This window comes from Hydrogenophaga sedimenti (genome assembly GCF_051857515.1).
Taxonomy (GTDB): Bacteria; Pseudomonadota; Gammaproteobacteria; order Burkholderiales; family Burkholderiaceae_C; genus Hydrogenophaga.
Genome location: NZ_JBPZHA010000008.1, coordinates 1 through 56,561, shown reverse-complemented (window position 1 = coordinate 56,561; position 56,561 = coordinate 1). Strand labels below are relative to the sequence as shown.

The 56,561-nt window shown below is 67.0% G+C and carries 51 protein-coding genes and 1 pseudogene; 19 read left to right on the top strand and 33 right to left on the bottom strand.

All coding sequences use genetic code 11. The annotated features are described in order from the left end of the window. Positions 1-101 precede the first annotated feature (101 nt). Together ACS5NL_RS14115 and ACS5NL_RS14110 are read left to right on the top strand one after the other, a co-directional pair. Entirely contained in the window at positions 102-446 is a 345-nt protein-coding gene (locus ACS5NL_RS14115) for a hypothetical protein (protein ID WP_439354494.1), read from the top strand. A 129-nt stretch (positions 447-575) separates the two neighbouring features. Continuing rightward, positions 576-1,298 carry a glutamine amidotransferase gene (locus tag ACS5NL_RS14110; protein ID WP_439354493.1) on the top strand — a complete coding sequence of 241 codons (723 nt, stop codon included), beginning with the start codon at positions 576-578 and terminating at the stop codon, positions 1,296-1,298. A gap of 99 nt (positions 1,299-1,397) precedes the next feature. Here the strand turns inward: ACS5NL_RS14110 and ACS5NL_RS14105 are convergent, their stop codons facing one another. After that, positions 1,398-3,812, bottom strand: a complete 2,415-nt coding sequence (locus ACS5NL_RS14105) for an ATP-binding protein (protein WP_439354492.1) — start codon at positions 3,810-3,812, stop codon at positions 1,398-1,400. A 168-nt stretch (positions 3,813-3,980) separates the two neighbouring features. On the opposite strand from ACS5NL_RS14105, the gene ACS5NL_RS14100 reads away from it, so the two are divergent. From ACS5NL_RS14100 to ACS5NL_RS14090, 3 genes are all read left to right on the top strand, one after another. Further along, positions 3,981-5,180: a threonine ammonia-lyase gene (locus tag ACS5NL_RS14100; protein ID WP_439354491.1), complete on the top strand. Its 1,200-nt coding sequence runs from the start codon at positions 3,981-3,983 to the stop codon at positions 5,178-5,180. Between the two features lie 4 nt (positions 5,181-5,184). Next, positions 5,185-5,607 (top strand): PaaI family thioesterase, encoded by a 423-nt coding sequence (locus tag ACS5NL_RS14095; protein WP_439354490.1) that lies wholly within the window; start codon positions 5,185-5,187, stop codon positions 5,605-5,607. Between the two features lie 86 nt (positions 5,608-5,693). Continuing rightward, entirely contained in the window at positions 5,694-5,837 is a 144-nt protein-coding gene (locus ACS5NL_RS14090; protein ID WP_411366751.1) for a hypothetical protein, read from the top strand. Between the two features lie 57 nt (positions 5,838-5,894). On the opposite strand, the gene ACS5NL_RS14085 is transcribed toward ACS5NL_RS14090, so the two are convergent. Further along, positions 5,895-6,284, bottom strand: a complete 390-nt coding sequence (locus ACS5NL_RS14085; protein ID WP_439354489.1) for a nuclear transport factor 2 family protein — start codon at positions 6,282-6,284, stop codon at positions 5,895-5,897. A 314-nt stretch (positions 6,285-6,598) separates the two neighbouring features. On the opposite strand from ACS5NL_RS14085, the gene ACS5NL_RS14080 reads away from it, so the two are divergent. Beyond that, entirely contained in the window at positions 6,599-8,476 is a 1,878-nt protein-coding gene (locus ACS5NL_RS14080) for a phosphoenolpyruvate carboxykinase (GTP) (protein ID WP_439354488.1), read from the top strand. Positions 8,477-8,573: 97 nt separating this feature from the next. On the opposite strand, the gene ACS5NL_RS14075 is transcribed toward ACS5NL_RS14080, so the two are convergent. Continuing rightward, positions 8,574-8,735 carry a hypothetical protein gene (locus ACS5NL_RS14075; protein WP_439354487.1) on the bottom strand — a complete coding sequence of 54 codons (162 nt, stop codon included), beginning with the start codon at positions 8,733-8,735 and terminating at the stop codon, positions 8,574-8,576. Positions 8,736-8,759: 24 nt separating this feature from the next. Next, a complete protein-coding gene (locus ACS5NL_RS14070) occupies positions 8,760-9,317 on the bottom strand; it encodes a hypothetical protein (RefSeq protein WP_439354486.1) in 558 nt (185 codons plus the stop codon). A gap of 103 nt (positions 9,318-9,420) precedes the next feature. Between ACS5NL_RS14070 and ACS5NL_RS14065 the strand changes: the two genes are divergently transcribed. From ACS5NL_RS14065 to ACS5NL_RS14055, 3 genes are all read left to right on the top strand, one after another. Then, a complete protein-coding gene (locus tag ACS5NL_RS14065) occupies positions 9,421-10,398 on the top strand; it encodes a LysR family transcriptional regulator (RefSeq protein ID WP_439354485.1) in 978 nt (325 codons plus the stop codon). Next, on the top strand, positions 10,395-11,225 hold the full coding sequence (locus ACS5NL_RS14060) for a metallophosphoesterase (RefSeq protein WP_439354484.1): 831 nt from the start codon (positions 10,395-10,397) through the stop codon (positions 11,223-11,225). Before ACS5NL_RS14065 ends, ACS5NL_RS14060 begins: the two co-directional genes overlap by 4 nt. 71 nt (positions 11,226-11,296) lie before the next feature. After that, on the top strand, positions 11,297-11,719 hold the full coding sequence (locus ACS5NL_RS14055) for a universal stress protein (RefSeq protein ID WP_439354483.1): 423 nt from the start codon (positions 11,297-11,299) through the stop codon (positions 11,717-11,719). 15 nt (positions 11,720-11,734) lie between these two features. Here the strand turns inward: ACS5NL_RS14055 and ACS5NL_RS14050 are convergent, their stop codons facing one another. Then, the gene (locus ACS5NL_RS14050; RefSeq protein ID WP_439354482.1) at positions 11,735-12,373 is read right to left on the bottom strand and encodes a TetR/AcrR family transcriptional regulator; all 639 of its coding nucleotides are present in this window, start codon (positions 12,371-12,373) and stop codon (positions 11,735-11,737) included. A gap of 177 nt (positions 12,374-12,550) precedes the next feature. Here ACS5NL_RS14050 and ACS5NL_RS14045 point away from each other — a divergent pair, with 177 nt between their 5' ends. Continuing rightward, positions 12,551-13,006, top strand: a complete 456-nt coding sequence (locus ACS5NL_RS14045; protein WP_439354481.1) for a fasciclin domain-containing protein — start codon at positions 12,551-12,553, stop codon at positions 13,004-13,006. On the opposite strand, the gene ACS5NL_RS14040 is transcribed toward ACS5NL_RS14045, so the two are convergent. The 5 genes from ACS5NL_RS14040 to ACS5NL_RS14020 are packed head-to-tail and all read right to left on the bottom strand — an operon-like array spanning position 12,990 to position 18,192. Continuing rightward, positions 12,990-13,976 carry a LysR family transcriptional regulator ArgP gene (locus ACS5NL_RS14040; protein WP_439354480.1) on the bottom strand — a complete coding sequence of 329 codons (987 nt, stop codon included), beginning with the start codon at positions 13,974-13,976 and terminating at the stop codon, positions 12,990-12,992. The two genes, ACS5NL_RS14045 and ACS5NL_RS14040, sit on opposite strands and share 17 nt — an antisense overlap. A 22-nt stretch (positions 13,977-13,998) precedes the next feature. Beyond that, positions 13,999-14,943: a M14 family zinc carboxypeptidase gene (locus tag ACS5NL_RS14035; RefSeq protein ID WP_439354479.1), complete on the bottom strand. Its 945-nt coding sequence runs from the start codon at positions 14,941-14,943 to the stop codon at positions 13,999-14,001. 60 nt (positions 14,944-15,003) lie between these two features. Further along, positions 15,004-16,287, bottom strand: a complete 1,284-nt coding sequence (locus ACS5NL_RS14030) for an acyl-CoA dehydrogenase family protein (RefSeq protein ID WP_439354478.1) — start codon at positions 16,285-16,287, stop codon at positions 15,004-15,006. Between the two features lie 40 nt (positions 16,288-16,327). Beyond that, a complete protein-coding gene (locus ACS5NL_RS14025; RefSeq protein WP_439354477.1) occupies positions 16,328-17,143 on the bottom strand; it encodes an alpha/beta fold hydrolase in 816 nt (271 codons plus the stop codon). Further along, positions 17,140-18,192 carry a 2,5-dihydroxypyridine 5,6-dioxygenase NicX family protein gene (locus tag ACS5NL_RS14020; protein ID WP_439354476.1) on the bottom strand — a complete coding sequence of 351 codons (1,053 nt, stop codon included), beginning with the start codon at positions 18,190-18,192 and terminating at the stop codon, positions 17,140-17,142. The genes ACS5NL_RS14025 and ACS5NL_RS14020 overlap by 4 nt, the downstream gene beginning before the upstream one ends. 188 nt (positions 18,193-18,380) lie before the next feature. Here ACS5NL_RS14020 and ACS5NL_RS14015 point away from each other — a divergent pair. The 3 genes and pseudogenes from ACS5NL_RS14015 to ACS5NL_RS14005 all read left to right on the top strand — a co-directional run. Beyond that, positions 18,381-18,899 (top strand): annotated as a pseudogene (locus ACS5NL_RS14015) (flavin reductase family protein); the annotation flags it as partial. Beyond that, on the top strand, positions 18,897-19,382 hold the full coding sequence (locus ACS5NL_RS14010; protein ID WP_500684332.1) for a MarR family winged helix-turn-helix transcriptional regulator: 486 nt from the start codon (positions 18,897-18,899) through the stop codon (positions 19,380-19,382). The pseudogene ACS5NL_RS14015 and the gene ACS5NL_RS14010, both read left to right, overlap by 3 nt. A 45-nt stretch (positions 19,383-19,427) precedes the next feature. Further along, complete coding sequence (locus ACS5NL_RS14005) at positions 19,428-20,327, top strand: DMT family transporter (protein ID WP_439354475.1); 900 nt, start codon at positions 19,428-19,430, stop codon at positions 20,325-20,327. Between the two features lie 34 nt (positions 20,328-20,361). Here the strand turns inward: ACS5NL_RS14005 and ACS5NL_RS14000 are convergent, their stop codons facing one another. The 23 genes from ACS5NL_RS14000 to ACS5NL_RS13890 form a co-directional block, all read right to left on the bottom strand. Further along, positions 20,362-20,589: a hypothetical protein gene (locus tag ACS5NL_RS14000; protein WP_439354474.1), complete on the bottom strand. Its 228-nt coding sequence runs from the start codon at positions 20,587-20,589 to the stop codon at positions 20,362-20,364. After that, entirely contained in the window at positions 20,586-20,813 is a 228-nt protein-coding gene (locus ACS5NL_RS13995; protein WP_439354473.1) for a hypothetical protein, read from the bottom strand. Before ACS5NL_RS13995 ends, ACS5NL_RS14000 begins: the two co-directional genes overlap by 4 nt. A 15-nt stretch (positions 20,814-20,828) precedes the next feature. Then, the gene (locus tag ACS5NL_RS13990; RefSeq protein ID WP_439354472.1) at positions 20,829-20,993 is read right to left on the bottom strand and encodes a hypothetical protein; all 165 of its coding nucleotides are present in this window, start codon (positions 20,991-20,993) and stop codon (positions 20,829-20,831) included. Continuing rightward, the gene (locus ACS5NL_RS13985; RefSeq protein WP_439354471.1) at positions 20,990-21,520 is read right to left on the bottom strand and encodes a hypothetical protein; all 531 of its coding nucleotides are present in this window, start codon (positions 21,518-21,520) and stop codon (positions 20,990-20,992) included. The genes ACS5NL_RS13990 and ACS5NL_RS13985 overlap by 4 nt, the downstream gene beginning before the upstream one ends. Before the next feature lie 105 nt (positions 21,521-21,625). After that, on the bottom strand, positions 21,626-21,931 hold the full coding sequence (locus ACS5NL_RS13980; RefSeq protein ID WP_439354470.1) for a hypothetical protein: 306 nt from the start codon (positions 21,929-21,931) through the stop codon (positions 21,626-21,628). Positions 21,932-22,066: 135 nt separating this feature from the next. Beyond that, a complete protein-coding gene (locus tag ACS5NL_RS13975) occupies positions 22,067-23,863 on the bottom strand; it encodes an NAD(P)/FAD-dependent oxidoreductase (protein ID WP_439354469.1) in 1,797 nt (598 codons plus the stop codon). Between the two features lie 181 nt (positions 23,864-24,044). After that, positions 24,045-25,952, bottom strand: a complete 1,908-nt coding sequence (locus tag ACS5NL_RS13970) for a sigma-54-dependent Fis family transcriptional regulator (protein ID WP_439354468.1) — start codon at positions 25,950-25,952, stop codon at positions 24,045-24,047. A 193-nt stretch (positions 25,953-26,145) separates the two neighbouring features. Further along, on the bottom strand, positions 26,146-27,396 hold the full coding sequence (locus ACS5NL_RS13965; protein WP_500684331.1) for a P-loop NTPase fold protein: 1,251 nt from the start codon (positions 27,394-27,396) through the stop codon (positions 26,146-26,148). 385 nt (positions 27,397-27,781) lie between these two features. Then, the gene (map, locus tag ACS5NL_RS13960) at positions 27,782-28,573 is read right to left on the bottom strand and encodes a type I methionyl aminopeptidase (protein ID WP_439354467.1); all 792 of its coding nucleotides are present in this window, start codon (positions 28,571-28,573) and stop codon (positions 27,782-27,784) included. After that, positions 28,573-28,845: a ParD-like family protein gene (locus tag ACS5NL_RS13955; RefSeq protein ID WP_439354466.1), complete on the bottom strand. Its 273-nt coding sequence runs from the start codon at positions 28,843-28,845 to the stop codon at positions 28,573-28,575. The genes map and ACS5NL_RS13955 overlap by 1 nt, the downstream gene beginning before the upstream one ends. A 115-nt stretch (positions 28,846-28,960) precedes the next feature. Then, positions 28,961-29,272 carry a hypothetical protein gene (locus ACS5NL_RS13950; RefSeq protein ID WP_439354465.1) on the bottom strand — a complete coding sequence of 104 codons (312 nt, stop codon included), beginning with the start codon at positions 29,270-29,272 and terminating at the stop codon, positions 28,961-28,963. A gap of 6 nt (positions 29,273-29,278) precedes the next feature. After that, the gene (locus tag ACS5NL_RS13945; RefSeq protein ID WP_439354464.1) at positions 29,279-29,857 is read right to left on the bottom strand and encodes a lipocalin family protein; all 579 of its coding nucleotides are present in this window, start codon (positions 29,855-29,857) and stop codon (positions 29,279-29,281) included. Between the two features lie 4 nt (positions 29,858-29,861). Continuing rightward, the gene (locus ACS5NL_RS13940) at positions 29,862-30,284 is read right to left on the bottom strand and encodes a VOC family protein (protein ID WP_439354463.1); all 423 of its coding nucleotides are present in this window, start codon (positions 30,282-30,284) and stop codon (positions 29,862-29,864) included. 37 nt (positions 30,285-30,321) lie between these two features. Further along, positions 30,322-30,852, bottom strand: coding sequence for a DUF1697 domain-containing protein (locus ACS5NL_RS13935; RefSeq protein ID WP_439354462.1), 531 nt, complete (start codon positions 30,850-30,852; stop codon positions 30,322-30,324). A 9-nt stretch (positions 30,853-30,861) separates the two neighbouring features. Then, positions 30,862-31,137, bottom strand: a complete 276-nt coding sequence (locus ACS5NL_RS13930) for a hypothetical protein (RefSeq protein ID WP_439354461.1) — start codon at positions 31,135-31,137, stop codon at positions 30,862-30,864. Positions 31,138-31,228: 91 nt separating this feature from the next. Then, positions 31,229-32,674 (bottom strand): FGGY-family carbohydrate kinase, encoded by a 1,446-nt coding sequence (locus tag ACS5NL_RS13925; RefSeq protein WP_439354460.1) that lies wholly within the window; start codon positions 32,672-32,674, stop codon positions 31,229-31,231. A 1-nt stretch (position 32,675) separates the two neighbouring features. Further along, complete coding sequence (rhaM, locus tag ACS5NL_RS13920) at positions 32,676-33,017, bottom strand: L-rhamnose mutarotase (RefSeq protein WP_439354459.1); 342 nt, start codon at positions 33,015-33,017, stop codon at positions 32,676-32,678. Then, positions 33,014-34,009, bottom strand: a complete 996-nt coding sequence (locus ACS5NL_RS13915) for an ABC transporter permease (RefSeq protein WP_439354458.1) — start codon at positions 34,007-34,009, stop codon at positions 33,014-33,016. Before ACS5NL_RS13915 ends, rhaM begins: the two co-directional genes overlap by 4 nt. After that, positions 34,006-35,007 (bottom strand): ABC transporter permease, encoded by a 1,002-nt coding sequence (locus ACS5NL_RS13910; RefSeq protein ID WP_439354457.1) that lies wholly within the window; start codon positions 35,005-35,007, stop codon positions 34,006-34,008. The genes ACS5NL_RS13915 and ACS5NL_RS13910 overlap by 4 nt, the downstream gene beginning before the upstream one ends. Continuing rightward, positions 35,004-36,578, bottom strand: a complete 1,575-nt coding sequence (locus ACS5NL_RS13905) for a sugar ABC transporter ATP-binding protein (protein WP_439354456.1) — start codon at positions 36,576-36,578, stop codon at positions 35,004-35,006. Before ACS5NL_RS13905 ends, ACS5NL_RS13910 begins: the two co-directional genes overlap by 4 nt. Before the next feature lie 33 nt (positions 36,579-36,611). Next, the gene (rhaS, locus tag ACS5NL_RS13900) at positions 36,612-37,601 is read right to left on the bottom strand and encodes a rhamnose ABC transporter substrate-binding protein (protein WP_439354455.1); all 990 of its coding nucleotides are present in this window, start codon (positions 37,599-37,601) and stop codon (positions 36,612-36,614) included. A 131-nt stretch (positions 37,602-37,732) separates the two neighbouring features. Continuing rightward, on the bottom strand, positions 37,733-39,019 hold the full coding sequence (gene rhaI / locus ACS5NL_RS13895) for an L-rhamnose catabolism isomerase (RefSeq protein ID WP_439354454.1): 1,287 nt from the start codon (positions 39,017-39,019) through the stop codon (positions 37,733-37,735). Between the two features lie 26 nt (positions 39,020-39,045). Then, a complete protein-coding gene (locus tag ACS5NL_RS13890) occupies positions 39,046-41,151 on the bottom strand; it encodes a bifunctional rhamnulose-1-phosphate aldolase/short-chain dehydrogenase (RefSeq protein WP_439354453.1) in 2,106 nt (701 codons plus the stop codon). Between the two features lie 157 nt (positions 41,152-41,308). On the opposite strand from ACS5NL_RS13890, the gene ACS5NL_RS13885 reads away from it, so the two are divergent. From ACS5NL_RS13885 to ACS5NL_RS13860, 6 genes are all read left to right on the top strand, one after another. Beyond that, a complete protein-coding gene (locus tag ACS5NL_RS13885; RefSeq protein ID WP_439354452.1) occupies positions 41,309-42,247 on the top strand; it encodes a LysR substrate-binding domain-containing protein in 939 nt (312 codons plus the stop codon). Positions 42,248-42,406: 159 nt separating this feature from the next. Beyond that, positions 42,407-42,556: a hypothetical protein gene (locus tag ACS5NL_RS13880; RefSeq protein ID WP_439354451.1), complete on the top strand. Its 150-nt coding sequence runs from the start codon at positions 42,407-42,409 to the stop codon at positions 42,554-42,556. A gap of 401 nt (positions 42,557-42,957) precedes the next feature. Continuing rightward, positions 42,958-44,430 carry a ShlB/FhaC/HecB family hemolysin secretion/activation protein gene (locus tag ACS5NL_RS13875; protein WP_500684330.1) on the top strand — a complete coding sequence of 491 codons (1,473 nt, stop codon included), beginning with the start codon at positions 42,958-42,960 and terminating at the stop codon, positions 44,428-44,430. A gap of 35 nt (positions 44,431-44,465) precedes the next feature. Further along, positions 44,466-53,600 (top strand): two-partner secretion domain-containing protein, encoded by a 9,135-nt coding sequence (locus ACS5NL_RS13870; protein WP_439354449.1) that lies wholly within the window; start codon positions 44,466-44,468, stop codon positions 53,598-53,600. Next, complete coding sequence (locus tag ACS5NL_RS13865; protein WP_439354448.1) at positions 53,570-54,055, top strand: DUF6911 family protein; 486 nt, start codon at positions 53,570-53,572, stop codon at positions 54,053-54,055. Before ACS5NL_RS13870 ends, ACS5NL_RS13865 begins: the two co-directional genes overlap by 31 nt. 145 nt (positions 54,056-54,200) lie before the next feature. Beyond that, the gene (locus tag ACS5NL_RS13860; RefSeq protein ID WP_439354447.1) at positions 54,201-56,102 is read left to right on the top strand and encodes a DUF637 domain-containing protein; all 1,902 of its coding nucleotides are present in this window, start codon (positions 54,201-54,203) and stop codon (positions 56,100-56,102) included. Positions 56,103-56,561: the final 459 nt, after the last annotated feature.

Genomic DNA, 56,561 nt, shown 5'->3' with positions numbered 1-56,561 from the left:
CGGGATTCCTACTTAAGGGCCGGGGGGGTGCGCCGAAGTGATGGGGGAAGCCGGCAAAGACCTTGCCAGCGCCCCTCTGAGACCCTCTTCGGGAGACTTCCATGTTCTTCAAGCTGCCCTGGTTCAACAAAGCCAAGCGCGAGCATTACCACGACACCCAGGTGCTTGAGATGGACTTTCTCGTCAGCGAGTTCGAAGACGCGATGTCCGACATCCAGGACCCGCTGCGCACGCGCCTGCACGCCGCCCTGATCGCCTGCCGCACGCCGCAGGACCTCTGGTTCCTGCGCGGCAAGATGTTCAACCTGATTTCCAAGCACTACTGCGAATCCGAAGCGAACGTCCGAGTCAGCCGGCTGGACCACAAGCTGCGCTTCTTCGTCGAACACCACCCCGACCACGACCCGGAGGAGCTGCCTTCGGGTCCCATGGCCCTGTTGCACTGACCGGGACCGGCCCGGCCAAAGAAGCCGCCACGCGCCTCCGGGTGCGGGCGGCTTCGCCATTTCCAGGGGCCGGCTGCAGGGAGTGCCCCTGCGTCAGCAGGCGCGACAGCGGCTTTCTAGAATCACGGCATGTCTGCCCTGCCCCTGCTCATCCTCAAGACCGGCTCCACCCACGCGCACATCCGCGAGCGCCTGGGCGACTTCGACGACTGGATCGCGGCCGGCTTGCGCGATGGCGGTGCCACCACCGTGCAGAGCCACGACGTCCGGACCGATGGGCTGCCTGGCGCGCCCGGGCAGTTCGCGGGCGTGGTGCTGACGGGTTCGCACAGCATGGTCAGCGAGCGCGAGCCCTGGAGCGAGGCGCTGGTGCCCTGGCTGCAGGCCGCCGTCGAGGCCGGCACGCCGGTGCTGGGCATCTGCTACGGCCACCAGCTGCTGGCCCACGCACTGGGCGGCGAAGTGACCCATCACCCCGACGGCGTCGAGATCGGCACGGTGACGGTCGAGCGGCATCCCGCATCCGAAAGCGACCCGCTGCTGGGTGGCCTGCCCGAACGCTTTCCCGCCCAGGCGGTGCACTGGCAATCGGTGCGCAGCCTGCCCGCCGATGCGGTGCTGCTCGCGGGCAGCGCCCACGAAGCCCACCACGCTTTCCGTGTCGGCGAACGCGCCTGGGGCGTGCAGTTCCACCCGGAGTTTTCCGACGAAGCCCTGCGCGCCTACCTCGACGGCATGGGCCCCACGCTGGCCAGCGAAGGCCTCGACGCAGCACAGATTGCCACCGCACTCAAGCCAACGCCGGAGGCCGCCTCGGTACTGCCCCGCTTCGCGCAATTGGCTCTCGCCTGAAGTGCCTGCGTCCAGAATGCCGCGGAACTGGCTCCGCCAGGCCGCAGGCATTGCCCCCTTGAGGGGGTGACGCGCCGCAGGCGCGGCGCGGGGGTGGGCCTAATGAACGAAGCCCATCCCGCGGGCTTCGCGGACCTCGGGCTTGATGCGGTGCTCGGCTTCGAGCTGGGCCAGGAATTCCTCCGGCGGCAGGGTCTCGGCCAGGATCTCGACCTGGCGCTTGACCGCCGCGAAATCGCCGGGACACAGCTGCTCCAGCTTCGCCAGCCGCGAGCGGATTGCGTCCGTCATCGCCGCCTCGTCGCCCCCCAGCGCCTCGACCACGAACATGCGTTCGCGCTGCTCCCTGAGCAGGGGCTTGAACCGGATCTTGAAGGTGAAGCGCCGCAGCGCCGCCTGGTCGATCGCGTCCATCAGGTTGGTGGTGCAGACAAAGATGCCGTTGAAGCGCTCCATGCCCTGCAGCATCTCGTTGACCTCGGTCACCTCGTAGGTGCGCTGCGCGCCACGCCGGTCCTGCAGGAAGCTGTCGGCCTCGTCCAGCAGCAGCACCGCCTTCTCGGCCTCGGCCTCGCGGAACATGGCCGCCATCTGCTGCTCGGTCTCGCCCACGAACTTGCTGACCAGGTCGCTGGCGCGGCGGATCATCAGCGGCCGCTCCAGCGACTTGGCGATGTGTTCGGCCAGCGCGGTCTTGCCGGTGCCGGGCGCGCCGTGGAAACACAGGCAGCCGTGGCCGCGCGCCTTGAGCGCGTCGATGATGCGGCCGATGTCGTAGCGCGACTCGACGTTGAGCATGTCCAGGCTGTACTGCGTGACCTCGGGGCGCATGCCGGCGTCGGGCGCGCGGCCCAGCGCCAGATCGGCGTTGCGCAGCTGGCGCTCGATCAGTTCGTCCAGCGACGGCCCGCTGGCGGCGTCGACCTTCCTGCGGCGGCCGGGGGTTCTGGCGGGCGCGGCCGCCAGGTGCGCGAAGCGCACCGCGGTGCGGATCTGCGCCGGCGTCAGGCCCTTGCGCGCCGTCAGCCGCGCGACCAGCGCTTCGGACACCGGCACGCCTTCGAGCGTCTTGCGCACCAGCTGCTCGCGCGCGCCAGGCGGTGGGCTCTTGAGTTCGAGGTGGTAGGCGAAACGGCGGCGGAACGCCGGGTCGATCTGCTCGATGCGGTTGGTGACCCAGACCGTCGGCACCGCGTTGGATTCCAGGATCTGGTTGACCCAGGCCTTGCCGCTGACGCTGTGGCTCTGCGCGGCGGGCACCTGCTCGGCGCGCGCCAGGAACTGCGCCGCCTCGCTGGAGATCGGCGGGAACACATCCTCCACCTCGTCGAACAGCAGCGCCGAATGCGCCGTGCCCTTGAGGAACACCTGGGCGATCTGCAGCGAGCGGTAGCGGTCGCGGCCCGAGAGCGCATTGCCGTCGCGGTCGGCGTACTCGACCTCGAACAGCTCCAGCCCCGCGGCCTGCGCGACCACGCGCGCCAGCTCGGTCTTGCCGGTGCCGGGCGGGCCGTAGAGCAGGATGTTGACACCCGGCTCCTTGCGCGCCACCGCCTCGCGCAGCAGACCGCTGAGCAGGCGCACATCGTCGGCCACGTAGTCGAAGTCCCTGGGCGTGAGCGCCGAGCGCGCGGCCGGGCGGGTGAACACCGCCATCAGCTCGCTCTCGTTGCGGTACTCGCGCATCAGCACCGGCGGCAGCTTCTCGCTGACCTTCATCAGGTCGGCCAGGTCGGTGATGTTGTGTTCGGAGATCAGGTTCTCGACCATGCCGATGCGCTCCAGCCGCGAGCCGGCGCGCAGCGCCTCGCCCACTTCGCTGGCCTTGACACCGGCCACGTCGGCGATCGCCGCATAGGCCTCGGGCGCGTTGTTGACCTTGAACTCGACCAGGATGGAGCGCAGGTCGCGCTGGTAGCGCGCCAGCGTGCCGTACAGCAGCAGGGCGCGTTCGGCGCGGTTGAGCTGCAGCAGGTTGGCCAGCGCGTCGATGTTCTTTTCCACCAGCGTGGACTGCTTCTTGAGCGCCTGGTTGAGCCAGTCGCCGGTCACGGCCAGCACCGACAGCAGGTCCTTGGGCGACTCCTTGGCGTATTCGTCCAGATAGAAGAACAGCGTGCCTTCTTCGTACGGCCCCCGCCAGACGCCGTAGCGCTCCATGAAGGCCGCCGTCGAGAGCTTGTCGTTGCCACTCCAGAGTTCGTTGTCCTTGCAGCGGCGGGCCAGAAATTCACGCAGCCGCGTGAGCACCGTCATTGGCCAGATCAGGTGGCGGCCGGCCAGCGCCAGCAGGGTGTTGAGGTCGCGCCGCACATTGAAGCGCTGGCCCTGACGCGCGGCCAGCGTGAGCACGAAGTGCGAACACATCAGGTCCAGCACCGGCGCCTGCCGCAGCCCGGGCGGCACGAACACCCGAGCGTCGGTCGCCGGGCTGTGCCGCGGCTCCGCACCTGGGCGCGACTCGGCCAGGGCCGGGGTCGCCGGCGCGGCGCGCTGCAACAGGCGTTTGCTCATGTGGATACCTCCAGTCGTGACAACAGGGGACTTGGTACCGCCATGCGGATGTGAGCGGACCATAACCCAGCTTGATGAATCATGGAAGAGCGTGATCCAGCGTGATCCAGCGAGGTATGGGGCCTTTCCCGCTCACTTGTGACAATCGTCCGGCCGCACAATCGCCCGATGCTGGAAAAAAGAGACATCGACGCGGCCGCCGCCCGCCTCAGCGGCCAGGTGCTGGACACCCCCTGCGTGGAATCGCGCACGCTCTCGCAGCTCACCGGCTGCCGGGTGTTCCTCAAGTTCGAGAACCTGCAGTACACCGCTTCGTTCAAGGAGCGCGGCGCCTGCAACAAGCTCTCACAACTCTCCACCGAAGAGCGCTCGCGCGGCGTGGTAGCCATGAGCGCCGGCAACCATGCGCAGGGTGTGGCCTACCACGCGCAGCGCCTGGGCATCCGGGCGGTGATCGTGATGCCGCGCTTCACGCCCGGCGTGAAGGTCGAGCGCACGCGCGGCTTCGGCGCCGAGGTCGTGCTGCACGGCGACACGCTCGAAGAGTCCCGCGCCCACGCCTACGCACTGGCCGAGCAGCAGGGCCTGGTGTTCGTGCACCCCTACGACGACGAAGCCATCGTCGCCGGCCAGGGCACGGTGGCGCTGGAAATGCTGCAGGCGCAGCCCGAGATCGACACGCTGGTGATCGCCATCGGCGGCGGCGGCCTGATCGCCGGCATGGCGACCGCGGCGCGCGCGATCCGGCCGGACATCCGCATCGTCGGCGTGCAGACCGAGCGCTTCCCGGCCATGTACAACGCCGTCAAGGGCACCCACCTGCCGCAGGGCAGCAGCACCATCGCCGAGGGCATCGCGGTCGGCACGCCGGGCGTCATCACCCAGGCGATCATTCGTGACAAGGTCGACGACCTGCTGCTGGTCGACGAGGGCGACATCGAGCAGGCGATCGTGATGCTGCTGGAAATCGAGAAGACCCTGGTCGAGGGCGCGGGCGCTGCCGGCCTGGCCGCGCTGCTCAAGCACCCGGCGCCGTTCGCCGGCCGCAACGTCGGCCTGGTGCTGTGCGGCGGCAACATCGATCCGATGCTGCTGGCCTCGATCATCGAGCGCGGCATGGTGCGCGCCGGCCGGCTGGCGCGCGTGCAGGTCAGCGCGCGCGACGTGCCGGGCAACCTGGCGCGCATCACGGCCGTGGTCGCCGAGGCCGGCGCCAACATCGACGAGGTGCACCACCAGCGCGCCTTCACCCTGCTGGCGGCGCAGAACGTGGCGATCGAGCTGGTGCTGCAGACGCGCGGCCGCGAACACGTGCAACAGGTGATCGACGCCCTGCAGGCCGCCGGCTTCGACGCCCAGCTGATGTAACGCCATGAACGCTCCCGACCTCCTCACCACCGAGCGGCTGCAGGCCTGCCTGTCCGACTGGTTCGCGCCCTGGGTGCAGGCCCTGGGCCTGCGCGTGGAGCGCTTCCAGACCGACGAGGTCGTGCTGCGCTTGCCGCAGAACGACCAGCTGGCCCGCATCGGCGGCATGGTCTGCGGCCAGGCCCTGATGGCCGCGGCCGACACCGCCATGGTGCTGGCCATCGTGACCCGCCTGGGCACGCAGCGTCCCATGACCACGGTGCAGCAGAACAGCAGCTTCCTCAAGCCGTTGTCGAACCAGGACGCGCTGGTCACGGCGCGGGTGGTGCGGGCGGGCAAGAACCTGGTGTTCGGCGAGATCGACATCGCGGGCGCCGACGACGGCAAGAGCGTCTGCCGCGCCAGCACCACCTATGCCCTGCTCTGAGGCCGGGCTTGGGGTCTGCCCCGGTATGCCGGTCCACACGGGCACCGTAGAATGACCATTGATTTATCTCAATCCGGAGACTTTCCATGGCCCACGCCCATCACGACGACCACGCCGACCAGCCCCAGGACGTGGTCGAGTCCATCGTTCCGTACATGCCCGTGGTGCTGCCCGTGGCCGGCGGCGTGCTGATCTTCCTGCTGGCCTTCATCGCCGTGTTCATGGCCTGAGGCCCGGACAGCACTCCCGCGAAAGCCGCCTCCGGGCGGCTTTTTTTCGTCCCTCGTTCAGATGCTGACCACCGTACCCTGGTGGTAAACGGCCTGCCAGCGCTGGCCATCGCGGCGCCAGACCGTCAGGCGGCGGGTCACCCGGCTGGGCTGGCGCAGGCGGTAGGTCAGCAGGTAGACACCCGGCCCGGCTTCCTGCAGGTGGTAATCGTCGGTGACCCAGGTCGCCGGGTCGGGCCGGCCGTGGCGATCGGCCAGCACCTGGCGCGCAAAGGCCCGGCTGTAGGGGCGTCCGGTCGCGCCGACCTCCCAGAACCCGGGATCGACCAGCCGGTCGAAGTCGGCCGGCGTGGCGTCGGGATAGGCCGCGTGGAACAGGTCTTCCAGCGTGCGCAACTCGTCCAGCAGGGGCGCCAGGTGTGGTGCCAGGGTCAGTTGGGGTTCCATGCCGCGACTCTAGCGCCCCGGTCACGGGCCGGAAACCGGAATGTCGGCATCAGGTTATGCAAGTCTTGCATGTAACTTGCCGGTAACTGACCACCCTTCTTTTTTAAAATTGGCAGATTGGCCGACACACGGGCCAGGACCCGGGATCACCCGCCCCCTTCCTGGCTGCCTCGCCGCACGGCAACCGCCTTGCAGCCTCGAGCGCCGACCGCCCTTTTGCCCAAGGGAATTTCAGCCGCCCGCCCATTCCACGTGGCCCGCGGCTGTCGGTGTCTCTTGAGCCCGCCGTTTTCAAAACTACCGGAGCCTTTTCGATGAACTCTCCCGTGATGCAGGGCCTGAACCTCAACACCCCCGCCTACGTCAAACACGCCCGCCTGATCGCCTGGGTGGCCGACATGGTGGCCCTGTGCAAGCCCGACAACGTGTACTGGTGCGACGGCAGCCAGGCCGAATACGACCGCCTGTGCCAGGAACTGGTCGACGCCGGCACCTTCAAGAAACTGAACCCGGCCAAGCGCCCGGGCTCCTTCCTGGCCTGGACCGACCCGTCGGACGTGGCCCGTGTGGAAGACCGCACCTACATCTGCTCGGCCAAGAAGGAAGATGCCGGCCCGACCAACAACTGGATGGCCCCGGCCGAGATGCGCCAGACGCTGAACCCGCTGTTCGACGGCTGCATGAAGGGCCGCACCATGTACGTGGTGCCGTTCTCGATGGGCCCGTTGGGTTCGCACATCGCCCACATCGGCATCGAGCTGACCGACAGCGCCTACGTGGCCGTGAACCAGAAGCTGATGACCCGCATGGGCAAGGCCGTGTACGACGTGCTGGGCGACAGCGGCGACTTCGTGCCCTGCATGCACACCGTGGGCGCGCCCCTGGCCGCCGGCGAAAAGGACACCACCGCCTGGCCCTGCAACCCGACCACCAAGTACATCGTGCATTTCCCCGAAACGCGCGAGATCTGGTCCTACGGCTCGGGCTACGGCGGCAACGCGCTGCTGGGCAAGAAGTGCTTCGCGCTGCGCATCGCCTCCAACATGGGCCGCGAGCAGGGCTGGCTGGCCGAGCACATGCTGATCCTGGGCGTGACCAACCCCGAGGGCAAGAAGTACCACGTCGCCGCCGCTTTCCCCAGCGCCTGCGGCAAGACCAACTTCTCCATGCTGGTGCCGCCCGAAAGCGCGTTCCCCGGCTGGAAGGTCACCACCATCGGTGACGACATCGCCTGGGTCAAGCCCCAGGCCGACGGCAAGATGCTGGCGATCAACCCCGAAGCGGGTTATTTCGGCGTCGCCCCCGGCACCAACATGCACACCAACCCGAACTGCATGCGTTCGCTGCACAAGGACGTGATCTTCACCAACGTCGCACTGACCGACGACGGCGACGTGTGGTGGGAAGGCATGGAGAAAGACGGCGGCGGCGTGCCCGATCACCTGATCGACTGGCAGGGCAACGACTGGACCCCGGCGATTGCCAAGGAAAAGGGCACCAAGGCCGCCCACCCGAACTCGCGCTTCACCGTCGCCGCCACCAACAACCCGGCGCTGGACCCGCAGTGGGACGATCCGGCTGGCGTGGCGATCGACGCCTTCCTGTTCGGCGGCCGCCGCTCGACCACCGTGCCGCTGGTGACCGAAGCCCGCAGCTGGACCGAAGGCGTCTACATGGCCGCCACCATGGGTTCCGAAACCACCGCCGCCGCCTTCGGCGCCCAGGGCGTGGTGCGCCGCGATCCGTTCGCCATGCTGCCGTTCTGCGGCTACAACATGGCCGACTACTTCCAGCACTGGCTCAACGTCGGCCAGAAGGTCGCGGGCGCCGCCGGCGGCCAGACGCCCAAGATGTTCTGCGTCAACTGGTTCCGCAAGGACGCCGACGGCAAGTTCGTCTGGCCGGGCTACGGCGACAACATGCGCGTGCTCAAGTGGATGATCGACCGCATCGAAGGCAAGGCCCAGGGCGAGCAGACCATGTTCGGCACCGCCCCGGCCTACGCTGAGATCAACTGGAACGGCCTGAGCTTCAGCGCCGAGCAGTTCAAGACCGTGACCAGCATCGACAAGGCCGCCTGGGCCGAAGAGCTCAAGCTGCACGATGCCCACTTCGAACAGCTGGCCTACCACCTCCCCAAGGAGCTGGTGGCCACCAAGGCCGATCTGGAGAAGCGCCTGGCCGCCGTCTGACCGAGACCGGCCCACAAAGAAAAAGCCCTCCGGTTCGCCGGAGGGCTTTTTTATTGGGCGGTGCCGGGCAGACTTCTTTGCCCCGACGCTCAACGGGTCACAGGTGGTTCAGGTGCGTGTGGGTGCCGCGACCATCGGCCAGGCGCTCGGGGAACTGGCCCCAGCCGCGGTCGTCGCTTCCGTCGGACACGGTGTGCGACGGGCCGAACAGCTCGCGCCAGATCCGGGCACAGCGGTGAAGATAGGCAATCAGGCTCATGGCGTGCTCCTGGTGGTGGGCGGTTCAGAGGTAGGGCAGGTAGCCCATCTGACGGCGCACTTCGATCTGCGCCCAGCGGCGGAGCGGCGAGGCAAACCCGGTGTCCAGGCCCAGCGGGGCCAGCGCCTGCGAATAGTCGTCGGCGGCAGCGGGTACCTCCTGGGCTTCCACCAGGGCGGCTTCGCGGTCACGGGCCAGCATCAGCTCGGCCTTGAGGCGCGGGTCGGTGCGGGCCAGGTCCCAGAGGCGGGCCTCGGCGCGGGCTTCGGCCATGGACTTGGACCAGCTGTCCAGCGAACGCAGCGTGGCCTGGGCCATGCGGCGGGCGGTGCCAGCGAACAGGGCCGAGCCGGCAAAGATCACGACCCAGAGGGCGACCCAGCCGAGGAACAGGTGGCCATCGGCCCAGGTGCTGATCATCTGATCGGCCAGCACGACGAGGGCGGACACGGCGGCCGCCAGCAGCATGGCGGCCAGGCCGCGAGAGCCGTCGAAACGGCGACGGGCGCGGTAGACGCCGCGTTCGGCGGGGGCGGAACCGATGCCCACCGAAGAGGGAGAGGGAGAGAAGACGGTGCTCATGGCGAACTCCTTTGGAGAAACAGTCTTTTGGACAGACGAATACTAGGGTTAACCCCGATGTCATGCCAATTTATTTTTGTGATGCATTACATTCACGCTGATGATGAATGAGACCAACTTCCGCACGCTGGACTTGAACCTGCTGCGGGTGTTCGACGAGGTCATGACCGAGCGCAACCTCACGCGCGCGGCCCACAACCTGGCCATGACGCAGCCTGCGGTGAGCAACGCGCTCAAGCGCCTGCGCGAGAGCCTGGGCGACGAACTGGTGCGGCGTTCGGGCTACGGCGTCGAGGCCACGCCGGCGGCGCTGGCGCTGTGGCCGACGGTGCGGGACGCGCTGGCCCAGTTGCGCGAATCGCTCTCGCCGGCCGACTTCGAGCCGGCCACGGCCGCCAAGGCCTTCGTGCTGGCCATGGCCGACGCCACCGCCGCCAAGCTGGTGCCCGGCCTGGTCGACCTGCTGGAAAAAGAGGCACCGGGTGTGAACCTGCGCATCGTGCCGCTGACCACGCGCGACCCGCGCGACCTGCTGGAGTCGGGCTCGGCCGACCTGGCGATCGGCCACTTCCCGGGCGTGCTGGCCGAGCTGACCGCCATCCACCTGCAGGAACACAACCCGCGCTTCCAGCACCAGCGGCTCTACGACGGCGAGTACGTGGTCGTGATGCGGCGCCACCATCCCCTGGCCAGGAAGCCGCTCACGCTGGACGCCTACTGCGCCGCACGCCACCTGCTGGTGAGCTTCTCGGGCCGCCCCTTCGGTTTCGTCGACGAGGCCCTGTCGGCCCTGTCGCGCCAGCGCCGCATCGTCATCACGGTCAACCAGTTCTTCACCGCCGGCCGGGTGGTCGCGAGCACCGATCTGCTGACGGTGCTGCCGCGCCACTTTGTCGAAGTCACCGGCATCGAGTCGGCGCTGACGCTGCGCGAACTGCCGCTGCCGGTGCCCGCGGTGCACGTCGACGCGCTGTGGCACCGCCAGTCGGAGCACAGCGGCGCGCACCGCTGGCTGCGGCGGGCGGTGGAACGGGCGGCGCAGCACGGGTTCGGCGATCCGGGCGCGACAATCGCCGCATGAACCTGCAACTGCTCAGCGATCTGCACCTGGAGGCCGACCCGACCTTTGCCGCGGCGCCCGCGCCCGGGGCGGACCTGCTGGTGCTGGCCGGTGACGTCGGTTCGTACCAGACGCGGCGCGACGGCAGCGCGATGGACGAGCCGGACTGGGGCCTGCAGCGCTTTTCGCCGCTGCCGCAATACGGCGGCTGGCCGGTGCCCGTGCTGTTCGTGCCAGGCAACCACGAGTACGACAACCTGGACTGGGACGAGGCGCACGGGGGTCTGCGCCGCGCCTGCGACCGGCTGGGCATCGCCTGGCTCGAACGCGAGACGCTGCGGATCGATGGTGTGCGTTTTGTCGGCACCACGCTCTGGAGCGACTACGACGCGCTCGCGCCCATTCAGGCCACGGAAACCGAGCGCCTGCGCCTGCGCGAGAAGGCCTTCCGCGCCGCCAACTTCTACCTGCACAAGATGGCCGGCCAGCGCCACGGCGCGCTGTTCGATGCGGCCGCGATGCGCGAACTGGCGCTCGAATGCCAGGACTGGCTGCGGGCCGAACTCTCCAGGTCCCAGGCCGGGCCGACGGTCGTGGTCACGCACTTCGCGCCCACGCTGCACAGCGCCGATCCGCGCTACGGACTCACGCCCGGCACCGCCGGTTTCTGCAACGCGCTGGACGATCTGCTGCCGCACGCCGACCTCTGGCTGCACGGCCATCTGCACTGCCCGACCGACCTGCGCGTCGGCCGCTGCCGCATCGTCGCCAACCCGCTGGGCTACGCCCGCAAGGACGAGCAGGCAGGCTTCAGGCCCACGCTGACGGTGCATGTGGAAATCCCATAGGGGAAGCCCCGGACCCCGCGCGTACACTGATGCAATCCGCCCGGACACGGGCACCATGACGGAGAGACACCATGAAGATCCTGCTCGCTGTGGACGGCAGCGCATACACCAAGAAAATGCTCGCCTACCTGACCACCCACCTGGAGGTCTTCAGCGCCAGCAATCAGTTCACCCTCTTCACCGTGCAGATGCCGCTGCCTCCCCGGGCCCGCGCCGCCGTCGGTGCGCAGGTGGTCAACAGCTACTACGCCGAAGAGTCGGAAAAGGTCACCGCCCCGGTGGTCAAGTTCCTCAAGCGCCACGGCATCGACGCCCAGGTGGTGCACAAGACCGGCGCGCCGGGCGAACTGATCGCCAAGCAGGCCAACGCCGGTGACTTCGACCTGGTCATGATGGGCTCACACGGCCACGGCGCCCTGGGCAACCTGGTGATGGGCTCGGTCGCCACGCAGGTGCTGGCGCACTGCAAGGTGCCGGTGCTGCTGGTGCGCTGACACCGCTGCGCCAGCTCAGCGCTGGCGCAGGCCGTCGAAGCAGGTGCTCAGCACCATGTCGACAATCTGGCCGTCGCTGTACAGGCCGGACCCCTTGAGGAAGCCCAGCACCGGGTCACAGGCCCGGGCGTAGAGGGTGTAGAGCACCGCGATCGGCGGCAGCGCCGGGTTGATGCTGCCCTCCTTCTGCCCCGCCTCGATCCATCCCCCCAGCCGCTCGCTCACGTCCATCAGGCCATCCACATAGGCCTTGTTGGTCGTCAGCGATGCCCGCAGGCTGGAGTTCTCGCTCGGCAGCGAAGGCATTTCGCCCGCCAGCTGCACTTCCATGGTCCAGCGCGCGACCTGGCGCAGCAGTTCCAGCGGCGGCGCTTTCGGGTCCAGCGTGTCCAGGAAGGCACGCGCCCGGTTCATCACCTTGACCATCGCCGCCGCCGCCAGGTCTTCCTTGCTCGGGAAGTGCTTGTAGAGGCTGGCCTTGGCGATGCCGACCTCGGCCGCGACCTCGTCCACCGTCATGGCCTCGAAGCCTTTCTCGGCCAGCAGGCGGTTCACCGCCGAGACGATCGCATCCTCGCGCGCCAGATGCATCTGTTCGCGAAAACTGCGCTTGGGGAGGGTGCGGGGGGTAGGGGATGAAACAGCGGTGGACATGGAAGATCTTTGCGTAGCCCTTTCATTGTGCCGCATATGGACGGAAAAGTTGATAACCATACCAATTGGTATACCAAATATACTTATCAGTCACTTTTTGATCTTTTAAGGCTAACATCCGCTCCGACATCGTTGCCGTTGTCCAACCCCTGTGTTCCACCCTCCAAGGAGTTAGCCATGAAGAAGTCCCTGATTGCCGCCGCCATCGCCCTGGCCTCGCTGGGTTCCGCCCACGCCAAGGACATCGTCGACACCGCCGTCGCGGCCGGCTCGTTCAAGACCCTGGCCACCGCGCTGCAGGCCGCCGGACTGGTCGACACGCTCAAGGGCAAGGGCCCGTTCACCGTGTTCGCGCCGACCGACGAAGCCTTCGCCAAGGTGCCCAAGGCCGATCTCGATGCGCTGCTGAAGGACAAGGCCAAGCTGACCGCCGTGCTGACCTACCACGTGGTGCCCGGCAAGGTGATGGCCGCCGACGTCAAGGCCGGCAAGGTCAAGACCGTTCAGGGCAGCGAGATCACCGTCTCGACCGCCGGCGGCGTGAAGGTGGACGCGGCGAACGTGGTGAAGACGGACATCGTCGCCGACAACGGCGTGATCCACGTGATCGACAGCGTCATCCTGCCGAAGTGACGCCCGGCGCCGGGTCTTTGCGCTTCGAACCCCGCTTCGGCGGGGTTTTTTGTGGGCGGCAGGGCAGCAGGTTGCGCGCGGCAGCCTCGCTCAGCGCCGCGGTCAGCGCGTCCAGCACGTCCGAACTGAGGTTCCAGCAGTGCCAGTACAGCGTCACGCCCAGCCGGTGGCGCGGCGCCAGGTTCACCAGCTCGCCGCTCTGCAGCAGGTCGCGCACCCGCAACTCGGGCAGCACGCTCACGCCCCAGCCGGCCTGCACCGCCCGCACCTGGCCTTCGCAGGAGGGCACGAACAGCTGCTTGAGGCCGACCCGCGGCAGGTCGAAGGCCTGCTCGACGAAGGTCTGCTGCAGGTGGTCCTTGCGGTTGAAGGCCACGAACGGCAGCTGGTGGAAGTTGTGCGCGTTCAGGCCCTTGGGGCAGTGGTTGCGCGCGAACTCCTGCTGCGCCACCACCACGTATTCCATGCAGCCCAGCGGCTCCATCTTGCAGCCGCGCAGCGCCTGACCGAGCGAGGTCACGCAGCCCAGCACCTGGCCTTCGCGCAGCCACTCGTGGGTGAACTCCTGGTCGTCGGTGATGATCTCCACCGGCAGCCCCTGGCGCGCCAGCGCGCCCAGCGCCGGCAAGGCCCAGGTGGCGATGCTGTCGGCGTTGATCGCAATCGAGATGCGGTCTTCTTCGCGCCCGCCGCCGGTCGCGCTCGGTGCCAGCTCGCGCAGCTCGTTTTCCAGGTCCGCGCGCAGCAGCCGCATCATCTTGGCGTGCTTGAGCATCAGCTGGCCCGCGGGCGTGGGCTTGAGCGGGCGGCTGCGCACGATCAGCACCGTGCCGACCTGCGCCTCCAGCGCGCGCAGCCGCTGCGACACCGCCGACTGCGTGATCGACAGGCGCTGCGCCGCGCGTTCAAAACCGCCCTCTTCGATGATGGCGGCCAGACACTCCAGGGCGTCGGGATCGAAGGTGCTCATGGGAATCCGCGACGCCGGGCGTTCAGCCGGCCTTCTTCGCCTTGACCGGCACGACCTTGGCGCCGTCCTTGGCCGGCTTGAGGTGCTCGCCCATCCAGCGGTTCAGGTCCAGCCACATCTGGCGCATCTCGGCGTCCAGCGGCGTGCGGATCGCGCTGTTGAGTTCGATCGTGACCACCGGCGTGCCCTTGTGCACGCCGCCGTAGTTGCCCAGGCTGCCGGGGAAGATGCCCAGCTGGTCCAGGTACAGGCGCCCCAGCCGCGCCGGCGGCACGGTCGGCCCGTCGAAGTCGAGCACGCCGTAGGGGGCGTGGATGCTCACCACCAGGTCGGGGTGGAAGCGCTCCATCTCTTCGAGCACGAAGCGCGACTCGGGCTCGGACAGCGGCTTGGGGCCGGGCCAGCGGCGCGGGTCTTTCTTCGTGCGCTGCTCCCAGTAGACCTTGGCGTCGCGCTCCCAGTTGGGCGTCGGGAAGTTGCGGTTGAGGTCCACGCCGTGCGCGTTCACGCGGGTGGCCGGGCGCTTCATCAGGCCATCGGGGTTGACCGCCGGCAGAAAGCGCCAGTGCACGTTGGACGGCATCTCGGTGGCGCGCTGGATCCAGTGCAGCACCACCGACGACGACGAGAGCTCGTCGCCGTGGATGCCGCCCAGCACCAGCACCTTCAGCTGCGCCTCGGGGGCCACCACGTCGCGCGCGAACAGCGTGCGGCCTTCGACCGACTTGCCCGCGGTCGGCACCAGCTGCGCCGCCTGGCACAGGGGCGCCTTGACGTTGGGCAGCCGCGCGACGAATTCGCCGCAGGGCTCGCCCAGGGGGGCCGCGGGCGCGCGCAAGGTGGCCGCGTCGGCGGTCGGGATCAGCGCGGGAGGAGCGTCGGCGGCCTGCGCCGGCAGACCGGCCAGAGAGAGCCCCAGACACAGGGCGCCCCGGCGGGCCACATGGAGAAGTTCGGAAGAACGCATCCCGCGATTCTAGGGATGCGCTGTCTCAGGGGTTTCCCGGTGCCGGCCCCGGTCGCTGGCTCAGTCGTCTTTTTCGCCCGGTTCGTAAAGGGTTTCACGGCCCATGCGGTCCAGGATCAGCTCGGCCGTCCAGGGCAGCATCAGCGCGCCGCAGCGGCTGTCGCGGTAGAGGCGTTCCAGCGGCAGGTGCTTGAGCATGCTCTGGCCGCCGCAGGTGCGGATGCCCAGCCGCGCCAGGTCGTTGGCGCCTTCCATCACGGCGTAGTGCGCGGCGTAGAGGCGCAGCTTCTCGTCCTTGCTCGGGTTGGGCTTGGCCTCGAAGATGGCGCGGGTGAACAGGCTCTTCATGGCTTCGAGCTGCAGCCGCATCTGCGCCACCGTGATCTGCTTGGTCGGGAACTGGCGGCGCTTGATCGGCGGCTCGCCCGGTACCTCGCCGCGCAGGTACTGCACGGTGAAGTCGTAGACCGCGTTGGCCAGGCCCAGGTAGGTGGGCGAGAGGGTGAAGAACATGGCCGGCCAGGTCTGCGCGCCCTTGAAGTAGATGCCGCGCGGCATGAGCTGTTCGTCGTCGCTGACGAACACGTCCTTGAACGCCAGGTTGCGGCTGACCGTGCCGCGCATGCCCAGCGGGTCCCACTCGCCGCTGATGCTGAAACCCTCGGCCGTCGCGGGCACGCTGATGTAGAGCGTGTCGCGCGCGTCGGGGTGGTGGTCGCCCTTGTCTTCGGTGCAGAGCACGCCGTAGTAGTCGGCCGCGCCCGAGAGGCTCGCCCAGATCTTGCGGCCGTTGATGAGCCAGCCGCTCTGGCCATCGCGCACCACCTTCTTCGCCGTGGTGCCAAAGGGCGCGCGGCCGGCCGCCGCTGCCGTGCCTTCGCTGAAGGGCTGAGCGTAGAGCTTGCCTTCGTGGACGATGCGCGCGAAGTGGATCTGGCGCCGCGCCGCGTGCTCGGCGCGCTGCTCGTCGGTCATCGCAATGCCGTCGGCCAGCACGCCGGTCCACATGGTCGAGCAGATGTGCATGTTCCAGGTCAGCGCGGTCGCGCCGCAGAAGCGCCCGATCTCGGCCGCGACCATCATGTAGGTCGGAAAATCGGCGCCCGCGCCGCCGAACTCGACCGGAATGCAAAGCTTGAGGAAGCCCTGCTCGCGCAGGTCGTCGTAGTTGGCGAACGGGAAGCTGGCTTCCTGGTCCCACCGCGCGGCGCGGGCCGCGAACTTGTCGCGACCCAGCGCATGGGCCTTGGCGAGCCACTCGCGCTGCAGCGGCGTGAAGGGCATGTCGCCCACGGCGGGCGTGAAGTCCAGGCCAGTGACCGGGTTGACGGGGCGGGTGCTCATGCGGGTGTCTCCTCTTTGGGGTGTGTTGTGCAAGGCGGGTTCAGTGCAGGTCGGGGCGGTGCTTGGGCGGCCGCTCGCGCAGGAAGTCCAGCAGGATGCGGTCGAACTCGTCGGGCGCTTCGAGGTTCATCAGGTGACCGACGCCGCGCATCTCGACGTACCGAGCGTTGGGAATGAGCTGCGCCATCTGCTTCATCACCGCGGGCGAGGCCACGCGGTCGAACTCGCCGCCGACCAGCAGCGTGGGCACGCCGATCTGCGCCAGCGCGGCCTGGCGGTCGAAGCTGACGATGCAGTCCAGCGCACGCCGGTAGGTGGCGGCCGACACACTCGCCATGCACTGCTCGGCCAGCCGCACGCCCTCGGGCAGCGAACCGGGGCCAACCATCTGCGGCACCAGCTTCGCCGCCATGTCGGCCATGGTCTGGCCGGCGTCGAGCGGCGCGGTGCGCTGGGCGATGAACTGCTGCGCCCAGGTCTCGGCGCTCTTGCCGTCGCTGCGTTTGCCGAAGGCCGCCGAGGTGCCGCAGAGCATGAGTTTGCTGACCTTGTCGGGTCGGCGCGCGATGACTTCTTGCGCCACCATGCCGCCCATGCTGTGCCCGACCAAGACCACGCTCTCGCATTGCAGCGCGTCGATCAGGTTCACACAGCTTTGCGCCAGGCCCTTGAAGGTGTAGGGCTCGATGGGCGCGCTGTGGCCGTAGCCGGGCATGTCCCAGGCGACCGCACGGTAGCCGATCGAGGCCAGGGTCTCGACCTGCGGCGCAAAAGCCAGATGCCCGCCGCCGATGCCGTGCAGCATGAGCACGGTCTCACCCGTGCCCAGGGTCGTGAAGGTAGGGATGCTGTTCAAGAGACCACCTTTCCGGCGTCGACGACGACCGTTCCATCGAGCGCCACCGTGCAGTCGCGCATCGGCCAGTCGAAGTGGCCGCGGGTGTAGCGGCCCGCCGTTTCGTTGGCCCCCGTGCTGTAGAGGAAGTTGCCCGCGAAGGCGCGCAGCTCGGTGCCGTTGAAGTCGCGCTTGTCGTACAGCGCCATGCTGTCCCAGCGCGCGGCGTCGCAGAGGCCGTAGCCGACATGCGAGACGGCATACGCCTCCTTCTCACCCCAGGCCGCGAAGTAGGAGCGCAGCAGCTCGGCGTCGACGCCACCACCGTCGATGTGGGTCACGTAGTCGTTGGCGATGGTCAGCGTGATCGGCCGCTCGATGTAGCGCTTGAAGGTCAGATTCACGTCGCCCTCGGCCAGCACCAGCCGGCCGTTGACGCTGCCGGCCGCCGGGAAGGCCAGCACGATGCCACCGGGCCAGTGCGTCAGCGTGCCGGGGCGCGTGGTGCTGCCCCAGTTGCCGCCGACCACCGCACCCTGCAGCGAGATGCCCAGGTCGGTGCCGGCCGGCGAGGTCACGCGCATCGCCTTCGCGCCGCGCAGGCGCTTCACATGCTCTTTCACGCGCGCCTCGGTCGCGTCGTCGGGCAGCAGCCGCGCCAGCGCCTCCGGGTGCTCGTTGCTCACGTAGACGATGCGCGGCTGCGTCGTGCCGTTGCCCTGCAGGATGGCCGGCAGCTCGGGCGCGTGCATCAGTCCTTCGACCGTGCAGTCGATCACCAGCGTGCTGGCCTGCAGCGCCGCGATCACCGGGCCGAGCTGCTGGATGGCAGGGCTGGCGCCGGTCGAGCGCGTCACCGGCTCGCCCACCGCGCCGAACACCGACGGCAGCGTCAGCTGGTAAGGCCGCGCGCCCAGACGGGCCGCCGCCAGCCGCGCGAGCTCGATCAGTACCGGCCGGCTCTGGGTTTCACCGAGAATGGCTACCGTGTCCCGTGGCTGCAATGCGCAGCGCCGGAGAACCGTTTCAAATGCGTCGATCCACGCGGGCTCGATCCGCTCCTGCAACATGAAAGTACCCCCCGCGCCGCCTGCGGCGTCACCCCCCAGGGGGGCGATGCCAGTGGCCCGGCAGAGCCGGTTCCACGGCATCCTTGACGAAAGCACGTGCGCTGAAATGACGGTTGATAAACCCTGTCCCATGAGGGTGAGACCGGCCTGAAGCGCATTATTGATGAAATTTCATATAAATTGCAGCCATGTCCCCATCCCGTGCCGCCGGCCTCATGGCCCGCCCTCCCGATTTCTCGCCGCGCGACTTCCGCGCGACGCTGGGCATGTTCGCGACCGGGGTCACGATCGTCACCGCGCGCAACGACAGCGGTGAACCTGTCGGGCTGACGGCCAGCTCCTTCAACTCGGTCTCGCTCGATCCGCCGCTGGTGCTGTGGAGCCTGGGCAAGGCGGCCGGCTCGATGGCGGTGTTCACCCAGGGCCGGCACTACGCCATCAACGTGCTGGCCGCCGACCAGCAGGCGCTGGCCGAGCGCTTTGCCGCGCGCGGCGTGGACCGCTGGGCCGGCGTCGAGTTCGACGAAGGCGCCGGCGGCGCACCGCTGCTGCGGGGCTGCGTCGCGACCTTCGAGTGCTTCAACCGCAGCCAGTACACCGAAGGCGACCACGTCATCTTTGTCGGCGAAGTCGAGCGCTGCACGCGCCGGCCCACCGCCTCGCCCCTGCTGTTCCACGGCGGGCGCTTCTATACCGAGCACCCGCTGCAAGCCGACCCCAGCGCGCCGCAGGCGCCCGACAACCGCTTCGTCGGCAGCTACCTGGGCTACCTGCTCGGCCAGGCCAGCCACGCGGTCTACCGCGACTTCGAGAACGCGATTGCCGCGCAGGGCCTGACCCACATCGCCTGGCGCGTGCTCGCGGTGCTGCACGACGCGGCGCTCGCGCCGGCTGCCACCGGACTTCAGGGCGGTCTGCCCATGGGCCAGCTCGCGCGCGACGTGCTCGCCAAGCAACCGACCGTGACCAAGCTGGTGCAGCGCATGGCCGACGACGGACTGGTCACCTTGCTGGCCGACCCGGCGGACCAGCGCCGCACCCTGGTCGCGGCGACCGCCAACGGCCAGCGCATCGCCGCCGCGCTGATCGAACAGGCGCGCGCACAGGAAACCAACCTGCTCTCGCGCTGGTCGGCCGGTGAGGCCGAAGCACTCAAGCGCCACTTGCAGCGTCTGGCATCGGGCCAGTGACCGCATGCGCGCTCTGGCGCGCTTCTCTCGGATACCCTTTCCTTCATGACCCCCGTCCAACGCAAAGACCACCTCGACACCTTCGCCATGACCCTGCTCGTGGCTTGCTGCGCCTTCTGGGGTTTCCAGCAGATCCTGATCAAGTTCGCCGGCCGCGAGATCCCGCCGCTGTGGCAGGCCTCGGTCCGCATGGTGGGCGCCACCGCCCTGCTCTGGCTCTGGTGCCAGGTCCGCGGTGTGAAGCTCTTCACCCGCGACGGATCACTGCCGGGCGGACTGCTGGTCGGTCTGCTGTTCGCGGCCGAGTTCTGCCTGATCTACCTCGGCCTGCAGCACACCAGCGCCTCGCGCCTGACCGTGTTCCTCTACACCAGCCCGTTCTGGGTCGCGCTGCTGCTGCCGCGTTTCGTGCCCACCGAAAAGATGCGCGGCCTGCAGTGGGTCGGGCTGTTCATCGCGTTTGCGGCCGTGGGCGTGGCGTTCAGCGAAGCCTTCCTGCACGGCTCGGCACCGGGCCAGTGGAAAGGCGACGCCATGGGCCTGGCCGCCGGCATGTTCTGGGGCCTGACCACCATCGCCATCCGCACCTCCAAGGTCGCGAGCATCCAGGCCGAGAAATCGCTCTTCTACCAGCTGAGCGTGACCGCCGCGGTCTGCCCGCTGCTGTCGCTGGCGCTGGGTGAAACCTGGGGCTTCGACTACTCCGCGCTGGCCTGGGGCTCGGTGTTTTTGCAGACCGCCGTCGGCGCCTTCGCCAGCTACCTGGCCTGGATGTGGATGCTGCGCCACTACCCCGCGACGCAGATGTCGACCTTCACCTTCCTCACCCCGCTGTTCGCGCTGGTGTTCGGCGTGGTGCTGCTGGGCGAGCCGCTGACCACACAGCTGGTGCTGGCGCTGGTGGGCGTGGCCTGCGGGATCGTGCTGGTGAGCCGGAAGGGGTAAGCGACAGGCCTCAGGCCTGGTCACCGGTCACCGGTCACCGGTCACGGAAATGCGACCACAGGGCAGTGCCGCCAACAACCGCCACCGCCCCGACCACGGTCAGCAACCTGCCAAGGGTCGTGGAACACCCGAAGGCGAACGCATTGGCCACACAGCTGATGTTGTCGCCCTCCGTCATCCAGCGGTAAAGCAACGCGCCGGCAGCGACACTGGCCGTCAGGCCCACAAGGAAGCGCACGATCACGAGCAGCGGTTTTTTCACTTTCGATCTCCTGAGATCAAGCGCTGAAAACATACCACCGTCAGAACGGCGACGGGCAGGTACAGCAAGCCGTCCAGGCAAGTGAGGCAATGGCCCGAGGCCGCCACGAACGGAATCAACCAGAACAACGGCACCATCGGAGCGAAGATCACCACGATCTGATTCGGGAGTTCGTCGGCAGAGAGAGGTCTCACAGGCTTGCCCACGGTGTCACGCAAAGGCATTTAACCAGTTCGTTGTCACGGCTGGATCGCGAACGCAATCACCACCTGTTTGGGCGTCTGCTTGAACTCGTTGACCGCCGCCACTTTCGCCTTGTCCGCAATGTCGGACAGATTGGCGTTGGCCGGGATGCCCTGGAACGTGACATTCACCGAGGTCAGGTTGCCGTTGAAACCGATCACCCATACGCCAGCACCAACACCAGAAACAGCAGAAACCCCTGCACCTCCAGCGGTACGCCCGGCGGCAGGTCGGTGCCCAGCCGTCTGCGCATGGTGAACAGGTCGGCTTCCTCGATGCGACCGGTCACCTGACCGCCCTGCACCCAGTCAAAGCGCGTCTTGAGGCGTCCAAAGCGGCGCACGAGTTCGCCCTTGCAGGGACCGGTGATGCGAACGGTAGGCGAGCGGAACAGATGGCCAGTCACCGTGACGTCGGCCGCCGCGACGCACACGCCATCCTTCATCAGCTCGTAGCGCGTGTCGTTTTCCCAGCCACGGCGCGTGTACTCGAACTCGATGGTGTACGCCGCTCCCGACAGGGTCATGTCGATGCGCGACGACAGGCGCCCGGGCGCCGGGTTCTTCAGCCGCGCGTTGCGCGCCTCGGCCCAGTCGGGGAAACACAGGTCACCGATCGCGGCACCGCCCGGTGACACGAGGTCGTAGGTGAAGCCGGAGAGGGCCGAGCGCTGCTGGGCGATCAGCATGGGAAGCTCTCGCGAGTTCGACGGGTGGAGATGCTCAGCCAAGGAAATAGCAGGAACAGCCTCCACCACAAAAGACAATGCATAGAGCTGGAGGTATCCGGTGCGTCAGCTCTGGACACGTTCGACATCCCTGGCCCAGAACCGGATGGCGGGATCCTGCTCGAAGCTCCGCACCCTCACCCGCGCAGTCTCCAGGCCACGCTCAGAGAGATCGAGTATTTCCATGCCCGAACCTGAGCCGACATATCCCTCGTCCACAGACAGTTGCTCAAACGCCAGAAAGCGGAGCATCACCGTCTCCTCCTCTCGGCAGAGCGTGATGGACAGTTCTCGGGCCTGGAAGTCCACTTGCAGCGACACGACCTTGTAGGTCCACGGACGTTGCAGGATGGGATGGGGTCGTTCGGACATGGTGATGCTCCCTTGCTTGCCCCGCCAGGCGCTTCTCTGTACCAGCGGCGCGTCACTGTAACCCGTGCCCCTCACCCCAAAAACGAGGGCCGGTCGCAACGGCCGGCCCTCATGATTCACCTGCCCCTCAAGGCCTCACCGCAGGTGGTGCACCGCCGCCTGCCCGTAGACCGGCGTGTCCAGCCCCTCATAACGCGCCTTGAGCTGCAGCGAGAGGAACTGCGAGTAGTGGCGGCTCTGGTGCAGGTTGCCGCCGTGGATCCAGAGCTGCTGCTGGTTCGTCGGCTTCCACATGTTGCGCAGCTCGCCTTCCCACGGCCCCGGGTCCTTGGTGGTGCTGGAACCCAGGCCCCAGACCTTGCCGACGCGGTCGGCGACTTCGGGTGACACCAGGTCGGCCAGCCAGCGGTTCATCGAGCCGAAGCCGGTGGCGTAGACGATCAGGTCGGCCGGCAGTTCGGTGCCGTCGGTCAGCGTCACGCTCTTGGGGTTGATGCGTTCGATGTTGTTGTGGCTCTTGAGCTTGATGCTGCCGTTGGCCACCAGCTCGCTCGCGCCCACGTCGATGTAGTAGCCCGAGCCGCGGCGCAGGTACTTCATGAACAGGCCCGAGCCGTCGTCGCCGAAGTCGAGCATGAAGCCAGCCTTCTCCAGCCGGCCGTACAGGTCGGCGTCGCGCTTCTTCATCTCGTCGTACACCGGGATGTGGAAGCTGTGCATGATCTTGTAGGGCACGCTGGCGAACACGAGGTCGGCCTTGTGGTGGTCGATGCCGTTCTTGATCGCCTCTTCGCTGTAGAGCCCGCCCAGCGCCAGCTCCATCAGCGAGTCGGACGGCGCGATGTGCGTGCTGCTGCGCTGGATCATGGTGACGTCGGCGCCGTTTTCCCACAGGGCCGCGCAGATGTCGTGCGCCGAGTTGTTCGACCCCAGCACCACGCATTTCTTGCCCACGTACTGCTCGGGGCCGGGGTGCTTGCTGGAGTGGTGCTGGTCGCCTTCGAAGCTGTCGGCGCCTTCGATCTGCGGCACGTTGGGGTAGCCCGAGACGCCGAGCGCGAACACCAGCTGCTTGGGCCGCAGCACGACTTCCTTGCCCATGCGGTCCACGGTCAGTTCCCACTCGCCCCTGGCTTCGTTGAAGTGCGCCTTCTTCGCGGTGGTCGAGCCCCAGTAGTTGATCTCCATGACCTTGGCGTACATCTCCAGCCAGTCGCCGACCTTGTCCTTGGGCGCGAACACCGGCCAGTCGTCCGGGAAGGGCAGGTACGGCAGGTGGTCGTACCAGACCGGGTCGTGCAGGCACAGCGTCTTGTAGCGGTTGCGCCAGCTGTCGCCGGGGTTGGGGTTCTTCTCGATCACGATGGTCGGCACGCCCAGGCGGCGCAGCCGCGCGGCCAGGATGATGCCGCCCTGCCCGCCGCCGACGATGACGACGTAAGGCTGCTCGGTGTAGCCCAGGCGCGCCTCTTCTTCGTGGCGCCGCTCCAGCCAGCTCTTGCGGCCCTTCTGCGCGCCGTGCTCGGCGCCCTTGATGCGGCGCGTGCCCTTCTTCTCTTCAAAGCCCTTGAGCTCGACCATGGTGGTCAGCAGGGTCCAGGCCTTGTCGCCCTTGAGGCGCAGATGGCCGCGGCCGCGCGAGACCTTGGTCTCGAAGGTGAACCAGGCGTCGGTCACGCCGTCGGCTTCGGTCGCCTCGCCTTCGAGCTGGAAGTTCGACGCCGCCGTGTCGGCCTGCCGCGCGGCGAGCATCTCGGTGATCGCGCCGTGGCCTTCCTGCGTGCGGATGTTCCAGGTGAAGGACACGAGGTCGCGCCAGTAGCAGTCGGCGTCGAAGAGGGGAAGCACGGCATCGGGCTTGCCGGTCGCCAGCGCGGCGCCAAAGGCGTCCAGCCAGCGCTGTGCCCGCCCGGAGGGCGTGTTAGCAGTCATGGGTTGTCTCCTGTGATGCCGGCCTCGGTGCGGGCCGGTGCCTTCTGCATCACAAGACGCGTGCCATGCGGGCGGCGCGCGCAAGTGCTTGATCTGATTGCTGTTGGCCAGTGGCGTCGGGTGTCACACCCCGTGCAGCTGTCACCCTCGCGGAGTGACAGGTGTCACTGCCGCTCGACGGTCACTCCATGCGGTTCGGGGGCACGATGCCAGCACGCTTCATCCTGCGATAGAGGGTCATGCGCGAGAGCCCCATCGCCCGCGCCACCGCGCTCACGTTCCAGTGCGCAGTGCGCAACGCCTGCAGCAGCGCTTCCGGCCCGTCGTCAGTGGTCGAGGCAGCGGTGTCCACGCCGCGCCCTGGCAGACGGCTGGCCTGCAGTTCGGGCAGGTCGTCGAGGTCGATCTCCCCGTCCGCGCAAATGCTCGCCGCGTAGTCGAGCACGTTGCGCAGCTCCCGCAGGTTGCCTGGCCAAGGGTGGCTCATCAGCCGTTGCAGCGCGGCCGGCGTGAGCGAGCGGCCGCCCAGCAGGCGCGTGATCATCGCGCCCAGGTCGCTGCGCTCGCGCAGCGGCGGCAGCTGGATGTGCGCGCCCTTGAGGCGGTAGTACAGGTCGTCGCGGAAGCGCCCCGCCAGCACCAGCTGCTCCAGCGGCGCGTGCGTCGCCGCGATCACGCGGATGTTCACCGGCACCGGCTTCGTCGCACCCACCGGCAGCACCTCGCGCTCGGACAGCACGCGCAGCAGCCGCGCCTGCAGCGCCAGCGGCATGTCGCCGATCTCGTCGAGGAACAGCGTGCCGCCGTCGGCCTCGGCGATCAGGCCGCGCTTGCCCTTGGGCGAGGCGCCCGAGAAGCTGCCCGGCAGGTGGCCGAACAGCTCGCTCTCGATCAGGTGCTCGGGAATCGCCGCGCAGTTCACCGCCACGAAGGGCCGGCTGCGCCGCTCGCTCGCGGTGTGCACCGCCTTCGCGAAATACTCCTTGCCCGAGCCGGTCTCGCCGGTGATCAGCAGGCTGATGGGCGTGTTCACCAGCCGCGCCACGCGCTCCACCTGCCGGTCCAGCGCCGCGTCGCCGGCCGAGAGCGCGGCCAGCGGCGCGGGCACGCGGCGTTCCTCGCGCGGCGCGCTCGCCACCGGCCGCGCCGGCGGCGGCACCGCCGAGAGGAACAGCAGCTGCTTGCCGCCCGCCAGCATCACCGCCCGCTGGTCCGAGGGCTGCGTCATCACGAAGCGGCCGATCTGTCCGAACGGCAATCCGAACAGCTGCTCGAAGCCCATGCCCAGCAGCGGTTCACCCTTCTGCAAAGCCAGTTGCGCCCGCCGGTTGTGGCCCACCACGCGGCCGTTCGCGTCCAGCGCCAGCAGGTAGTCCGGCTGCACGTCGAGGAACTGCGGCGCCTGCGACAGGCGCAGCACCCAGTCGTGCCGGTGGCGGTGCAGGAAGGCCGCGTTCTCGATGTCGTGCGCGTACATCTTCACCAGCTGCAGCGCCAGGTGCTGGCTCTCCTTGGGCTGCTGCGAACTCAGCTGCGAAATGTCCAGCACCGCGCTCAGCTGCCCCGCGCTGTCGTACACCGGCGCGGTGGTGCAGGTCAGCGGAATGTGGGTGGCGTCGAAGTGGTCGTCCAGGTGCACCGTCAGCGCCTGGCCGGTGCTGATGCAGGTGCCCACGCCACAGGTGCCGGCGTGCTGCTCGCTCCAGTCCGCGCCGAGGTACAGGCCCGCCTTGCGCAGGCTGGGCTCGAACACCAGGTCGCCCAGGAAGTCCACCGTCACGCCGCGCGCATCGGTCAGCAGCACCACATAGCCCAGCCCCGCGACCTTGCTGTAGAGCGACTCCAGCCCGTGGCGCGCGATCTGCAGCAGCGCCTCCATCTGGTCCTGGTGCTCGCGCAGCCGCGCCTGCGGCAGGATCACCGCCTCCTGCATGCGCGTCGGGTCCAGCCGGTGCTGCTGCACACAACGCAGCCACGAATCGCGGATCACCTGCTCATGCCGCGCCGCGATCTGCGCCCCCACCCCGTCCGCGGCCACCTGCATCACGGTGGCAATGTGCTGGTGCGGGCTGGTGGTGGCGTGTTGCATGGCGCGTCTCCGGGGTGAAGGCTGGCGGGCGTCAGAAAGCCTTGCACCTTCGGATCAGCGCGGGGTGGTGTCAATGGAGGGTTTACCCGGGGAAGCAACCGGCCTAGTTGATGCGAACACCAAAAATCCAGAAAACAAATTAATCCAAACACCTCCAAACTCATTCGAACCAAATACGAGTGAAGCCTACAACTCACCCTTGCTCTTGCTCCCTTAGAACCTGAAGCCTTACAAATGCCTTCAGAGCTGGATCTTTAAATGTCGTGTAATTATTTAGTCGATCCACGCCTTCAGGTCGCTCAACATCACTCAGAACCTGCCCATAGCGGGCATCCTTCAAATCGCGCAACGGCCCCGATAGAGATGTGCTCGGGACATCTTTTCCAAGATATTGCGAAACACGTTCCTTTAGCATTTCCATAGTCACGTACTCATCATCACACTCCGCCATAGCTCGAAGAATTTGCTTTCTATAGCGAATGTCCCCCGTGCTCTCAACCGCAGAGATATAGGCTTTATTCAGTCTATTCATCTTCGTTTCTACAAGGGCATCTACAGCCTTACCTATATCAAGGAGACTCACTCTACGCGGATTTCTTTCAAATGCAGCTTCTGCAACTTCCAAACATAGGTACTGAAGAATGCTCGGCGAGCCGACACTCGTTCTCACAAGCTTAGCGACAGCATCGGATCCAACTTCTATGGCAAGAGATCTCATCCCTTCTTGAACCACGTAATGAGACTCCATGTCAGTCATCGACTTGAGGTGAATTTCTTGAATTAGGCGATCTATACCCGGATCAGAGGATACAAGCTTACTTGCATCCGATGCAGTTCCAAGCAATACAATTTTGAAGTTTTTGCAATTTGCATTGCCGTAGCTCTTTACGAATTTCGACAAGTCTTCAGCAAACTCCGGCGTCGCTCGGTGCAATTCATCTATTAGCAAAGCTACCCCAGCAGTTTCACAAATTTCAATCACTTTCGAATCAGTCGGAGACGTTACGACAAATTGCTCCTCTAGCTGAATTGTCGATCCAGATGTTGCCGTTTTCTTTGCTGCAACAAGAGCATTCCAGCCTCCATGAGAAACCCCCGCTTGCATAGATTGCTCACTCGCAGTTGAACTACTACTGCCAGCCACTTTCTTTGTCTGCACCGAGTACCCCAACTTCTCAAGGCACCGAGAAAATACCGCCTCCAACCTTTGATCGGCCACACTCTCAATATTTACCAATAACCCTTTGTCATCTTTATCTTTAAGAGCGTATCTAGCCATCGATGTTTTGCCAACACCATACTCTCCATAAACAACAGGAACCATGCCACGCCTGAGCGTCTTGTTGAAAAGATCCTCTGCAGTTCCACGACTGGCATAAATGTTGGTCGGATGAATCGGCAACTGCCCGGGGGTAAACACATCATTTGGGGTTAGCATTTTCAAGATCCTTTCTATTTCCAACCAAGCAACCAATCCCGATCAGTATCACTAGGCGGAAGGCATCCAAACTAGCAGCAACAAAGCGGACGTATCCTAGGTTGCAAATGGGCCTCTAAAATCCAAAAAGAAAAGCATCGTACTGCATGTGCCTCAGTCCAGCATCAACGATAGCCCCGTTTAGAAGTAGCAACAGCTGCGGAATGTCATAAATCGACCAATGACTCAGCAGAGTTCCTGAATCGCGGTCGGAACCACCTTGGGGGATATCGATAGGTTCTACAAGGTTTCGCGATTCGGTTCGCTAACGGCGGCGAGCTGCTGGCTTGGGCTGAGGTCGAGGTTCTAGTCGTGCATCCAGACAAGGGTTGCCACGATGGCCAGCGGCACATCACACCGCCGGATACGCCCCCGTCCCACCCGGCCAAGCCGTCAGCACCTCAAACCCCTGCTCCGTCACCGCCACCATGTGCTCCCACTGCGCCGAGAGCGAGCGGTCCTTGGTCACCACCGTCCAGCCGTCGGCCAGCTGCCGGGTCTCGCGTTTGCCGGCGTTGAGCATGGGTTCGATGGTGAAGACCATGCCGGCCTCCAGCCGCAGGCCCTGGCCGCGCTGGCCGTAGTGCAGCACGTTGGGTTCGTCGTGGTAGATCTGACCGATGCCGTGGCCGCAGTACTCGCGCACCACGCTGAAGTGCTCGCGGTACGCGACGCTCTGGATGGCGTGGCCCACGTCGCCGAGCGTGGCGCCGGGCCGCACCTGCCGGATGCCGGCCAGCAGGGCTTCGTAGGTGGTGTCGACCAGCCGCCGCGCCAGGGTGCTGGGCGTGCCGACGCAGAACATGCGGCTGGTGTCGCCGAACCAGCCGTCCTTGAGCACGGCCACGTCGATGTTGACGATGTCGCCGGCCTTGAGGATCTTGTCGGCCGCGGGGATGCCGTGGCAAACCACGTGGTTGACCGAGGTGAGGATGGTCTTGGGGTAGCCGTGGTAACCGAGGTTGGCGGGGATGGCGCCCTGCACGTGGACGATGTGGTCGTGGGCGAGGCGGTCGAGCGCTTCGGTGCTGACGCCGGGCACGACGTGCGGCTCGATCATGGCCAGCACCTCGGCGGCCAGCTGTGCGGACCGCCGCGCCATGACCAGTTCGTCGGCGCTGCGGATCGGGACGGGGCGCGCCATCAGTGGCGGCCTTTGGCGGTGGCGGCAGCGGCGGTCTTGGGTGGCGTGGCAGGCGTGCCGAGGGTGGCGGCGTTGCTGAGGTCGAGACCGCCGCTGAGTTCGGCCTGGATCAGCAGCTGGCAGATGGCGCGGTAGTCGAGGTCGGGGTGCATCTCGGTCAGCATGCCGACGCGCATCCAGTGCTCGGCCTGCGCGTTGATGGACCGGCTCAGGGCCGTGCCCGCGACCCGCAGGTTCTCATGCATCTGGTCGGAAATTTTGACGATGCCCATGGGTGGACTCCATATGAAACATATACGGATTGTATTTGTTTCATATTTCTCACTGCACGGTGTCGAGGCAGCTGCTCTGCGCGGCTAGAAGCTCAAGGTCCGGTTGATTGCAGGTTCAGGCTTCGGCTTCGCTGACCGTGATCGTGCCTTCCGCATATTCGAAGCTGTACTTCCCGTCTGGGCTGGAAAAGCGCAGCTGTCCCGTTTCGTAGTTCAGCTCATTGACGAAGACCATTGCCCCATCAATGGGCCCGATGCCGATGGCGTGGCCGCATTCGGGATAGGTCGGCTCAGAATCCCTCGCCACTCGCTGCCAACTGCCTAAGGAAAAGACGCCCTTCCCGGAGTGAGAAACAACAAGCAGATACCGGCCCGAAGGATCGACGCCAGCTGCAACAAGACCTCCTACAAATAGATGCGTTTTCATGGCTCGTTAAGGTTGCGCCGTCTTCTCCAGCTTCGACAGGTCAAACCCCTTGGCCTGCAAGCGCCCCAGCAAGGCCTGGTAAGCCGCAGCGTCCACAGCCGGCGTGCGCGATAGGACCCACAGGTATTCGCGGTTCGGCTCGCTCACGGCGACGAGCTGGTAACCCGGGTCGAGGTCGATGACCCAGTAGTTGGCCCAGACCATGGGCAGCCACGACAGCCAGGCAGAGGCGAAGCGCACCTCCAGCCTGGGCGAGTCGGCGGGGCCGTCCTGGCGCGCGCGGCCCACGGCTTCGGTCATCTCGCCATTGGCCTGGCGGCAGCGGTTGACGACGTCGATCTGGCCGTCGTCGCGTTGGCGATAGAGCGCCTGCGTGTCGGCCACGCACTGGCGCTGGAAGCGGTTGGGATACTTCGCGATTTCGTACCAGGTGCCCAGGTAGCGGCCGACGTCAAGGCGCTCGATGGCCTGAAGCGGCTCGGGCGGGGTGGTGCTTTGCGCGGGGGCGGCGAGTGGCGCGAGCAGGGTCAGGGCCACGGCCAGCGGGAACCAGAGACGCGATGGAAGTGGTGTGGGGAAGCGCATGCGGTCAAGCAACCCCAAGGGCTGGTCCTTTGAGTTCGATGACGTTGCCGTCCAGGTCGCAGAAATACAGGGAGAACCCTTCGCCCTCCGCGCCAAAGTTGGTGCTCGCCGGGCCTCTGGGCACGACGCCATGTTCGGCGAGGTGCGCCACGATGCGTTGTTCGTCGAAGGGCTCCACCCGCAGGCAGAGGTGGTCGACGTTCCGTCCCTCCGCCTTCGGCCCCTCCCCGCCGACCCGACCCAGCGGTCCGTCGATGGCCACGAGATCGATCAAGGACGCGCCAGCCCGGACATGCATCAGACCAAGTTCGGGCCGCTCGCGCACGAGGCGGCAACCGAGCACGCGCTCGTAGAACGCCACGCTGGCGGCAAGATCCCGCACGCGGAACACGACGTGATCGATGCGTTCGACGGTGAAGGGAAGCATGGGCGGCGGCGTTGGGTGGGATTGCCGCATTCTGGCGTCAAACCAGTGCGGCCAGCTTGAGCGTCGTGCCCCAGTTGCGTGTGGTGATGCCTTTGCCGGCCTTGCCCAACATCGCCTCGCCCGCTTTGCTTTCCAGCAACCCGCCCGCGCAATGCAGGTAGGCGGCATGCGCCGTGACGGCGAGGCGCTCGCCCGGGTTCAGCAGCGGCTGCAAGGCATCGAGCTCGGCCAGCCGGGCCGGGTCCATCGCGAAGGCCACGAGAAAACGCGAATGCTCCGCCTCGGGCGGAACGATCGGGTTGCCATCCACGATGGCGCGGAACTCGCTGGCGGACTTCACGATCACCGGCGTGGTGACGCCGAAGCGGTCCTGCAAGCCGGCAGCGATGTCGGCGGCCAGCTTCGTCGCGCTGCGGCTGGTCGAAGCGAACACGGCGTTGCCGCTGTTCCGCAAGGTTTTCACGTCTGTGTGTCCCAGCGCTTCGAGCATGGCTCGGAACTCGGCCATCGGCACGCGGTTGCCTTTACCGACGTTGACACCACGGAGAAGGACGACGAAGCGGGACATGGCTACGAGTCAATGGCGATGTTCTGCCAATGCCGAAAGCCGTTGCACAAACTTCTCACCGACCAACTCGTCCACTCGTGCAATGGCCTTCACCGCTTCCACCGAGTCGAATGACCTGCCTTCCAAAACTGCCAAGGCTTGATTGTGCAAGGCATAGGCAAGATGAGCCGCGGCTCGAACAGAGGGCTCTCCGGCGGCGTCACTACCCAGTTGCCCGGCCAGCAGGCGCCGCAACTCGTACACGGCGAATGCCAGGAGAGTGGTTTGGTCGATGTTGGAGGTCATGAGTTTGGGTGAGATACACCCGCGATGTATATGACAGCACGCAGGATACCTGTCCCCTCAAGTCAAGACATTCAAGCACGCTCAGATCACATCAGGCAGCGACCTCCTCCACCACAGCCTCCCACGCGGCCCGCGCCGCCTGCAGCCGCGCCACCTCCACCGCGTCGGGCAGCGGCACCTCCGCGTACCGCGCGCCCTCCCCCGCCGGTTCGTCCCAGCGGGTGCTGAGCCAGGCGCCGCGCGCCGTACCTTCCACCTCGTCCACGCTGCGCAGCAGGCGCATGGGCGCGAGCAGTGCGGCCAGCGCGGTGACGAAGGCGGGGTTGTCGGTCATCGGGCCTTCGAGCACCACGGTGTGGGCGGCCTCGGCGGCCGGCCCCTGCGGCAGCAGTTCGCGCAGGGTCTGCGCGGTCATGAGCGCGCAGTACCAGGCGCCGAGCGCGGGCCGCAGGTGCAGCGGCACCTCGCCGGGGCGGTTGCCGATGCGGCGTTCGCCCTGGCGCAGTTCGGCCACGCGGCCGTGCGCGGCGCCGGGCTGGGCGCTGTCTTCGGGCAGCACCATCCAGCCCGCGTCGATCACGTCGCGCAGCGCGCGCAGCGTGGCGAGCGAGGGGTCGGCGCCGTGGCAGAGGTGGGCGAATTCGCGCCCGCCCATGAAGCGCGCGGTCGGCACGGGTTTGCCTTCGACCGACTGGTTGAAGAGCTGGTCGCGCAGCGGGTCGAGCGTGAGCGCGTCGGTGGGCACGCCGGGCGCCATGATGACCGTCCAGGTGCCGGTGGAGACGACGCTGGCGCCGGGCAGCGCGTGCAGGTGGCGCGCGAGGCAGGCGTTGCTGTCGTGCAGGCCGACGTGCACGCGGCAGTCGGGCGCGAGGCCGAGCGTGGCGGCGAGTTCGGGCCGCAGCGGGCCCAGCGCTTCGTGCGCCAGGCGCAGCGGTGCGAAGCGTTCGGTCAGGCCCTGTCGCACAGCCCAGGGCGCGAAGGCGTTGCGCGCGGGTTGCCAGAGGTGGGTGTGGCAACCCAGGGACGTGGCCTCGTTCGCGGCCACCCCCGTGAGCCACCAGGCCCAGTACTGCGGGTAGGGCAGCCAGTGGCGCACGCGCGCCCAGGCCTCGTGCCGGTTCTGCTGCAGCCAGTAGAGCTGCAGGCCGGCGTTCAGGCCCAGCGGCAGCAGGGGCGAGCCGGTGAGCTCGAAGCCGTCGAGCAGGGCCGTATAGCGCTCGCGCCAGGAGCCGTAGCCGTCCCACTCGTAGTCCATCGGCGGCAGCGCGAGGCCATCGTCGCCAATGGCGCAGAAGGCCGCGCCGTGGGTGGTGATGCCGATGCGGCCGATCTGGCGCCGCTCGGGCAGCGTGGCCATGCCCTCGAGCAGCCAGGCCTGCAGGGCCTCGGTGCCGAGCGCGGTGTAGCCGTCGGCGTCGACCGGCGCATTGGCCTGCACGCGGCGGGCCAGCACGTCGCCCTCGGCGTTGAACAGCACCAGCTTGGCGTTGCTCTTGCCGATGTCGAGGACCAGCGTGTGGGGGTGGCGGTTCATGTCATTCCATGTGGAAGAGACAGGGCAGGTCTTCGGCCACCGGTGAGCCATCCGGATTGCTGCGCATGATGTCCTTCATGTGCTGCCACCAGCGCTGCATCACCGGGTGCTGCGGCAGGCTGGCCATGCTGTGGCCGGCGCGGCGGCGCAGCACGCCGAACAAGACATGGTGTTCGGCGTCGAGGTAGATGCTGTAGTCCTCGATGCCGCTGTCCTTGAGCAGGCTGACCAGCTCCGGCCAGATGGCGTCGTGGCGGCGGCGGTATTCGTCGACGCAGCCGGGGTTGAGGAACATGCGGAAGGCGTGTTTTTCCGTGGCGCTGTCGGGCGAGGCGTTGCTCATGTGAAGCTCCCCCGCACGGCCTGATTTCTCTGGAAGCGCGCCATGAAGCGGCGCAGGTACTGCGGCAGCACCATGGCCACGATCAGCAGGCCGCCGACCACCATGGACACCACGATGCCGGTGACGTTGAGCATGCCCATGGCGAAGGTGAAGCTGCCCAGCAGCACGGCGGCCAGCAGGGTGCCGACGATGCTGCCCTTGCCGCCCAGGATGGAGACGCCCCCGAGGATGACGATGGTCACCGCGTCCAGCTCCCAGCCCATGGCGAGGTTGGGCCGGGTGCTGCCGATGCGGCCGGTGAGCAGCACGGCGGCCAGCGCGGCCATGACGCCGGCGAAGACGAAGAGGCCCATGCGGTAGCGGTCGACCGCGATGCCGGAGAAGCGCGCGGTGACGGCGTTCGCGCCGATGGCGTAGACGCGTCGGCCGTGCACCGTGGCGTGCAGGAACAGGCCGACCAGCAGCGCCGCGATCAGCATCACGGCGAACTCGATCGGCACGATCAGCCAGGGCAGGTCCAGCAGGTCGCCCACATAGCCGTTGCCCCAGGTGACCAGGGTCTCCGGGTAGCCGGTGAGCGCCTGGTCACCCAGCACCACCTGCGCGAGGCCGCGGTAGAGCGAGAGGGTGCCGATGGTGACGACGATGGAAGGCAGCTTCCAGCGCGTGACCAGCCAGCCGTTGAGCGCGCCGCAGGCCGCGCCGGTGGCGAGCGCGGCGAGCACCATGGTCGCGGTGCCGGCGCCGGCCTTCATCGCGAAGCCCATCGCCATCGAGGCCAGCGCCATGGTGGCGGCGATCGAGAGGTCGATCTCGCCCGCGATCACCAGCAGCGCCATCGCCAGCGCGATCAGCGCCTTCTCGGAAAAGTTGTAGGTGCTGTCGGCAAGCGCGTAGGGCGTGAAGAAGCCCTCGATGCCCAGGCCGAAGCCCAGGTAGACCAGCACGATCAGCGCAATGAGGATGCGCTCCCAGGTGTCCAGCGCCTTCATGCGGCCGCTCCTTGACGGGTTTCGAGAATCTGTCGGCCCTGCGTGCGGTCGGCGCGGGCGTTGAGCACGACCGAGACCAGGATCACCGCGCCGGCAATCGCCTGCTGCCAGAACGGCGAGACCTGGATCACCGGCAGCGCGCCATTGATGACGCCGATGAACAGCACGCCCAGCAGCGCGCCAGCGATGGTGCCGACGCCGCCGCCGATGCTGACGCCGCCGATCACACACGCGGCGATGACGGTCAGCTCGTAGCCCGAGGCGAGTTCGGTGAAGGCGATCGAATAGCGGCCGACCCACAGCAGGCCCGCGAGGCCGGCCAGCAGGCCCGAGAGCGTGTAGGCCATGACCAGGCGCTGGCGCACCGGGATGCCGGCGTAGAGCGCGGCGTGCGGGTTGCCGCCGTAGGCGTAGAGCTCGCGCCCTTCGCGGCGCCAGCGCAGCAGCCAGGCGGTCGCCAGGGTCACCACCAGCGCGACCCAGATCAGCGCCGGCAGGCCGAGCCATTCTTCGCGCGGCAGGCCCTTGATGAGCGGGTGGATTTCGTGGTCGGAGATCCAGGCGCCGCCGCTGGCCACGAAGATCGCGCCGCGGTAGGCCGAGAGCGTGCCCAGCGTGACCACGATGGGCGGCAGCGAGAACCGCATGATCAGCCAGCCGTTGACCGCACCCAGCAGCGCGCCGATGGCGCAGGCCATGAGCAGCATCAGCACCAGCGGCATGCCCGGCCAGGCGCGCGCGGCCAGCGCGCACAGCATGCCGGTGAGCGCGAGGTTGGACGCCACCGAGAGATCGACGCCGCGCGTGAGCAGCACCAGCATCTGGCCCATCACGAGGATCACGAGGATGGCCGAGTCGTTGCCGATGTCCAGCGCGTTGCGCGCGCTCAGGAACACCGGCGCGCGCCAGCCGACGGCCAGCACGATGAGGGTGATGATGACCGCGAGCAGCCACTCGCGGCGGCGGGCGTGCCAGTGGGTAGAAAGTGCGGCGCTCATGCGGCCAGCTCCTGCGGTTCGTTGTGGACAGGTGAGGCGGAGGCGATGCCCGACGCGGCGGACACGATGGTTTCGGCGTCGGCCTCGCCCTGTTCAAAGGTCGCGACCATGCGGCCGCGCCGCATGACCACGGTGCGGTGCGCGAGGTGCATCACCTCGGGCAGCTCGCTGGACACGAGGATCACGGCCAGGCCCTGCGCGACCATCTCGGCGATCAGCTGGTAGACCGCCTGCTTGGCGCCGACGTCGATGCCCTTGGTGGGTTCGTCGAGGATGACGATGCGCGGGTTCAGGCCCAGCCACTTGGCGATCACCACCTTCTGCTGGTTGCCGCCCGACAGGCCCGAGAGCGGCGTGTCGTGGCCGGCGGTCTTGATGCGCAGGCGGCCGATCATGCTGTCGGTCAGCGCGGCCTCTCGCGCCGCCGAGAGCCAGGGCCCGCGCGAGAGCGGCTCGGCCTTGGTCACCGGGCCGGCGAGGCCCGCGAGCGAGATGTTGTGGCGCACCGAGAAGTCGAGGATGCCGCCCTGGCGCTGGCGCTCCTCGGGCACGTAGGCCAGGCCGGCCGCAATCGCGTCGGCCGGCTCGCGCACCTTGAGCGCCTTGCCGCCGACACGGATCTCGCCGCGCGCCTGCGGGTTCAGGCCCATGAGCGCGAGCATGGCCTCGCTGCGGCCCGCGCCGACCAGGCCGTAGAAGCCCAGGATCTCGCCGGCGCGCAATGAAAAATTCAGGCTGTCGAATTCGGTCGGGTGCGAGAGGCCTTGCACCTCCAGCACCAGCTCGCCCGCCTGGCGCGGGATGTGGGGGTAGATCTTGCTGATCTCGCGGCCGGCCATGAGGCGGACCAGCTCGTTTTCCTGTGCGTCGGCGATGCGGCCGTGGCCGACCGAGGCGCCGTCGCGCAGCACCACGTAGCGGTCGGCGACGGCGAAGATTTCGTCGAACTTGTGGGTGATGAACAGCACCGCGACGCCCTGCTTCTTGAGGCCGCGCACCAGGCCGTAGAAGTCGCGGATCTCGGCCTGCGAGAGCGCGGCCGTGGGTTCGTCGAGGATCACCACCTTCGCCTGCTGCGAGAGCGCGCGGGCGATCTCGATCAGGTGCCGCTGCGCCAGGCTCAGCTGCTTGACCGGCGTGGTGGCGGCAAAGCCGGCGCCCACCTGGTCGAGCACGGCCTGCGCCTCGGTGTTCATGCGCGCCAAGTCGATCACCGACAGCGGGCCGAGGCGGCGCATCGGCTGGCGGCCGATGAAGATGTTCTCGGCCGCGGACAGCTCCTCGAACATCACGGTTTCCTGGTGGACGGCGACGATGCCCGCCGCCTGCGCGTCCTGCGCGCGGGCGAAACGCACCGGCTCGCCACCGAGCAGGATCTGCCCTTCGTCGACCGGGTACACGCCGGTCAGCAGCTTGACCAGCGTGGACTTGCCGGCACCGTTCTCGCCGATGAGGGCGAGCACCTCGCCCGGCACCAGCTCCAGGTCCACGCCCTTGAGGGCGTGGGTCGGGCCGAAGCGTTTGTGGATGCCTTGCAGCCGGAGCCAGGCGGAGGGATTCTCAGTTGTCATGGCCACCAGTCGCACGGTGCAAGGCTTTCAGGATCAGAAGATCTTGGCGAATTTGTCCACGTTGGTGGCGTCGTAGGTGAAGGGCTCGGCCATGGCGGCTTCGCCGTTTTCATCCAGCGTGGCCTTGCCGACGCGGCCCAGCGAAATCACCTCGCCCTTGGTGCCCTTGGCCGTGCCCTTCATGAAGGCGTGCACAGCGTGGATCGAGGAGTAGCCCAGGTCGATCGGGTTCCAGATCGCGAACGACTTGACTGCGCCGCTCTTGACGTGGCCGGCCATTTCCGAGGGCAGGCCCAGGCCGGTCACGAAGATCTGGCCGACCTTCTTTTCGTCCTGCACGGCCTTGGCCGCGGCGGCGATGCCCACGGTGGTCGGGGCGACGATGGCCTTCAGGTTGGGGTAGCTCTTGAACAGGCCCTGCGCTTCGCGGTAGCTCTTGTCGGTCTGGTCGTCGCCGTAGACCACGTTGACCAGCTTCAGGCCGGCGTATTCGGGCTTGGCCAGCACCTTCTTCATCTCGCCGATCCAGATGTTCTGGTTGGTGGCCTGCGCGGTGGCCGACAGCACGGCGATCTCGCCGCTCTTGCCCGCGACCTGCTCGCTCATCTTCACCAGCTTCTCGCCGATCAGCGTGCTGTTGGACGGGTTCAGCTGCATCAGGCGGCCTTCCTTCTTCACGCCGGAGTCGAAGGAGATCACCTTGATGCCGCGCTGCATCGCCTTCTTGAGCGAGGGCACGAGCGCGTCGGGGTCGTTGGCGGAGATGACGATGGCCTTGACGTTCTGCGCGATCAGCGAGTTGACGATCTCGATCTGGCCTTCGGCGGTGGCCTTGGCGGGGCCGGTGTAGATGATCTCGACGTCCTTGAGCTCCTTGGCGGCTTCGAGCGCGCCCTGGTGGGCGGCGTCGAAGAAACCGTTGCCCAGGCTCTTCACCACCAGGGCGATCTTGTCGGCGGCGAAGGCCGGCTGGGCCAGCGCAAGAGCGAGGGCAGCGGCGGTCAGTGCGAAGCGGGATTTCATGTTGATGTCTCCAGAGGTTGTCGTCGCAGAGGGTGATGATCGACCCGGGTGGGTCAGGGTCCTGTCGCTGGCGCGGTGCCCGCGATCGGGATGGGGCCGGCGCTGCGCGGACGCAGCGCCGGGTGTCGGGTTCAGACGATGCCGCCGCTGCCGCCGGCGGCGGCCGGGCGTTCGCCGGCCACGCGCTGGCGGTAGCCGCTGGCGCGGTAGGCGGCCACCGGATCGATGGCGCCGCCCGCGTCCAGCCGCACGGATTGCAGCAGCGGGGTCACGTCGGTCTGGAAGGCCTGCTTGAGCAGGTGTGTCGCGGTCAGTGCGTCGTTGGCGTCCTGCGCGGCATCGAGCGCGGCGCGGTCGACCAGCAGGGCCTGCGCATAGCTGCGCTGCACCTGGATCGCGCTGGTCATCAGGCTCTCGATCGGGTCGGTGACGTTGTGGCTCTGGTCCAGCATGTAGGCCGGGTCGAAGGCCACACCTTCGTGCGCCGCCGCCACCAGCTCGTTGAACACCAGGAACAGGCGGTAGGGCGAGACGCTGCCGGCGTCGAGGTCGTCGTCGCCGTACTTGCTGTCGTTGAAGTGGAAGCCCGCGAGCTTGCCGGCGGCGATCAGGCGCGCGACGATCAGCTCGATGTTGACGTTGGGCGCGTGGTGGCCGAGGTCGACCAGGCACTGTGCCTTCGGGCCCAGGGTCTGCGCGGCCAGGAAGCTGGAGCCCCAGTCCTGGATCACCGTGGCGTAGAAAGCCGGCTCGCAGATCTTGTGCTCCAGCATCATTCGCCAGTCGCCCGGCAGCGCGGCGTAGATCTGATGTGCGCTCTCCAGGTAGCGGTCGAAGGCGCGGCGGAAGTGCTGCTGGCCGGGGAAGTTGCTGCCGTCGCCGACCCAGACGGTCAGAGCCTTGCTGCCCAGCGCCTGGCCGATCGCTATGCACTCCAGGTTGTGCGCCACGGCCTGCGCGCGGGTGGCGGCGCTGGTGTGGCTGAGGCTGCCGTACTTGTAGCTGTGGGCCTGGCCGGGCTGGTCGCTGAAGGTGTTGGAGTTCATCGCGTCGAACGCGAGGCCGGCCGAGGCCGCGGCCTGGCGCAGCTCGCTCCAGTCGCTGCACTTGTCCCAGGGGATGTGCAGGCTGACCGTGGGCGTGGCGCGCGCCAGCTGCTGGATCACGCCGCAGTCCTGCAGCTTGTCGAACACATTGCGCGGCTCGCCCTGACCGGGGAAGCGCGCGAAGCGCGTGCCGCCCGTGCCCACGCCCCAGCTGGGGATGGCAACACCGAAGGCCGCGACCTGCTGGCGCACGGTGTCGATGTCGATGTGGCGGCGCGCGAGCTGCTCGCCCAGGTGCTCGTAGTCGTTGCGCACATGGCGCAACAGCTTGTCGTTGTGCGCGGCAATCGCGTCGGCAGGAATCAGGTTCATGGAGGTCTCCGGTGCTCGGCGCGGGTTCAACGGGTAAAGGCCGCCAAATTGCCGGCGTCGACGTTGAGGATGTTGCCGGTGCTCTTGGCGCTGAGGTCTTCGCAAGCGAAGAAGTAGGTGGCCTCGGCGATGTCTTCGGGAAACACGCTGCGCTTGAGCATGCTGCGGTCGCGGTAGAAGGCTTCAAGATCCCCCTCTTCGATCTTGTTGGCGGCGGCGCGTTCCTCGCTCCACTTGCCGGTCCAGATCTTGGAACCGCGGATCACCGCGTCGGGGTTGACCACGTTGGAGCGGATGCCCAGCGGCGCGCCTTCGAGCGCGAAGCTGCGCGAGAGCTGGATCTCGGCGGCCTTGGCGGCGCAATAGGCCGTGGCCTGGGCGCTGGCGACCATGCCGTTCTTGCTGGCGATCATCACGATGGAGCCGCCCACGCCCTGCGCCTTCATGACCTTGAAGGCTTCGCGGCCGACCAGGAAGTAGCCGGTGGCCAGGATGCTCTGGTTGCGGTTCCACAGCTCCAGCGAGGTGTCTTCAATGGGTGCGGCCGAGGCGATGCCGGCGTTGCTGACCAGGATGTCGACCCCACCGAACTCGACCGCGGCGCGGCCGTAGGCGGCGATCACCGAGGCCTCGTCCGTCACGTTGCACAGCACGCCGCGCACGTGGTCCTTGCCGTGGGCCTTGGCGAGCGTCGCGCTCACGCTGTCGAGCGCGGTCTGGTCGATGTCGGCCAGCACCACGCAGGCGCCTTCGCTCAGCATGCGCTTGGCAATCGCCTGGCCGATGCCGCCCGCGCCGCCGGTGATGAAGGCCACGCGGCCGACCAGGGGCTTGGGCTTGGGCATGCGCTGCAGCTTGGCCTCTTCGAGCAGCCAGTATTCGATGTCGAAGGCTTCCTGCTCGGGCAGGCCGACGTAGCGGTCCACCGCGTTGGCCTCGCGCATCACGTTGATGGCGTTCACATAGAACTCGCCAGCGATGCGGGCCGTGGCCTTGTCCTTGGCGATCGTCACCATGCCGATGCGCGGCAGCAGCAGCACCACCGGGTTGGGGTCACGCAGGGCCGGGCTGGTGGCGCGCTTGCAGCGCTCGTAGTAGGCGGCGTAGTCGGCGCGGTAGTCGGCCAGCAGCTGGTTGAGCGCGTCCTTGAGCGCCGCGCCTTCGAGCGTGTAGACCGCCTCGGGCACGATCAGCGGGCGGATCTTGGTGCGCAGGAAGTGGTCCGGGCAGGAGGTGCCCAGGGCCGCCAGTGGCGCCAGCTCGGCGGAGTTGACGAACTGCATCACCTCGGCCGAGGTGTTGAGGTGCAGCAACTTGTGGCCACCGGCCGCGCTGGCCAGGCCGCGCATCACCGGCAGCACGCGCGCCAGGGTGGCGTCGCGCTGCGCCTCGGGCAGCGACTCGACCTGGGCGCCGCCGAACACCTTGACCTGCTTGGCCGCGCGTTCAGCGGCCAGCCAGTTCTGCGCGGTCTCGATCAGGTTCACCGTGTTTTCATAACAAGCCTTGGCCGTCTCGCCCCAGCTGAACAGGCCGTGGCCGCCCAGCACGATGCCGCGCAGGCCGGGGTGGGCTTCGTTGTAGGCCTTGAGCTGCTGGCCCAGTTCGTAGCCCGGGCGCAGCCAGGGCATCCAGCCCACGGTGCCGCCGAAGACCTTTTGCGTGATGGCCTCGGAGTTCGCCATGGCCGCGATCGCGATCACCGCGTCGGGGTGCATGTGGTCGACGTGGGCGTAGGGCAGCGAGGAGTGCAGCGGCGTGTCGATGGACGCGGCGCGGGTGTTGAGGTTGAAGGTGCAGTGCGGCAGGTAGCCGACCATCTCGTCCTCGTGCTCGAGGCCGCGGTACAGGCCCTGCAGCGCGCGCAGCTTGTCCATGTAGAGGGTGGAGAAACCGTCGAGCTTCATCGAGCCGACGTCGCCGCCCGAACCCTTGACCCACAGGACTTCGACGTCCTGGCCGGTCAGCGGGTCTTGGTGGGTGATCTTGGCCGAGGTGTTGCCACCGCCGTAGTTGGTGATGCGCAGGTCCGAACCGAGCAGGTTGGAGCGGTACAGGAGCAGCCGGGGCTCGTCCATGCCGGCGGTGGCGGCGTCGTCCCAGCGGGGAAAGGGGGTGGTGGCTGTGTTCATGGGCCGCGATGCTAGGGACCACACCGTATTCGAGCTATTGATGGATTCTTATCAAAACCATCAGATCACTTTATAGTTGGCCCCAAAACCCCGTCCGGCCGCCCCATCGCAGTGCAGCATCGGCCGTTTTGTGCGGGAATGTCCCGAGGAAATTTCCATGATGCAGTTGAAGGTGCGCCAGCTGCGCGTGTTCGAGGCGGTCGCGACCAGCGCCAGCTTCTCGCGCGCGGCCGAGCAGCTGGAGATGACGCAGCCCGCGGTATCGATGGCGGTGCGGCAGATCGAGCAGGCGCTGGGCACGGCCCTGTTCGACCCGGCCGACCGGCGCCGCCTGAGCGACGCCGGGCAGGAGCTGCTGATGCACGCGCGCATCATCCTGGCGCAGGTGCGTGCGGCGGAAGAGGCGATGGCCTTCTACGCCAGCGACGGCAGCAAGGAGACCTCGCGCGGCCTGCGCGGCCTGCTGCACCTGGGCGTGGTGCAGACCGCCAACTACTTCGCGCCGCGCCTGCTCAGCGAGTTCCACCAGCGCCACCCGGACGTGCACCTCAAGCTGACCGTGGCCAAGCGCGGCGAGATCCTGGACCTGCTGGCTGAGCGGCGGCTGGACATCGCGATCACCGGCTACCCGCCGTCGGAGGCGGCCGTGGAAGCGCACAGCTTCGCGCGGCACCCGCACTGCATCGTCGCGCCGGTGAACCACCCGCTGGCCCAACGCAGCGCGCTCGAATGGACCGACCTGCGGCAGGAGGATTTCATCTTCCGCGAGCCAGGTTCGTCGACCCGGCTGTTCCTCGAACAGCTGTTGCAGGCGCAGTCGATCCAGGTGCGCCAGCGGCTGGAACTCTCGGGCAACGAGACGGTGAAACACGCGGTGATGGAAGGCCTGGGCGTCAGCTTCCTGTCGGCCCACGTGTTCCAGGTCGAACTCGAAGCCGGCCGCATCGCGGTGCTGGACCTGGCCGACATGCCCAAGTACATCGACTGGTGCTTCATCCACCGCCGCGACGCCGCGCTCAACGGCGTCAACCAGGCCTTCAAGGACTTCGTGTTCGCGGAGGGGACGCGGATCGCGGCGTGTCTGGTGCGGGGGTGAGGCGGGGCCATTCCCTAAGACGGCCCTCATGCCTCCGCGCCCGTCCACCCCTTCGCCGCGCGGCCGGCTCGTTCGACCTGGTCTTCGCCGACTCCGTGGCCGTGCAAGTACCGACGATTGCCTGACACGCTGGCGCTGCTGCGCCCGGGTGGTCTCTAAATGGTGGACGACACGCAGCAGCAGCCAAACTGGCCCGAGGGCCACGACCGCAAGGCCGCAGCCCTGCGGCAGACCCTGACCAGCCTGCCCGGATTCAGCACGACCGTGCTGTCGTGGGCCACGGGCATCGTGCTGATCGCAAGGCACTGACGGCGAGCCAGAACCGCTTGTCCCTGCGCCGCCACCGTCTGCCCGGAACCCTCAGTTTTGGGTAATAGATCACACACCTCGTTGACAGAAAGGGCTGGGGCGCTGCCTAGAATTTGAGGCCTTTAATTACAAGCTGTCACACGTTGAGTACCACTAAAAAATCACGGCCCGCAACACGGGTCGAGCTTTCGTTTGCCTGTCTGTTTTTCCTGGCCGCCCCGGCTGCCCAAGCCCAAGAAGCGCTGCCAGACCCATCGGTCGAGTTGCGCCGTGAGCAACAGGAAGAGGAACGTCGACGCGCACTGGCTGCTCCTTCGCCACCAACGGCCCCCAAGGACCTGCGGGCCGCTGAGGAGGCCAGACTGCCCGCCGACGAAACGCCATGTTTCCTCATTCGCGAGGTGCGCATGCGCGGCAATGACGCCAGTCATTTCAACTGGGCGTTGGACGCGCTCGACGGCCCCGATGGCAAGGATTCGCCGATGGGTCGCTGCCTGGGCGTCAAAGCCATCGAGGTGCTGCAAAAGCGCCTGCAGAACGAAATCATTGCGCGCGGCTACGTGACCAGCCGGGTCGTGGTCGGCAACCAGAACCTGGCCGAGGGCGTGCTCGTGTTCGAACCAGTCGGTGGTCGGCTGGACCGGCTGCTCGACAGCAGCGGAGCAAGCACCCAGGTCAATCTGGCCACGGCATTTCCCGGCCAGCCGGGCGAGCTGCTGAACCTGCGGGACCTGGAGCAGGGTCTGGAGAACCTGCAGCGCGTGCCCACGGTGAATGCCGACATGCAGATCGCACCCGGCCAGACGCCGGGCCGCAGCGACATTGCTGTGAGCTGGAAACAGGACCGCGCCTGGCGCCTGGGTCTGTCGCTGGACGACGCGGGCAGCGACACCACGGGCCGCTACCAGGCCGGTGTCACCCTCTCGGCAGACAACCCGCTGGGGCTGAGCGACCTGGCTTATGTGAGCCTCACCCGCGGCTTCGGCGGCAGCGAAGGTCCGTCGCCCAAGGGCACCCAGACCATCGCCACGCACTACTCGGTCCCGGTGGGCTACTGGCTGCTGCGCGCCAATGCCAGTCACAACAGCTACCACCAGACCGTGGTCGGTGCCTACGACAGCTACCGCTATTCCGGCCAGAGCGACAACCTGGAATTGGGCGTGGACCGCGTGGTGCTGCGCGACAACCGCCAGATCCTGACGGCACAGAGCAGCCTTCAGCACCGCCGCTCCAACAACCACATCGACGACACCGAGGTGCTGGTGCAGCGCCGCGCGGTCTCGTCGCTGCAGCTGGGCCTCTTGCACCGCGTGTACGTCGGGCGCGGCGTCGTGCAATCGGAGCTGAACCACCGGCGAGGACTGAGCGGGCTGGGCACCAAGGCAGCGCCCGAGGAACCCTTCGGCGAAGGCACCAGCCGCTACCGCCTGAGCACGGCCGCCTTCACGCTGCAGATGCCCTGGGCGTTCGAGAGTCACACGCTGCGTTACGTCGGCTCGCTGCGCCTGCAGAAACACCACACGCGATTGACGCCGCAGGACCGCTTCAGCATTGGCGGCCGCTACAGCGTGCGCGGGTATGACAACGCGGCCTCGCTGGTGGCGGAAAGCGGCGCCGTCTGGCACAACGAGCTGGTGCTCGCCATCAAGGACATGCCGTACGCGATGCCCTACGTCGGCCTGGACTTCGGCCAGGTGTCGGGGCCGTCGACCGCCAACCTGCCGGGCAAGCGCCTGAGCGGCATGGTGCTGGGCCTGCGCGGCCAGGCTGGCGGCCTGCAGTACGAACTGTTCTACGGAAAGCCGGTGAACAAACCGGCCGAGCTCAAGGCATCCCCCAGCACCTGGGGCTTCATGCTGTACCAGAGCTACTGAACACACACACATTGATCGATTGAGGGAGAGAGCAGATGAACAAGCACTGCGGACGCCGCGTGTTCAACAAGTTCCGTGGCTGCCTGATGGCGGTGGCCGAGTCGGCCAAGGGCCATGGCAACGGCAGCACCAACGGAGACAAGGCACAAGGTGGCAGCCCTGCCATCGCACCCACCGCGAGTCGCAGCCGCTGGGCACGTGCCATCCACACCCTCGCGCTCTCGGCCATGGTCACGCAAACCACGCTGGCCCCGCTCTCGGCCTACGCCCAGATCCGCAACGACAGCACCGCGCCGGGCAACCAGCGCCCCACCGTGCTGAGCACGGGCAATGGTCTGCCGCAGGTGAACATCACCACGCCCAGCGCGGCAGGCGTCTCCCGCAACCGGCTCTCCCAACTGGACGTGGACAACCGTGGCGCGGTCGTCAACAACAGCCGCACCAACACCCCCACGCAGATCGGCGGCTGGGTGCAGGCCAACCCCTGGCTGGCCAGCGGCGAGGCGCGCGTCATCCTGCTGGAGGTCAACAGCGGCAACCCCAGCCAGATCAACGGCTTCATCGAAATCGCCGGCCAACGCGCGGAAATCATCGTCGCCAACCCGGCGGGTCTGAACGTCAACGGCAGCGGCTTCATCAATGCCAGTCGCGCCACGCTCACCACCGGTGAAGTCAACGTGGGCGACGGTGGGGTGACCGGCTACACCGTGCGCGGCGGCACGATCACCATCGGCGAACGCGGCTTCGACGCCAGCCTGACCGACTACACCGGCATCCTGGCCCGCGCGGTCGCCGTCAACGGTCCACTGGTCGCCAACGAACTCAACGTCGTCACCGGCGCGAACCAGATCGACGCCAGCGGTCAGGGCGCCACACCCACCGCCGGCAGCGGGCCAGCACCCAGCTTCTCGCTGGACGTGTCCGCCCTGGGCGGCATGTACGCCGGCAAGATCACCTTGCTGGCCACCGAGGCCGGCGTGGGCGTGCGCAACGCGGGCGGCATCCAGGCCGGCGACGGCGGCCTCACCCTCTCGGCCAACGGCGACCTGATCAACAGTGGCACCCTGGCCTCGCAGGGCAGCGCCAGCCTGAGCAGCGCCGGACGCTTCGACAACAGCGGCGGCATCAGCACCGCCGGCTCACTGAGCGTCCAGAGCGGCGGCAGCCTCAACAACAGCGGACAGATCCGCAGCGGAAGTTCGCTCTCGCTGCAAAGCGGTGCGGACCTGAACAACAGCGGTCAGATCGGTGCGGGCACCGATGCCACGGTCGCGGCCAACGGCAGCCTCACCAACACGGGCGAGATGGGTGCCACCGGCAACCTGAGCCTGCAAGGCGCCCAGATTTCCAACGCTGGGCGTTTCGCGAGCAGCCAGCAACTCAACCTCAGCACCACAGGCCGCTTCGACAACGCAGGCCAGATCGCGGCGCAGGGCAATGTGCAACTGCAGGCTCCGCAAGGCATCGGCAACACCGGCAGCATCCAGTCCGCGCAAAGCGTGACGCTGACCACGCCCGCCGACATCCGCAACAGCGGACAGATCGTGGCCGGCAGCAATGCGCAACTCACCGCCGGAGGCCGGGTCGACAACGCTGGCGAAATCAGTGCCGGCAAGGACCTCAGCCTGCAAGGCAACCAGCTGTCCAACACGGGGCAACTCAACGCCGGCCAGCAACTGAGCCTGAGCACGGCCGGCCGCTTCGACAACGCCGGCAGCATCCTGGTCCAGGGTGGCGTGCAACTGCAGGCGCCACAGGGCGTCGGCAACACCGGCGACATCCAGAGCCAGCAGAACATTTCCATCGTCACCGCCGCCGATGTCAGCAACAGCGGCAGCCTGATCGCCGACGGCACGCTCACCGTGCAGGCCGGCACCACCGTCACCAACTCCGGCAATCTCATGGGAGACCAGGGAGTGACGGTCCGCAACCCGCAGCTGATTGACAACCGGGGCAACATCTTCAGTGGCGCACAGACCACGTTGACCGCCACCGATCGCATCGACAACCGCGGCCTGATCGTCGGCGACGGCGACATGCAGCTCGCCAGCGGCCATCGCATCGACAACCACGCCGGCGCGCAGATCTATGCCTCGGGTCAACTGACCGTCCAGACAGGCGAGGCCATCCTCAACGAAGGCAACCTGGGCGCGGGCGGCGACGCCCATCTGCGGACCACCTCGTCCATCGGACGCATCGACAGCACCGCAGGCTCCGTGCTCACCGCCGGCATGTCCTCCAGCGGCGAGGTGCCACTAGGCACCGGCAACCTGAACCTCCAAGGCGGCAGCGCCGGCACCGTCGACCTCAAGGGCCTGACCCTGGCGGGACAGAGCATCCAGGCCCAGGCCGGCGCGATCGACCTGCGCGGGCAGGACCTGCTCACGCAACGCATCACCCTGCAAGCAGGGGCGGGCGACCTGCTCGCGCAGGACAGTTCGCTGCAGGCCGTGCAACAGCTGCAACTCGACACGACCGGCCAGCTGCGCACCGACCGCGCGGCGCTGGGCGCGACACAGATCGCGATCACCGCGCGCGAATGGAGCCTGCAGGACGGCACCCTGCAACAGGCAGGAGCAGCCAGTGCCGATGCCAGCATCCAGGTCGCCGACCGCATCGATCTGGGCGGCGCCGCCGTGGCCGCCAACGCCAGCGCGCTCACGCTGACCAGTCAGGAACTGCAACTGAACGGCACCACGCTGAGCCACGCCGGCACCGGTGCGCTGACGCTGCAAAGCACAGGCACACAGACTGTCGTGGCCGACGACGCGCTGCTGATCACCGGCGGCTCGCTGCAATTTGACGCGGCGGCGCTGCAGGCCAACAAAGCAATCCTCAGCGCCCAGACCGATGCTGCGCTGAACATCCGCGGCGCCATGACCGCCACCGAAGGCACCGTGATCGCCAACGGCAATCTCACCCTCCAGGCCGGCAGCCTCAGCGGCGACAAGGCCAACTTCGTCGGCGTGCAGGGTGGTACCACGCTCGACATCGGTGGCGCCTTCAGCCTGCGCGAAGGCAGCGTGCAGTCGCAAGGCAACGTGAACGTGGCGGCCGGGTCCATGGACGCGACCAAGGCCCTGCTCAGCGGCCAGGACATCCGCATCAATACCCATGGCAACGCGCTCACCAATACCGACGGTGCAGTCCTCGCGGCGGGCAATCTGAGCATCAGCAGCGGTGCCATCGACAACCAGCGCGGCGTGCTGCAGGCGGGCGGCAGCGCCACGATTGCCGCTTCGGGTGCGATCAACAACCAGGCCGGCCAGATCCTCGCCAGCGACACCCTCACCATCACCAGCAGCGGCGCCATCGACAACCGCGACGTCGACGTCACTCGCTCGCTGATCGCGGCCGGTGGCGCGCTGAGCCTCACCAGCCAGGTGTTGAACAACCAGGGCAGCGACATCAAGAGCGCCGGCGCCCTCGACATCGACGCCGGTGGCGGCAACATCGACAACAGCCAGGGTGGCCTGATCGCCTCCAGCGCCAGCCTGTCGTTGCGTGGGGCCGATCTCGACAACCACCAGACCACCGGCGACAGCGAGGGCATCCAGGCCCAGAGCGCGACGCTCACGGTGCGCAGCCTGGACAACCGCAGCGGCCACCTGCTGGCGCAGAACCAGCTGGACGTCACCGCCAGCGGCACCCTGGACAACACCGGCGGACTGGTGTCGAGCACCGGCACGTTGTCGATCAAGGACCCGCAAGCAACAGCCAACCCAGCCGGCAAGACACTGACCATCGTCAACGGCGCGGGCGGCATCATTGCAGCCAACAACACCACCGACATCGACGCGCGCAGCCTGGACAACAGCGGTGTGGTCGTCAACGCCGGCACCACCGACGCCGATAGCCTCTACGTGGCCGGCAGCGGCGACCTGAAGCTGACCCTCTCGGGCCCGCTGGACAACCGTGCCGGCGCGTACCTGCAGGCCGCAGGCGACCTCACCGCCACCATCGACGGCACGACCACCAACGCCGGCGCGATCGAAGCCTCCAGCCAGTTGCACCTGACCTCTCCGGCCATCGTCAACCAGGCCAGCGGTGAAATCCGCGCCGGTCTGGTCGACCTGCGGGCCAACAGCATCGGCAACCAGGGTCTGATCAACGGCGGCTTCACCCTGCTGCAGGCCAGCACCATCGAGAACACCGACGGCGGCCGCATCTACGGCGACAACATCGCCATCGGCGCCGACCAGCTGACCAACCGCGGCGGCGGCAGCACCAACCCCGTGATCGCCAGCCGCGGCGACCTCGACCTGGGGGTGGGCGTGGTCAGCAACGAAGAAGGTGCCCTGCTGCTGAGTCTGGGCAACACCCGCGTGGGCGGCGCGCTGGACGCCGACGCCCGGGCCACCGGCCGCGCCGGAGCGTTCATCAACAGCAGCGCCGAAGTCGAGGTGTTCGGCAATCTGGACATCAGCGCCAGCAGCGTGCAGAACGTGGACGCCCATGGGGTGAGCTACGAAGAGAGCAGCACCGAACACATCAAGGAGTTCGTGCCGCTCGATCCGGACCACCCGCAATTCGGTCAAGGCCTGAGCGCCGCGACCGGCACCATGGAGTGGTACCTGGACCAGGACGAGCAATACCGCGCCGACTACATCCCCAACGACGGCAGCCCGGTGATCGCGGGCAACCTCTGGCGCACCGACGAATACGACCGCACCACCACGGTCAGCGGCAACTATGGCGACAACCCCGCGCGCATCAGCGTCGGCGGCAACATGACCGTCAACGCCGACGACACGGTCAACGACAAGAGCAGCATCCTGGTCGGCGGCAACTTCCTGCTCTCGGGCGGCAGCCTGCAGAACATCGACGGCTTCCGGTCCACTTCGGTCACCGAAGACAACGGCACCAGCATCCTCTCGTACACCGAGCGCCACTGGTTTGACTGGGAGCGCCACTGGCGCCGGTTCTTCGCCGATCCCGTTCTCCGCGATTCCTCGCAGCAGACCCAGTACGAATCCCTCTCGGCCGCGCTGGAGGTGCACACCAACCCCAACTTCGGCGGGCAAGCTCCGGCCGCCGCGCAACCGGTCAGCGTCGCCAGCCTCAGCGCGAAGCCCTCGGCCAGTGTGGATCTTTCCCTCGACGGCCCCTCCCAGGTGCTCGGCCACGCCGGACCCGGCGTGGTCCTGCGCACCCTGCCCTCGGGCGTCGGCAGCGCCAGCGTCACCGGCAGCGGTGCCACCGCTGGATCGGTCAACGCGCCGGCGACCGGCACACCCACCCCGCCGAGCATCGCCCTGCCCAACAACGCGCTGTTCCAGCTGCGCACGGGAGCGCCCTCGGGCTACCTGGTCGAGACCGACCCCGAGTTCACCAACCAGCGCATCTGGCTGGGCTCGGAATACATGCTGACGGCCCTGGGCTACGACCCCGCCACGCAGACCCAGCGTCTGGGCGACGGCTTCTACGAACAGCGGATCGTGCGCGAGCAGGTCGCGCAACTCACCGGCCAGCGCTTCCTGGGCACCTTCACCGACGACGAGGCGCAGTACCGCGCCCTGCTCAACGCCGGCATCGCCTTTGCGCAGGCCTATCAGCTCCGGCCCGGCGTTGCGCTGACCCGCGAGCAGATGGCCCTGCTCACCAGCGACATCGTCTGGCTGGTCGAGCGCACGGTGCAACTGCCCGACGGCAGCACGCAGCGCGTGCTGGTGCCCCAGCTCTACGCCCTGGTCGACCCCAACACCAACACCCTCTCGGCCGGCCTGATCTCGGCCCGTGGCGTCAACATCAACCTCAGCGGCGGCCTCTTCAACGCCGGCACTCTCGCCGCGCGCGACAACCTCGCCATCAACGCCGCCAGCATCACCAACGTGCTCGGCCAGATGCAGGGCAACAACGTCGACCTGCACGCCTCGGGCGGCATCACCAGCATCCTGGGCCAGATCGCGGCGCGCCAGAACCTGACCATGAACGCCGGCGGCGACATGGTGTTCATGGGCGGGGGCATCAGCGCCGGCGGCAACGCCTCACTCACCGCTGGCGGCGACCTGCTGCTGCTGGCCTACGACACCGGCCGCCAGGTGCGCGCGCAGTCGCCCCGCGACGAGAACGGCAACCCCACCGGCAAGGGCCCGGTCTGGAGCTTCGAGAACAGCACCTACAACCAGACCGGCGTGAACATCAGCGTCGGCGGCAATCTGGACACCAGCGCAGGAGGCAATCTGGTCGCCCAGGGCGTCAACGCCAACGTCGGCGGCGCCACCAATCTCAGCGCTGGCGGCGACATGCAGCTGACCACCGCGCTGCAGGGCCACGTCCAGAGCTTCGACTTCTACAACCGCTACAACAACTCGGGCAACCTGATTCACATCACGCAGACGGCCACCGTCCGCGACACCGACCTGATCAACAGCGGCAACAGCTGGAGCAGCGGCGGGAGCATGAACCTCTCGGCCGGCGGCAACATCGCCCTGACCGGTGCCCAGATCAGCAGCCAGGGCTTCAGCGCCAGCGCCGGGGGCAACTACAGCGAGCAGGCGGCCTACGACGTGCACGAGCAGGTAAACAACCAGTCCATCCGCTACAAAGGCCCGGGCACCTACATCGCCGATTCGCTGAACAACACCACCTGGCTGGCCACCGGCGGTCAGGCCGGCGGGCGCACCGAGACAGCCCGCACAGAAACCCACATCGACTCCACCCGCACCGCCGTCGTCACCAACATCAACGCCGGCTCGGGATCGGTCAGCCGCACCGCCGGCGGCAACGTCCTGATCGAGGGCTCGGTCGTCTCCGGTGCCGTGGTCAACCCCGTCACCGCCGGCGGCCACATCACCGCCGTGGCCGCCGTGGACACCCACCACGTCGAAGACAGCATCTCCACCAGCACCATCCGCTGGCAACACACCGACAGCAGCGGCAGCATCCAGCAGACCCTGCACATGCCAGAGATCCACGGCACCATCCCCGCGGGCATGAGCGCCTACCAGGGCGCCGGGGGCGTGACGGTGCAACTGCCGGCCGGCTCCAGCGTGCGCACGGCCATCGAGCAGATGGCCCAGCAGCCGGGCAACGAGTACCTGCGCGATCTGGGCAACCGCAGCGACATCGACTGGCAGCGTGTGCAGGCGCTCAGCCAGAACCTGGACTTCAGCCGCTCTGGTCTGACCCAGGAAGCGACCATCGCCGTCATCATCGTCGTCTCCATCCTGACCTATGGGGCGGCCTCCAGTGCCGGGGGTGCAGCGGCCACCAGTGCGGGCATGACCACCACCGCCACCGGAGCGGGCGCCAGCACGGTCGCGGCCACCGGGGCGGGTGTCGCCGGCTCCGGCGTCGCCGCCGGCACCGTACTGACCACCACCGGCACGGCGTTCGCCGGGGCGGTGGCAGCGGGCGTGACTTCACTGGCCTCCACCGCCGCCGTCAGCCTGATCAACAACCAGGGTGACATCGGCGCCACGCTGCAGGAACTGGGCAGCGGCCAGAACATGCGCGGCCTGCTGCTGACCATGGCCACCGCCGGCCTGAGCCAGGGCATCCTGAGCAACATTCCGCTCGAAGGCGGGGGGACTCTGGCCAGCGTCAACGCCGGCTCCAACCCCGGCCTGCTGCTGGCACGCAACGCGGTGCAGGGCATCACCAGCGCGGTGCTCGAAAGCGCCGTCATGGGCACCAGCCTGGAAGATGCGCTGCAGCACAACCTGCAGAGCGCGCTGATCAACACCGCCGCGGCGCAGGGCGCCAACGCGATCGGCAACGCGCATCTCAACGACTCCAGCCGCGCGCTGGCGCACGCGCTGCTGGGCTGTGCAGTCGGCGCGGCCAACGCGGGCGGCAGCGCAGGCTGTGCGCCCGGCGCAGCGGGTGCGGCCATCGGCGAGATCGTGGCTGGCCTGTACGGCAACGGCCAGAACCTCGGTGCTCTGGAAGAGCAACTCAGCAAAGATCCGAACAACGCCGCACTGCGCCAGCAGGTCGATCAGATTCGCAACACGGTCACCGAGCTGGCCCGCCTCTCGGGCGCGGGGGCGGCGCTGCTCATTGGCGGTGATGCCAGTTCGGCGCAGATCGCCATGGGAGCGGCCAGCAATGCGGCCGTCAACAACTTCCTCAACCACGCCCAAGCGGCCAACCTCAGCCGAGAGATGGCGGCCTGCAACCAGCAAGCCGGTGGATGTGATCCGATGCAGGAACAGGCGATCCGTGACCGGTACATCGCACTGTCCAACGAGAACATTTCTGCGGTGCAAAGCGCCATCGTCTCGGGCAACGCACAGGAGGTCCAGCGACTGCTCTCCACTGCTGCCACGGCCCAGGAGGTCACGGGCCAGTTCGGTTCTCTCGCAGATGAACAGATCTTTGTGGGACGACAGAACAACGTCAACAACTACGGATCGGTCTACGGCGATGCGAGGGGCAGCGACGTTGCACTGGCCCAGCAAGTACAGGCGTTCAGAGCCAGCAACTGTCAGGGACTGAGCAACAGCGCCTGCAACGCTAGGGTGGAGCAGGCGCTCAACGACCGCGCCACGCGAGGCCTGCTGCTCGCGGGCGTGACCGCCGCACTGCCCGTGGCCCTTCAGGGTGCATCTCGCATCATCAACGGGATCGCATCTTCGACGGTCAAGCCAACCACTCCGCCGAAGTCGCCAGAAATCACCAAACCGCCGCAGAATGGAGGAGGTGACAACGCTGCGCCGCCACAGGCCCAACCTGTGACTTCTGGGGGAACTGCAAATTCAACAACAGGCGCACAACTGAACAATGAGTTGGCGATAGCTCAAGCCAAAGATCCTCGGATCGGGACAACACTCCCTGGAGCGAGTTCTCCCATCACCGTAACCGCGGAGGCCAGCATTGGTGGCAACACCTTCTTTGATACAAACCAAACGGCACGACCATCAAATCAAGCAAGCCCCAATCAGCCAACGTTGATTGCTGATTTACTACCCCCAGGGAAGCCAAATTCAAACATGGCAAATGCGCATGCAGAAATAGCGGTGATTCAGCAAGCCTATAATGCCGGTCTCACACAAGGTCAAAATATGACAATTGTGGTGAGAGGCGAGGCTGTGTGCAGCTATTGTCAAACCTCCACAAACCTTATTGCTGCTGCTGATCGATCTGGCTTATCCAGCTTGCGGGTAGTGGACACGGTTGCTGGGCAAACTTACGTATGGATGCGTGGGTCAAACGGATGGAAATGATGTTTACTGAGAACGAAGAATACGCACTCGAATTGCGAAGCTTGAGCAAGGGGGAGCCCCCCCCCGCCAAAGCAATTGAACATCCAAGCTGGAATCAAATTCAAGATGAAATTGAAAAAGCATTTACGCTCGGAGGATGGGCATCACTAGATGTACGACTGCCAAGCAATGCATATTTTAAAAAAATCTGCGTGTACGCAAACCCTGGTCAATTCAGAATTGTGGTCCTCACTCGAGACGAAGACCCTAAAAATGAACTCCTGGAATGGTGGCATCCTGATGATGACTCATTTTCAGGAATGGCGCGCTTTGGAGACGATGACTGGGACTCTCGAACAATTGGAGAAGATATTCATTTTGCAATTGACGTTTTTCACGACTTATACAAAAATGGTCAATTGAGCGCCGTCACATTAAAAAACTTCCGATCTCAGTGGAATCCAAAGCCCCAATAGGGCCGATTGGCAATGCGAGGTCACGTCTGACTTGCAATATCCCTCCGAGATCGCGGCGCGCCAGAACCTGACCATGAACGCCGGCGGCAACGCCAGTCTGACCGCCGGCGGCGACCTGCTGCTGGCCTAAGACACCGGCCGCCAGGTGCACGCGCAGTCGCCCCACGACGCCAACGGCAACCCCACCGGCAAGGGCCCGGTCTGGAGCTTCGAGAACAGCACCTACAACCAGAGCGGCGTGAACATCAGCGTCGGCGGCAATCTGGACGCCAGCGCCGGCGGCGACATGCAGCTGACCACCGCGCTGCAGGGCCACGTCCAGAGCTTCGACTTCTACAACCGCTACAACAACTCGGGCAACCTGATTCACATCACGCAGACGGCCACCGTCCGCGACACCGACCTGATCAACAGCGGCAACAGCTGGAGCAGCGGCGGGAGCATGAACCTCTCGGCCGGCGGCAACATCGCCCTGACCGGTGTCCAGATCAGCAGCCAGGGCTTCAGCGCCAGCGCCGGGGGCAACTACAGCGAGCAGGCGGCCTACGACGTGCACGAGCAGGTAAACAACCAGTCCATCCGCTACAAAGGCCCGGGCACCTACATCGCCGATTCGCTGAACAACACCACCTGGCTGACCACCTCCGGCGCCACGATCTCTGGCGCGGTGGGCAGCGCCGTCACCGCCGGCCTGACCTCACTGGCCTCCACCGCCGCCGTCAGCCTGATCAACAACCAGGGCGATATCGGCGCCACGCTGCAGGAACTGGGCAGCGGCCAGAACATGCGCGGCCTGCTGCTGACCATGGCCACGGCCGGCCTGAGCCAGGGCATCCTGAGCAACATTCCGCTCGAAGGCGGGGGGACTCTGGCCAGTGTCAACGCCAGCTCCAACCCCAGCCTGCTGCTGGCACGCAACGCGGTGCAGGGCATCACCAGCGCGGTGCTCGAAAGCGCCGTCATGGGCACCAGCCTGGAAGATGCGCTGCAGCACAACCTGCAGAGCGCGCTGATCAACACCGCCGTGGCGCAGGGCGCAAACGCGATCGGTGATGCCCATCTCAACGAGACCAGCCGAGCACTGGCGCATGCGCTCTTGGGTTGTGCGGTCGGCGCGGCCAACGCGGGCGGCAGCGCAGGCTGTGCGCCCGGAGCAGCGGGTGCGGCCATCGGGGAGATCGTGGCGAGCTTGTACGCCAACGCCAGCGGTTACGACCAGCTGCGGCTGGACGCCAACCAGCCCGGCGCCAGCGCGGAGCTGCAGCAACAACTGGCCGTGGTGACCAACACCATGACCGAGCTAGCGCGGCTCTCAGGCGCGGGTGCGGCCCTGCTCATTGGCGGTGATGCCAGCGCGGCGCAGATCGCCATGGGCACGGCGGCCAATGTGGCCGTCAACAACCGGCAGTTGCACACCAATGAACAGGCGCTGGCCCAGACATTGGCCAACCGCAGCGGAGGCCGCTACACGGCGGCCCAGATCGCCGATGCACTGCGCAACAGCGGAAACAACGCCCTGGGTGAGACGGTTGCTACCGGCATGGTGGTCAACACCGGCAAGCCCAACGGCGTCTACGACAGCGGGGCGACGTTCAACGCAGGCGCGCAGGGCACCAACACCATCGTGCAGACCTTGCCCAACAACGGACAGGTGGACGCCGCTCTGGCTTCGTTCATTCTGGCCAATACGGGAGGGGCGAACTCTCCCTACAGCTGGAGCGACAGCCAACTGGGCAAAACACCAGCCCAACCCAGTACATCGAGCGCGTCCACCTCGCAACGCTATGAAACGCGCGTGGTGAACGGACAGACATTCACGGTTCCGGTGGTGGACTGTCCAGCCACGTCGTGCCAGAACACAGACAACGTTGCCCACTATGGCCTGAGCGCACAAGACCAGGCGGCAGTACAACTCTACGAAGCGGCAGTCCAGCATCAGACCATCAAGGGCGTAGGGAACATCGTCATCGGTGGCGTTGCCGTTGCAGCCACGCCGGTGACGCTCACGGGCCTTGCAGCAGGGGGGCCGCCGGCAGTGGGGCATTGAGCATCACCAACCAGTTGGTCGACAATGGCTCAATCAACGCTGGTCAAACGGTGCAGGACGCTGCGATCGGAGCGGTGGTGGGCGTGGCAACGGCCGGCGGTGCCTACGTTGCAGGACGCCTCATTGGCTGGGTCAATGGAAAGCCTTTGGTGGAGTTCGCTGGGGGACAAACTGCTGTTGTTAATGAAACAAGCTCTGTCAAACCGGTCGCTTCTGCTAGTGGGGGGACTAATTTCGGAGGCTCAACGACAAACGCCACTGCCGCGGAGAATATTCAAGCCTCACTCACGGGCTTGGTTTCAGATCTTCGCGGGAGGTTGCCAAGCAGCGCCAGAACTAGGGATGGTGTTCAAAACACGTTTAGCGCCAGCCGATAGCGGGCGGCTTGCCACGACATGAAACAGCGCGACTCGGAATCAGCGAATTCAACGCAGTTTCTGCGTTTGCACCGCCCGTTTT

Coding starts and splice junctions, on each gene's coding strand:
- ACS5NL_RS14060 (WP_439354484.1), top strand. CDS start 10,395: ATGAACCTGCAACTGCTCAGCGATCTGCACCTGGAGGCCGACCCGACC.
- ACS5NL_RS13865 (WP_439354448.1), top strand. CDS start 53,570: ATGGATGCGTGGGTCAAACGGATGGAAATGATGTTTACTGAGAACGAA.
- ACS5NL_RS13980 (WP_439354470.1), bottom strand. CDS start 21,931: ATGTCCGAACGACCCCATCCCATCCTGCAACGTCCGTGGACCTACAAG.
- ACS5NL_RS14030 (WP_439354478.1), bottom strand. CDS start 16,287: ATGAGCACCCGCCCCGTCAACCCGGTCACTGGCCTGGACTTCACGCCC.
- ACS5NL_RS14115 (WP_439354494.1), top strand. CDS start 102: ATGTTCTTCAAGCTGCCCTGGTTCAACAAAGCCAAGCGCGAGCATTAC.
- ACS5NL_RS14090 (WP_411366751.1), top strand. CDS start 5,694: ATGGCCCACGCCCATCACGACGACCACGCCGACCAGCCCCAGGACGTG.
- ACS5NL_RS14100 (WP_439354491.1), top strand. CDS start 3,981: ATGCTGGAAAAAAGAGACATCGACGCGGCCGCCGCCCGCCTCAGCGGC.
- ACS5NL_RS14110 (WP_439354493.1), top strand. CDS start 576: ATGTCTGCCCTGCCCCTGCTCATCCTCAAGACCGGCTCCACCCACGCG.
- ACS5NL_RS13975 (WP_439354469.1), bottom strand. CDS start 23,863: ATGACTGCTAACACGCCCTCCGGGCGGGCACAGCGCTGGCTGGACGCC.
- ACS5NL_RS14075 (WP_439354487.1), bottom strand. CDS start 8,735: ATGAGCCTGATTGCCTATCTTCACCGCTGTGCCCGGATCTGGCGCGAG.
- ACS5NL_RS13955 (WP_439354466.1), bottom strand. CDS start 28,845: ATGGGCATCGTCAAAATTTCCGACCAGATGCATGAGAACCTGCGGGTC.
- ACS5NL_RS13995 (WP_439354473.1), bottom strand. CDS start 20,813: ATGCCTTTGCGTGACACCGTGGGCAAGCCTGTGAGACCTCTCTCTGCC.
- ACS5NL_RS14020 (WP_439354476.1), bottom strand. CDS start 18,192: ATGTTGCAGGAGCGGATCGAGCCCGCGTGGATCGACGCATTTGAAACG.
- ACS5NL_RS13880 (WP_439354451.1), top strand. CDS start 42,407: ATGGTGGACGACACGCAGCAGCAGCCAAACTGGCCCGAGGGCCACGAC.
- ACS5NL_RS13910 (WP_439354457.1), bottom strand. CDS start 35,007: ATGAGCGCCGCACTTTCTACCCACTGGCACGCCCGCCGCCGCGAGTGG.
- ACS5NL_RS14105 (WP_439354492.1), bottom strand. CDS start 3,812: ATGAGCAAACGCCTGTTGCAGCGCGCCGCGCCGGCGACCCCGGCCCTG.
- map (WP_439354467.1), bottom strand. CDS start 28,573: ATGGCGCGCCCCGTCCCGATCCGCAGCGCCGACGAACTGGTCATGGCG.
- ACS5NL_RS14065 (WP_439354485.1), top strand. CDS start 9,421: ATGAATGAGACCAACTTCCGCACGCTGGACTTGAACCTGCTGCGGGTG.
- ACS5NL_RS14050 (WP_439354482.1), bottom strand. CDS start 12,373: ATGTCCACCGCTGTTTCATCCCCTACCCCCCGCACCCTCCCCAAGCGC.
- ACS5NL_RS13935 (WP_439354462.1), bottom strand. CDS start 30,852: ATGTCCCGCTTCGTCGTCCTTCTCCGTGGTGTCAACGTCGGTAAAGGC.
- ACS5NL_RS14070 (WP_439354486.1), bottom strand. CDS start 9,317: ATGAGCACCGTCTTCTCTCCCTCTCCCTCTTCGGTGGGCATCGGTTCC.
- ACS5NL_RS13885 (WP_439354452.1), top strand. CDS start 41,309: ATGATGCAGTTGAAGGTGCGCCAGCTGCGCGTGTTCGAGGCGGTCGCG.
- ACS5NL_RS13930 (WP_439354461.1), bottom strand. CDS start 31,137: ATGACCTCCAACATCGACCAAACCACTCTCCTGGCATTCGCCGTGTAC.
- ACS5NL_RS14085 (WP_439354489.1), bottom strand. CDS start 6,284: ATGGAACCCCAACTGACCCTGGCACCACACCTGGCGCCCCTGCTGGAC.
- ACS5NL_RS14055 (WP_439354483.1), top strand. CDS start 11,297: ATGAAGATCCTGCTCGCTGTGGACGGCAGCGCATACACCAAGAAAATG.
- ACS5NL_RS14095 (WP_439354490.1), top strand. CDS start 5,185: ATGAACGCTCCCGACCTCCTCACCACCGAGCGGCTGCAGGCCTGCCTG.
- ACS5NL_RS13915 (WP_439354458.1), bottom strand. CDS start 34,009: ATGAAGGCGCTGGACACCTGGGAGCGCATCCTCATTGCGCTGATCGTG.
- ACS5NL_RS13945 (WP_439354464.1), bottom strand. CDS start 29,857: ATGCGCTTCCCCACACCACTTCCATCGCGTCTCTGGTTCCCGCTGGCC.
- ACS5NL_RS13905 (WP_439354456.1), bottom strand. CDS start 36,578: ATGACAACTGAGAATCCCTCCGCCTGGCTCCGGCTGCAAGGCATCCAC.
- ACS5NL_RS14005 (WP_439354475.1), top strand. CDS start 19,428: ATGACCCCCGTCCAACGCAAAGACCACCTCGACACCTTCGCCATGACC.
- ACS5NL_RS13970 (WP_439354468.1), bottom strand. CDS start 25,952: ATGCAACACGCCACCACCAGCCCGCACCAGCACATTGCCACCGTGATG.
- ACS5NL_RS13985 (WP_439354471.1), bottom strand. CDS start 21,520: ATGCTGATCGCCCAGCAGCGCTCGGCCCTCTCCGGCTTCACCTACGAC.
- rhaS (WP_439354455.1), bottom strand. CDS start 37,601: ATGAAATCCCGCTTCGCACTGACCGCCGCTGCCCTCGCTCTTGCGCTG.
- ACS5NL_RS13925 (WP_439354460.1), bottom strand. CDS start 32,674: ATGAACCGCCACCCCCACACGCTGGTCCTCGACATCGGCAAGAGCAAC.
- ACS5NL_RS13950 (WP_439354465.1), bottom strand. CDS start 29,272: ATGAAAACGCATCTATTTGTAGGAGGTCTTGTTGCAGCTGGCGTCGAT.
- ACS5NL_RS14040 (WP_439354480.1), bottom strand. CDS start 13,976: ATGAGCACCTTCGATCCCGACGCCCTGGAGTGTCTGGCCGCCATCATC.
- rhaI (WP_439354454.1), bottom strand. CDS start 39,019: ATGAACCTGATTCCTGCCGACGCGATTGCCGCGCACAACGACAAGCTG.
- ACS5NL_RS13870 (WP_439354449.1), top strand. CDS start 44,466: ATGAACAAGCACTGCGGACGCCGCGTGTTCAACAAGTTCCGTGGCTGC.
- ACS5NL_RS14045 (WP_439354481.1), top strand. CDS start 12,551: ATGAAGAAGTCCCTGATTGCCGCCGCCATCGCCCTGGCCTCGCTGGGT.
- ACS5NL_RS14080 (WP_439354488.1), top strand. CDS start 6,599: ATGAACTCTCCCGTGATGCAGGGCCTGAACCTCAACACCCCCGCCTAC.
- ACS5NL_RS13890 (WP_439354453.1), bottom strand. CDS start 41,151: ATGAACACAGCCACCACCCCCTTTCCCCGCTGGGACGACGCCGCCACC.
- ACS5NL_RS14035 (WP_439354479.1), bottom strand. CDS start 14,943: ATGCGTTCTTCCGAACTTCTCCATGTGGCCCGCCGGGGCGCCCTGTGT.
- rhaM (WP_439354459.1), bottom strand. CDS start 33,017: ATGAGCAACGCCTCGCCCGACAGCGCCACGGAAAAACACGCCTTCCGC.
- ACS5NL_RS13940 (WP_439354463.1), bottom strand. CDS start 30,284: ATGCTTCCCTTCACCGTCGAACGCATCGATCACGTCGTGTTCCGCGTG.